57 protein-coding genes and 1 pseudogene (1 of these 58 cut by a window edge) are annotated in these 55,261 nt (G+C 74.0%); 29 read left to right on the top strand and 29 right to left on the bottom strand.

The features are described from left to right. The 3 genes in view from ACFIF2_RS10460 to ACFIF2_RS10450 are tightly spaced (at most 1 nt apart) and all read right to left on the bottom strand, a layout consistent with a single transcriptional unit that may run on beyond the window. Positions 1-264, bottom strand: partial view of a tripartite tricarboxylate transporter permease gene (locus tag ACFIF2_RS10460; protein WP_395572268.1) — the 5' end (the start) only. 1,236 nt of this gene lie to the left of the window's left edge; only the first 264 of its 1,500 coding nucleotides appear in the window; its start codon is at positions 262-264; its stop codon lies off the left edge, out of view. A gap of 1 nt (position 265) precedes the next feature. Then, a complete protein-coding gene (locus tag ACFIF2_RS10455) occupies positions 266-820 on the bottom strand; it encodes a tripartite tricarboxylate transporter TctB family protein (RefSeq protein WP_395572267.1) in 555 nt (184 codons plus the stop codon). Then, the gene (locus tag ACFIF2_RS10450; RefSeq protein WP_395572266.1) at positions 817-1,803 is read right to left on the bottom strand and encodes a Bug family tripartite tricarboxylate transporter substrate binding protein; all 987 of its coding nucleotides are present in this window, start codon (positions 1,801-1,803) and stop codon (positions 817-819) included. Before ACFIF2_RS10450 ends, ACFIF2_RS10455 begins: the two co-directional genes overlap by 4 nt. A 297-nt stretch (positions 1,804-2,100) precedes the next feature. On the opposite strand from ACFIF2_RS10450, the gene ACFIF2_RS10445 reads away from it, so the two are divergent. Both ACFIF2_RS10445 and ACFIF2_RS10440 read left to right on the top strand, forming a co-directional pair. Then, positions 2,101-3,747: an ATP-binding protein gene (locus ACFIF2_RS10445; RefSeq protein ID WP_395572265.1), complete on the top strand. Its 1,647-nt coding sequence runs from the start codon at positions 2,101-2,103 to the stop codon at positions 3,745-3,747. Between the two features lie 224 nt (positions 3,748-3,971). Continuing rightward, positions 3,972-4,676 carry a response regulator gene (locus ACFIF2_RS10440; RefSeq protein ID WP_395572494.1) on the top strand — a complete coding sequence of 235 codons (705 nt, stop codon included), beginning with the start codon at positions 3,972-3,974 and terminating at the stop codon, positions 4,674-4,676. Here the strand turns inward: ACFIF2_RS10440 and ACFIF2_RS10435 are convergent. Beyond that, on the bottom strand, positions 4,650-5,240 hold the full coding sequence (locus tag ACFIF2_RS10435; protein ID WP_395572264.1) for a TetR/AcrR family transcriptional regulator: 591 nt from the start codon (positions 5,238-5,240) through the stop codon (positions 4,650-4,652). The genes ACFIF2_RS10440 and ACFIF2_RS10435 overlap by 27 nt on opposite strands. Before the next feature lie 302 nt (positions 5,241-5,542). On the opposite strand from ACFIF2_RS10435, the gene ACFIF2_RS10430 reads away from it, so the two are divergent. The 4 genes from ACFIF2_RS10430 to ACFIF2_RS10415 are packed head-to-tail and all read left to right on the top strand — an operon-like array spanning position 5,543 to position 10,368. Further along, complete coding sequence (locus ACFIF2_RS10430; RefSeq protein WP_395572263.1) at positions 5,543-6,121, top strand: (2Fe-2S)-binding protein; 579 nt, start codon at positions 5,543-5,545, stop codon at positions 6,119-6,121. After that, on the top strand, positions 6,118-7,110 hold the full coding sequence (locus tag ACFIF2_RS10425; RefSeq protein ID WP_395572262.1) for an FAD binding domain-containing protein: 993 nt from the start codon (positions 6,118-6,120) through the stop codon (positions 7,108-7,110). Before ACFIF2_RS10430 ends, ACFIF2_RS10425 begins: the two co-directional genes overlap by 4 nt. Further along, a complete protein-coding gene (locus tag ACFIF2_RS10420) occupies positions 7,107-9,245 on the top strand; it encodes a xanthine dehydrogenase family protein molybdopterin-binding subunit (RefSeq protein WP_395572261.1) in 2,139 nt (712 codons plus the stop codon). The genes ACFIF2_RS10425 and ACFIF2_RS10420 overlap by 4 nt, the downstream gene beginning before the upstream one ends. Beyond that, on the top strand, positions 9,238-10,368 hold the full coding sequence (locus tag ACFIF2_RS10415) for an XdhC family protein (RefSeq protein ID WP_395572260.1): 1,131 nt from the start codon (positions 9,238-9,240) through the stop codon (positions 10,366-10,368). The genes ACFIF2_RS10420 and ACFIF2_RS10415 overlap by 8 nt, the downstream gene beginning before the upstream one ends. Positions 10,369-10,478: 110 nt before the next feature. Here ACFIF2_RS10415 and ACFIF2_RS10410 read toward each other — a convergent pair whose 3' ends face one another. From ACFIF2_RS10410 to ACFIF2_RS10400, 3 genes are all read right to left on the bottom strand, one after another. Further along, a complete protein-coding gene (locus ACFIF2_RS10410; RefSeq protein ID WP_395572259.1) occupies positions 10,479-11,249 on the bottom strand; it encodes a polysaccharide deacetylase family protein in 771 nt (256 codons plus the stop codon). An 81-nt stretch (positions 11,250-11,330) separates the two neighbouring features. Beyond that, positions 11,331-12,260, bottom strand: a complete 930-nt coding sequence (locus ACFIF2_RS10405; RefSeq protein WP_395572258.1) for a DMT family transporter — start codon at positions 12,258-12,260, stop codon at positions 11,331-11,333. A gap of 27 nt (positions 12,261-12,287) precedes the next feature. Beyond that, entirely contained in the window at positions 12,288-13,142 is an 855-nt protein-coding gene (locus ACFIF2_RS10400; protein WP_395572257.1) for an SDR family NAD(P)-dependent oxidoreductase, read from the bottom strand. 251 nt (positions 13,143-13,393) lie between these two features. Between ACFIF2_RS10400 and ACFIF2_RS10395 the strand changes: the two genes are divergently transcribed. The 3 genes from ACFIF2_RS10395 to ACFIF2_RS10385 all read left to right on the top strand — a co-directional run bounded on the left by ACFIF2_RS10395 (position 13,394) and on the right by ACFIF2_RS10385 (position 15,604). Further along, positions 13,394-14,464, top strand: a complete 1,071-nt coding sequence (locus tag ACFIF2_RS10395; RefSeq protein WP_395572493.1) for a galactosyldiacylglycerol synthase — start codon at positions 13,394-13,396, stop codon at positions 14,462-14,464. Between the two features lie 163 nt (positions 14,465-14,627). Beyond that, positions 14,628-15,014, top strand: a complete 387-nt coding sequence (locus tag ACFIF2_RS10390) for a DUF2267 domain-containing protein (RefSeq protein ID WP_395572256.1) — start codon at positions 14,628-14,630, stop codon at positions 15,012-15,014. A 98-nt stretch (positions 15,015-15,112) separates the two neighbouring features. Further along, positions 15,113-15,604 carry a DUF1360 domain-containing protein gene (locus tag ACFIF2_RS10385; protein WP_395572255.1) on the top strand — a complete coding sequence of 164 codons (492 nt, stop codon included), beginning with the start codon at positions 15,113-15,115 and terminating at the stop codon, positions 15,602-15,604. Between the two features lie 30 nt (positions 15,605-15,634). Here ACFIF2_RS10385 and ACFIF2_RS10380 read toward each other — a convergent pair whose 3' ends face one another. Further along, the gene (locus tag ACFIF2_RS10380) at positions 15,635-16,033 is read right to left on the bottom strand and encodes a DUF5997 family protein (protein WP_395572254.1); all 399 of its coding nucleotides are present in this window, start codon (positions 16,031-16,033) and stop codon (positions 15,635-15,637) included. A gap of 110 nt (positions 16,034-16,143) precedes the next feature. On the opposite strand from ACFIF2_RS10380, the gene ACFIF2_RS10375 reads away from it, so the two are divergent. Beyond that, on the top strand, positions 16,144-16,968 hold the full coding sequence (locus ACFIF2_RS10375) for a LysR substrate-binding domain-containing protein (protein WP_395572253.1): 825 nt from the start codon (positions 16,144-16,146) through the stop codon (positions 16,966-16,968). A 39-nt stretch (positions 16,969-17,007) separates the two neighbouring features. On the opposite strand, the gene ACFIF2_RS10370 is transcribed toward ACFIF2_RS10375, so the two are convergent. From ACFIF2_RS10370 to ACFIF2_RS10360, 3 genes are all read right to left on the bottom strand, one after another. After that, positions 17,008-17,748, bottom strand: a complete 741-nt coding sequence (locus ACFIF2_RS10370; RefSeq protein WP_395572252.1) for a DUF4142 domain-containing protein — start codon at positions 17,746-17,748, stop codon at positions 17,008-17,010. 105 nt (positions 17,749-17,853) lie between these two features. After that, on the bottom strand, positions 17,854-18,555 hold the full coding sequence (locus ACFIF2_RS10365) for an HAD family hydrolase (protein ID WP_395572251.1): 702 nt from the start codon (positions 18,553-18,555) through the stop codon (positions 17,854-17,856). 28 nt (positions 18,556-18,583) lie between these two features. Beyond that, entirely contained in the window at positions 18,584-19,060 is a 477-nt protein-coding gene (locus tag ACFIF2_RS10360; RefSeq protein ID WP_055420586.1) for an Lrp/AsnC family transcriptional regulator, read from the bottom strand. Positions 19,061-19,265: 205 nt separating this feature from the next. Between ACFIF2_RS10360 and ACFIF2_RS10355 the strand changes: the two genes are divergently transcribed. Further along, a complete protein-coding gene (locus ACFIF2_RS10355; protein ID WP_395572250.1) occupies positions 19,266-20,756 on the top strand; it encodes an FUSC family protein in 1,491 nt (496 codons plus the stop codon). A gap of 153 nt (positions 20,757-20,909) precedes the next feature. After that, complete coding sequence (locus tag ACFIF2_RS10350) at positions 20,910-21,944, top strand: lactonase family protein (RefSeq protein ID WP_395572249.1); 1,035 nt, start codon at positions 20,910-20,912, stop codon at positions 21,942-21,944. 175 nt (positions 21,945-22,119) lie between these two features. Here ACFIF2_RS10350 and ACFIF2_RS10345 read toward each other — a convergent pair whose 3' ends face one another. The 6 genes from ACFIF2_RS10345 to ACFIF2_RS10320 all read right to left on the bottom strand — a co-directional run bounded on the left by ACFIF2_RS10345 (position 22,120) and on the right by ACFIF2_RS10320 (position 28,330). After that, complete coding sequence (locus ACFIF2_RS10345; protein ID WP_395572248.1) at positions 22,120-23,043, bottom strand: sirohydrochlorin chelatase; 924 nt, start codon at positions 23,041-23,043, stop codon at positions 22,120-22,122. Between the two features lie 135 nt (positions 23,044-23,178). Then, positions 23,179-24,216 (bottom strand): N-acetylglucosamine kinase, encoded by a 1,038-nt coding sequence (locus ACFIF2_RS10340; RefSeq protein WP_395572247.1) that lies wholly within the window; start codon positions 24,214-24,216, stop codon positions 23,179-23,181. Beyond that, a complete protein-coding gene (locus ACFIF2_RS10335) occupies positions 24,213-24,890 on the bottom strand; it encodes a uracil-DNA glycosylase (protein WP_395572246.1) in 678 nt (225 codons plus the stop codon). The genes ACFIF2_RS10340 and ACFIF2_RS10335 overlap by 4 nt, the downstream gene beginning before the upstream one ends. 70 nt (positions 24,891-24,960) lie before the next feature. Then, a complete protein-coding gene (locus tag ACFIF2_RS10330; protein ID WP_395572245.1) occupies positions 24,961-26,115 on the bottom strand; it encodes a WD40/YVTN/BNR-like repeat-containing protein in 1,155 nt (384 codons plus the stop codon). 133 nt (positions 26,116-26,248) lie between these two features. Beyond that, positions 26,249-27,052 (bottom strand): pectate lyase, encoded by an 804-nt coding sequence (locus ACFIF2_RS10325; protein WP_395572244.1) that lies wholly within the window; start codon positions 27,050-27,052, stop codon positions 26,249-26,251. Positions 27,053-27,250: 198 nt separating this feature from the next. Then, entirely contained in the window at positions 27,251-28,330 is a 1,080-nt protein-coding gene (locus tag ACFIF2_RS10320) for an NADH:flavin oxidoreductase/NADH oxidase (protein ID WP_395572243.1), read from the bottom strand. 151 nt (positions 28,331-28,481) lie between these two features. Here ACFIF2_RS10320 and ACFIF2_RS10315 point away from each other — a divergent pair, with 151 nt between their 5' ends. Continuing rightward, positions 28,482-28,844, top strand: a complete 363-nt coding sequence (locus ACFIF2_RS10315) for an ArsR/SmtB family transcription factor (protein ID WP_395572242.1) — start codon at positions 28,482-28,484, stop codon at positions 28,842-28,844. Between the two features lie 97 nt (positions 28,845-28,941). Here the strand turns inward: ACFIF2_RS10315 and ACFIF2_RS10310 are convergent, their stop codons facing one another. After that, positions 28,942-30,288, bottom strand: coding sequence for an FAD-dependent oxidoreductase (locus ACFIF2_RS10310; RefSeq protein WP_395572241.1), 1,347 nt, complete (start codon positions 30,286-30,288; stop codon positions 28,942-28,944). Positions 30,289-30,532: 244 nt separating this feature from the next. Between ACFIF2_RS10310 and ACFIF2_RS10305 the strand changes: the two genes are divergently transcribed. Then, positions 30,533-30,982: a DUF6214 family protein gene (locus tag ACFIF2_RS10305; RefSeq protein ID WP_395572240.1), complete on the top strand. Its 450-nt coding sequence runs from the start codon at positions 30,533-30,535 to the stop codon at positions 30,980-30,982. An 18-nt stretch (positions 30,983-31,000) separates the two neighbouring features. Here the strand turns inward: ACFIF2_RS10305 and ACFIF2_RS10300 are convergent, their stop codons facing one another. Next, positions 31,001-31,666, bottom strand: coding sequence for a DUF305 domain-containing protein (locus ACFIF2_RS10300; protein WP_395572239.1), 666 nt, complete (start codon positions 31,664-31,666; stop codon positions 31,001-31,003). Positions 31,667-31,875: 209 nt separating this feature from the next. On the opposite strand from ACFIF2_RS10300, the gene ACFIF2_RS10295 reads away from it, so the two are divergent. Beyond that, complete coding sequence (locus ACFIF2_RS10295; protein ID WP_395572238.1) at positions 31,876-33,378, top strand: LVIVD repeat-containing protein; 1,503 nt, start codon at positions 31,876-31,878, stop codon at positions 33,376-33,378. On the opposite strand, the gene ACFIF2_RS10290 is transcribed toward ACFIF2_RS10295, so the two are convergent. From ACFIF2_RS10290 to ACFIF2_RS10275, 4 genes and pseudogenes are all read right to left on the bottom strand, one after another. Continuing rightward, positions 33,366-34,085 carry a TetR/AcrR family transcriptional regulator gene (locus tag ACFIF2_RS10290; protein WP_395572237.1) on the bottom strand — a complete coding sequence of 240 codons (720 nt, stop codon included), beginning with the start codon at positions 34,083-34,085 and terminating at the stop codon, positions 33,366-33,368. The genes ACFIF2_RS10295 and ACFIF2_RS10290 overlap by 13 nt on opposite strands. Positions 34,086-34,312: 227 nt before the next feature. Further along, the gene (locus ACFIF2_RS10285; protein WP_395572236.1) at positions 34,313-34,984 is read right to left on the bottom strand and encodes a phosphatase PAP2 family protein; all 672 of its coding nucleotides are present in this window, start codon (positions 34,982-34,984) and stop codon (positions 34,313-34,315) included. A 76-nt stretch (positions 34,985-35,060) separates the two neighbouring features. After that, a pseudogene (locus tag ACFIF2_RS10280) lies at positions 35,061-35,995 on the bottom strand (M56 family metallopeptidase). 252 nt (positions 35,996-36,247) lie between these two features. Beyond that, a complete protein-coding gene (locus tag ACFIF2_RS10275; RefSeq protein WP_395572235.1) occupies positions 36,248-36,796 on the bottom strand; it encodes a DUF5134 domain-containing protein in 549 nt (182 codons plus the stop codon). Between the two features lie 193 nt (positions 36,797-36,989). Here ACFIF2_RS10275 and ACFIF2_RS10270 point away from each other — a divergent pair, with 193 nt between their 5' ends. Then, positions 36,990-38,678, top strand: coding sequence for an FUSC family protein (locus tag ACFIF2_RS10270; protein WP_395572234.1), 1,689 nt, complete (start codon positions 36,990-36,992; stop codon positions 38,676-38,678). Then, on the top strand, positions 38,675-39,232 hold the full coding sequence (locus tag ACFIF2_RS10265) for a MarR family winged helix-turn-helix transcriptional regulator (protein WP_395572233.1): 558 nt from the start codon (positions 38,675-38,677) through the stop codon (positions 39,230-39,232). The genes ACFIF2_RS10270 and ACFIF2_RS10265 overlap by 4 nt, the downstream gene beginning before the upstream one ends. A gap of 14 nt (positions 39,233-39,246) precedes the next feature. Here ACFIF2_RS10265 and ACFIF2_RS10260 read toward each other — a convergent pair whose 3' ends face one another. Together ACFIF2_RS10260 and ACFIF2_RS10255 are read right to left on the bottom strand one after the other, a co-directional pair. Beyond that, a complete protein-coding gene (locus ACFIF2_RS10260) occupies positions 39,247-40,017 on the bottom strand; it encodes a VOC family protein (protein ID WP_395572232.1) in 771 nt (256 codons plus the stop codon). 162 nt (positions 40,018-40,179) lie between these two features. Beyond that, positions 40,180-40,572 (bottom strand): VOC family protein, encoded by a 393-nt coding sequence (locus ACFIF2_RS10255; protein WP_395572231.1) that lies wholly within the window; start codon positions 40,570-40,572, stop codon positions 40,180-40,182. 79 nt (positions 40,573-40,651) lie between these two features. Here ACFIF2_RS10255 and ACFIF2_RS10250 point away from each other — a divergent pair, with 79 nt between their 5' ends. Further along, complete coding sequence (locus ACFIF2_RS10250) at positions 40,652-41,191, top strand: GNAT family N-acetyltransferase (protein WP_395572230.1); 540 nt, start codon at positions 40,652-40,654, stop codon at positions 41,189-41,191. A gap of 19 nt (positions 41,192-41,210) precedes the next feature. On the opposite strand, the gene ACFIF2_RS10245 is transcribed toward ACFIF2_RS10250, so the two are convergent. Further along, positions 41,211-41,894, bottom strand: coding sequence for a glycerophosphodiester phosphodiesterase (locus ACFIF2_RS10245; protein WP_395572229.1), 684 nt, complete (start codon positions 41,892-41,894; stop codon positions 41,211-41,213). Between the two features lie 227 nt (positions 41,895-42,121). On the opposite strand from ACFIF2_RS10245, the gene ACFIF2_RS10240 reads away from it, so the two are divergent. From ACFIF2_RS10240 to ACFIF2_RS10225, 4 genes are all read left to right on the top strand, one after another. Then, a complete protein-coding gene (locus ACFIF2_RS10240; protein WP_395572228.1) occupies positions 42,122-43,525 on the top strand; it encodes a DUF6421 family protein in 1,404 nt (467 codons plus the stop codon). Positions 43,526-43,581: 56 nt separating this feature from the next. After that, entirely contained in the window at positions 43,582-44,328 is a 747-nt protein-coding gene (locus ACFIF2_RS10235) for an SDR family NAD(P)-dependent oxidoreductase (RefSeq protein WP_395572227.1), read from the top strand. Next, positions 44,325-45,395, top strand: a complete 1,071-nt coding sequence (locus ACFIF2_RS10230) for a threonine aldolase family protein (protein ID WP_395572226.1) — start codon at positions 44,325-44,327, stop codon at positions 45,393-45,395. Before ACFIF2_RS10235 ends, ACFIF2_RS10230 begins: the two co-directional genes overlap by 4 nt. 86 nt (positions 45,396-45,481) lie before the next feature. Next, on the top strand, positions 45,482-46,057 hold the full coding sequence (locus tag ACFIF2_RS10225; protein WP_395572225.1) for a transglutaminase domain-containing protein: 576 nt from the start codon (positions 45,482-45,484) through the stop codon (positions 46,055-46,057). A 22-nt stretch (positions 46,058-46,079) separates the two neighbouring features. On the opposite strand, the gene ACFIF2_RS10220 is transcribed toward ACFIF2_RS10225, so the two are convergent. Continuing rightward, positions 46,080-46,808, bottom strand: a complete 729-nt coding sequence (locus ACFIF2_RS10220) for a lysophospholipid acyltransferase family protein (protein WP_395572224.1) — start codon at positions 46,806-46,808, stop codon at positions 46,080-46,082. 373 nt (positions 46,809-47,181) lie between these two features. On the opposite strand from ACFIF2_RS10220, the gene ACFIF2_RS10215 reads away from it, so the two are divergent. From ACFIF2_RS10215 to ACFIF2_RS10195, 5 genes are all read left to right on the top strand, one after another. After that, complete coding sequence (locus ACFIF2_RS10215) at positions 47,182-47,517, top strand: TlpA family protein disulfide reductase (protein ID WP_395572492.1); 336 nt, start codon at positions 47,182-47,184, stop codon at positions 47,515-47,517. 148 nt (positions 47,518-47,665) lie between these two features. After that, a complete protein-coding gene (locus ACFIF2_RS10210) occupies positions 47,666-48,175 on the top strand; it encodes a flavin reductase family protein (protein ID WP_395572222.1) in 510 nt (169 codons plus the stop codon). Between the two features lie 220 nt (positions 48,176-48,395). Beyond that, entirely contained in the window at positions 48,396-49,184 is a 789-nt protein-coding gene (locus tag ACFIF2_RS10205; protein WP_395572221.1) for an electron transfer flavoprotein subunit beta/FixA family protein, read from the top strand. A gap of 55 nt (positions 49,185-49,239) precedes the next feature. Continuing rightward, a complete protein-coding gene (locus ACFIF2_RS10200; RefSeq protein WP_395572220.1) occupies positions 49,240-50,202 on the top strand; it encodes an electron transfer flavoprotein subunit alpha/FixB family protein in 963 nt (320 codons plus the stop codon). A 166-nt stretch (positions 50,203-50,368) separates the two neighbouring features. Further along, entirely contained in the window at positions 50,369-51,667 is a 1,299-nt protein-coding gene (locus ACFIF2_RS10195; protein ID WP_395572219.1) for a DUF6986 family protein, read from the top strand. Here ACFIF2_RS10195 and ACFIF2_RS10190 read toward each other — a convergent pair. Continuing rightward, entirely contained in the window at positions 51,648-52,433 is a 786-nt protein-coding gene (locus ACFIF2_RS10190) for a hypothetical protein (RefSeq protein WP_395572491.1), read from the bottom strand. The genes ACFIF2_RS10195 and ACFIF2_RS10190 overlap by 20 nt on opposite strands. A 190-nt stretch (positions 52,434-52,623) precedes the next feature. Continuing rightward, the gene (locus ACFIF2_RS10185) at positions 52,624-53,700 is read right to left on the bottom strand and encodes a LacI family DNA-binding transcriptional regulator (RefSeq protein WP_395572218.1); all 1,077 of its coding nucleotides are present in this window, start codon (positions 53,698-53,700) and stop codon (positions 52,624-52,626) included. 259 nt (positions 53,701-53,959) lie between these two features. Between ACFIF2_RS10185 and ACFIF2_RS10180 the strand changes: the two genes are divergently transcribed. Continuing rightward, on the top strand, positions 53,960-54,913 hold the full coding sequence (locus tag ACFIF2_RS10180) for an ROK family protein (protein ID WP_395572217.1): 954 nt from the start codon (positions 53,960-53,962) through the stop codon (positions 54,911-54,913). Positions 54,914-54,993: 80 nt separating this feature from the next. Then, complete coding sequence (locus ACFIF2_RS10175; protein WP_395572216.1) at positions 54,994-55,188, top strand: hypothetical protein; 195 nt, start codon at positions 54,994-54,996, stop codon at positions 55,186-55,188. The last annotated feature ends 73 nt before the right edge of the window (positions 55,189-55,261 follow it).

Genomic DNA, 55,261 nt, shown 5'->3' with positions numbered 1-55,261 from the left:
GCTCTCGCCGGGGGTGTTGAGCAGGATCGAGGTGGTCGAACCGCCGAACATCGCGCCGTAGTAGATGCCGGCGAACATGATGAACGCCGCGACCGGGTCCAGCCCGTACGTCACCGGCAGCAGCAGCGCCACGGCCATCGCCGGACCGATGCCGGGCAGCACGCCGATGGCCGTGCCGAGCAGCACGCCGAGGGCGGCCCACAGGAGGTTGAGCGGGGACAGGGCCGTACCGAAGCCGTCCGTCAGGGAGTTCAGGGCGTTCATGTCAGAGCACTCCCATCAGGGGACCGCCGGGCAGGGGCACGCCGAGCAGCTTGTCGAAGACGACGTAGGTCAGCAGGGACAGCCCCGCGGCGATCAGCGGATCGCGGTCCACGCGGCGACTGCCGAGGGCGAAGGCCGCGCCCCAGAACAGCAGCGCGCCCGCGACGGGGAACCCGGCCGGCTCGATCAGCACCGCCGCGCCGAGGAAGATGCCGGACAGCAGCAGCACCGTGCGCCAGTCGGCCGGTTCGGACAGGTCGACGTCCTCGCCGCCCTCGGCCTCGCCCCGGCCGCCGCGCAGGACGTCCACGGCGAGCAGCGCGGCGATCACCAGGAGGCCGATGCCGACGACCACGGGCACGGTCTTCGGGCCGACCGGGCCGCGCTGGGTGATGTCGACGTCCATGGTCAGCGCGTCGGTCAGCACCAGCACGCCGAGAGCCAGCAGCAGGACGCACACGCCCAGTTCGGAGTGGTCGCGCAGCCACGCGCGCCGCCCGGCCGACGGTGCGGGCGCCGGGTCCGGCGCCGGAGAGGAATCGGTCCGCGTCGTCACAGTCCCAGCTCCTTCAGTACCGACACCACACGCTTGTCCTGGGCGTCGAGGAACGCGCCGAACTCCTCACCGGTGAGGAACGCGTCGTCCCAGCCGTTCTGCTCCATCGACTTCTTCCACTCGGGGGAGTCGTGCAACTCCTCGACCAGGCGCGTCAGTTTGTTCCGCTCCGCCTCGGACAGACCGGGCGGGGCGACGATGCCGCGCCAGTTGGTGAAGTCCACGTCGTACCCCGACTCCATGAGCGTCGGCGCGTCCTTCAGGTCGTCGACCCGCTCCGGGCCGGTCACCGCGAGCACCCGCAGCTCGCCCGCCTTGATCTGGTCCAGGTACTCGCCGACCCCGGACACCCCGAAGCCGACCTTGTCGCCGAGGATCGAGGCGAGCAGCTCGCCGCCGCCGTCGAAGGGGATGTAGTTGACCGACTTCGGGGCGATGCCGGCCGCCTGCGCCATCAGCATCGGCGCGAGATGGTCCGGCCCGCCCGGCGAGGAACCGCCGCCCACGGGGATCTTGCCCGGGTTCTTCTTCCAGGCCGTGATGAGCTCGTCGATCGTCCGGTACGGCGAGTCCTTGGCGACCACGACGACGTCCTGCTCCTCGGTGAGCCGCGCGATCGGCGTGGTGTCGGCGAGGGTCTTGGGCGCGTGGTTGGAGCGGGCGGCGCCCACCACGCCGAGGCCCATGGACATGGCGAGCTTGCCGTTGCCGTGCTCGCTCACCAGCCGGCTCAGCCCCACGGTGCCGCCCGCGCCGGGCAGGTTGAACACCTCGATGTTGTGGGTGAGACCGGCGTCCTCGGCGTTCTTGGCGGCCGTGCGGGCGGTGATGTCGTAGCCGCCGCCGGGCGTGTTGGGGACCATGAAGCGCAGGCCGGGGATCTGTGTGCCGGTCCCGGAGTCGCTGCCCGTGGAGAGCAGCGGCGGTCCCGCGAGCACGAGCACGGCGGCCCCGAGCAGGGCGAGGGGGGTGCGCAGGCGCACGTATGACACCACCTGTCGGTCGGGTAGTTCGGATAAGGGTGGAGCGGTACGGAGAGCCCTGTGGGGGAGGGTGACGTGGGCCACATGGTGCCCGCGCGCCGGGGATCTGTCCTCCTTGCGGAACCAAGGGAGGTTGTGGTCATTGCGGTCGCCGGTTCATTGCGAACACGGCACATCCCTTTCCCTCGCCGCAGGTGGGCGCCATGATGGCGACCCTGCCCACCCACTCACCCGCCCCCGCCACCCGTCCGCCCCCGACACCCGCCCGCCCCTTCGCACGCCGAGAACGAGTCCGCCGTGGCCCCCACCTTCCGCCGTCACACCCTCGCGGGCGAGATGCTGGTCCTCCAGCTCGCCATCGTCGTGGTGGTCCTGCTCGCGGTCGCCGCCGTCTCGCTCGCCCAGTCCGAGGCCACCTTCAACCGCGTCGAGGGCCGCCGGGTCACCGCCCTGGCCGAACAGCTCGCCGCCACGCCGCTGGTGCGCAGCCAGCTCCTGCGCCCCGTGCCGCAGGAGGCCCTCGCCCCGCTGGTGAACAGCACGCAGACCCAGTCCGGGGTCACCTCGGTCACGATCGCCGACGCCGCCGGCCGCGTCGTCAGCTCCACCGACCCCACCCTGATCGGCGGCCGGCTGCCCCGCGACGAGGGCGCGGCGCGCGGACGCGGATGGTCGGGCCCGCTGACGGTTCAGGGCGGCCGTGAGCTGGTCGCCCAGGTGCCGGTGCTCGGCGCCACCCGGGCGACCCTCGGCCGGCACCTCGGCACGGTGATGGTCGGCGAGGCCGACCCGACGGTGTGGCAGCGCCTCAGCGGCGCCTCCTCCTACCTCCTCGCCTACCTCGGCGTCGCCAGCGGTCTCGGAGTGGCCGGCTCCTGGCTGCTCGCCCGGCGCGTCAAGCGGCAGACCCTCGGCCTGGAGCCGCGCGAGATCGCCGGGCTCGCCGAGCACCGGGAGGCCATGCTGTACGGCATCGCCGAGGGCGTGGTCGCCCTCGATCCGCAGCACCGGCTCACCCTGGTCAACGAGATGGGCCGGCGCCTGCTCGACCTGCCCGCCGACTGCGTGGGCCAGAGCCTGGACGGCCTCGGCATCGACGGCCGGCTGCGCGACGTCCTGGCCGGCAGCGCGCCGGGGGCGGCCCGGCCGCGCGACGAGGTCGTCGTCCGGCACGGCAGGGTCCTGGTCATGAACCGGATGACCGTCACCAAGGACGGCCGCCCGCTGGGCTCGGTCACCACCCTGCGCGACCGCACCGAACTGGCCCGCCTGGAACGGGAGATCGGCTCCTTCCGCAGCACCTCCGAGCTGCTGCGCGCCCAGGCCCACGAGTTCGCCAACCAGCTGCACACCATCTCCGGGCTCATCCAGATCGGCGAGCAGGACGAGGTCGTGCGCTACATCCGCGCGCTGAACCAGCGCCGCCAGTCCCTGGACGTCACCCTGAGCCGCCGGGTCCGTGACACCGCCGTGGCCGCGCTGCTGACGGCGAAGTCCTCCCTCGCGGCCGAGCGCCGGGTCGCCCTGCGCGTCTCGGACCGCACGGCGCTCGACCGGCTGGCTCCCGAGGACGCCGCCGACGTGGCCACCGTGGTCGGCAACCTCGTCGACAACGCCGTGGACGCCGCCGCTGCGCCCGGTGACGGCCACGAGGCGTGGGTCGAGGTGGAGCTGCGGCAGGACGCCGCCAGCGTCGAGATCGTGGTCCGCGACTCCGGGCCCGGTGTGGCGCCCGAACTGGCCCGCGAGGTCTTCTCCCACGGCTTCACCACCAAGGCCGCCCGGCAGGGCGAACGCGGCATCGGCCTGGCACTGACCCGGCTGGTCTGCGAGCGTCACGGCGGCGAGATCTCGGTGACCAACACCCCCGAGGGGGCCATGTTCACCGCACGCATGACCGTCAGCCACCTCACCGACGCGGTGGCGGAAGGAGCAGCACCATGACGGCTACGACCGGCACGGCCGCCGGGACCGCCCCGGCGGGCGGCGACCGTACGACCGCCACGAGCGCCCCGGCCGGCGGGGACCGTACGGCCCCCGCGACTGCCCCGGCCGGCGGGGACCGCGCGACCGTCGAGGCGGGCACGGACCGCACCACCGCGACGCCGGAGGCGGCACCCCGTGCCGACGACGCGGCGATCGGCGTGCTCGTGGTGGACGACGACTTCATGGTGGCCCGGGTCCACCGCGCCTTCGTCGGGCGCGTCGAGCCCTTCCGGGTCGTCGGGGTCGCCGGCACCGGGGAGGAGGCGCTCGCCGCCGTCGGTGAGCTGCGTCCCGACCTCGTCCTGCTCGACCTGTACCTGCCGGACGTCTTCGGGCTCGACGTCATCCCCCGGCTGCGTGCCGCCGGCCACGACTGCGACGTCATGGTCATCAGCGCGGCCCGGGAGGCGGACGCGGTGCGCGGTGCCGTACGCCACGGCGTGGTCGACTACCTGCTCAAGCCCTTCGAGTTCGAGGACCTGAGGGTCCGCCTGGAACGCTACGCCGTCCAGCGGGGCCGGCTGCTCGGCACCGTGGTCCGCAGCCAGGCCGACGTGGACCGCGTCCTGGCCTCGGCCGCCCCCGCCGCCGCGACGGTCCCGGCACTGCCGAAGGGGATGAGCGTGGAGACCGCCGAGCTGGTCGAACGCACCCTCCGGGAGACCGACGGCACCCTGTCGGCCAGCGAGTGCGCGGCCCTGACCGGCGTCTCCCGGGTCAGTGCCCGCCGCTACCTGGAGTACTTCCACACCGTCGGCAGCGCGGACGTCTCCCTGCGCTACGGCGTGGCGGGCCGCCCCGAACGCCGCTACCGCCTGCGGGGGCGGCCGGCCGGATCCGGCCCGGGCGCCGGGGCGCGGTCACCGGCCGGGGGCGCCCGCCCGTAGGCCGTCCATGACGAAGTCCAGGAACCGGGTGGCCCGCGGCTGCCAGTCCTCGCCGGGATCGATCAGCCAGAGTCCGCCGATGACGAGGAAGAAGTCGTCCGCGGTGACCCCGGGCCGGATGGTGCCGGCCTCCTCGTTGGCGCGGAGCAGCAGGTGGGCCGCGTCCATGACAGGTGTGGGGCGCGGCTTCTCCGGCCCCCCGGGGGCGCTGGTGACCAGGCGGATCGCGTCCGCGAGGCCGGCCTTGGTCATGGCGAAACGGGCGAGGTGGTCCAGCCACTCGCGCAGCGCCCGCTCGGGCTCCAGGGTGGCCAGCAGGTGCGGGGCGGCGTCCGCGACCTGCTGCATCTCGTAGCGGTAGACCTCCAGGACGAGTGCCTCGCGGTGCGGGAAGTTGCGGTAGAAGGTCCCCTGTCCCACGCCCGCCTTCTTGGCGATGGCGCTCAGCGGGGCGTTCGCGCAGCGCGTCAGCTCCTCCGTGGCCACGCGCAGGATGCGCTCCCGGTTCCGCTGTGCGTCCGAGCGCAGGGGGGCATCCGCCTTGTCCCTCTTCGGCTGTGGCACGCGTGCTCCTCCCGGGTTCGTGGCCGAATCCCGTTCTTGCTAACCGGACAGGTGTCCGTTACGTTTCCCAGTGAGCGGACAGTTGTCCGGTTGCCGTCCACTGTAGCGGCGGACGCGGCCGGCCGAACCGGCTCGCGAAGCCGGCTCGCGGCCCGGGACCGCGGACGGGAGACCCTTCACCTCCACTACCGAGAACGCTGCCCGGAACACACCGCCCGGAACACCCTGCCCGGACCCCACCGCCTACAGCCCGTTTTCCCTGTCAGCGTTTCCCTGTCAGCAGACATCAAAGAAGGCTGATCATGGCTCCATCGCCCTCGGCGACGTCCAGCGCCGTCACCCTGAACATCAACGGCGAGAAGCACCACTTGACCGTCGACCACCGCACCACCCTGCTCGACGCCCTGCGCGAGCGGCTCGATCTCACCGGCACCAAGAAGGGCTGCGACCAGGGGCAGTGCGGCGCCTGCACCGTCCTGGTCGACGGGCGCCGTGCCGTCTCCTGCCTCAACCTCGCCGTCGCCGCCGAAGGCCGCGAGATCACCACCATCGAGGGCATGGCCGAGGGAGACCGGCTGCACCCGGTGCAGCAGGCCTTCCTCGACCTCGACGGCTACCAGTGCGGCTACTGCACCCCCGGCCAGATCTGCTCGGCCGTCGCCGTCATCGAGGAACACGCGGCCGGCTGGCCCAGCGCCGCCACCGACGACGTCCGGCCCGAGGCCGGGCCGCCGCCCCTGACACCGGAGGAGATCCGCGAACGGATGAGCGGCAACCTGTGCCGGTGCGGCGCCTACGTCTCCATCGTCCAGGCCGTCGCCCGCGCGGCCGAGGCCCACGGCGGGGCGGACGCGGAGCGCGCGAAGGAGGCGACCGCATGAGGGAGTTCGGTTACCAGCGCGCCGACGACGTCCCGGGCGCGGTGGCCCTGCTCGCCGCCGATCCGGACGCCCGCTTCCTCGGCGGCGGCACCAACCTCGTCGACCTGATGAAGTCCGGCGTCGAACGGCCCGCCCGGCTCGTCGACGTCCGCGAACTCCCCCTGGGCGGCATCGAGCCGACCCCCGACGGCGGCCTGCGTGTCGGCGCCACCGTCACCAACAGCGACCTGGCCGCCCACCCCGAAGTGCGGCGCCGCTACCCGGCGTTGACCCAGGCGGTGCTCGCCGGCGCCTCCGGCCAGCTGCGCAACATGGCCACCGTCGGCGGCAACCTGCTCCAGCGCACCCGCTGCGGCTACTTCACCGACGTGAGCAAGCCGTGCAACAAGCGGGCCCCCGGCAGCGGCTGTCCCGCCGTCACCGGCGAGCACCACAACCACGCGATCCTGGGCGCCTCCGACCACTGCGTGGCCGTGCACCCCTCGGACATGGGCGTCGCCCTCGCCGCCTTCGACGCCGTCGTCACCTACGAAACCCCCGAGGGCCCCGGCGAGTCGCCGCTCGCCGGCTTCTACCTCCCCGTCGGTGACACCCCGCACCGGGAGACCGCACTGCCGCCCGGCGCGCTGATCACCGGCGTCACCCTGCCGCCCGCCCCGGTCGCCGCCCGCTCCCGCTACCGCAAGGTCCGCGAGCGCGCCTCGTACGCCTTCGCGATCGGCTCGGTCGCCGCCGCGCTCGACGTCGAGGACGGCGTCGTACGAGACGCGCGGCTGGCCCTCGGCGCGGTCGCCTCGCGTCCCTGGCGGGCCCGCGCCGCCGAGGACGTGCTGATCGGCGGACCGGCCGACGCCGCGGCCTACGCCGCCGCCGCGGACGCCGAACTCGCCGCCGCCCGGCCGCTGCCCGACAACGGATACAAGGTGACCCTCATGCGCAACCTCGTGGTGGCCGTCCTGACCGAACTCACCGAGGAGGCCGCGCGATGACCACCGCCACGACCGGCCCCGCCACGGCCAAGGGCGCCGTCGGCACCGCGCACACGCGCGTCGAGGGACGCGACAAGGTCACCGGGGCGGCGCGCTACGCCGGCGAGATACCGTTCGCCGACCTCGCGCACGGCTGGCTGGTGCTGTCCACCGTGGCCCGCGGCCGCGTCCGCGCGATCGACACCGAGCCCGTCCTCGGCCTGCCCGGCGTGCTCGCCGTCCTCCACCACGGCAACGCCCCGCGCGTCGACACCGACTACATCGGCATGCTGGGCATCCCGCCGGACCCGACCGCCGCGGTCTTCCAGAACGACCGGGTGCCGCACGCCGGCTGGCCCGTCGCCCTCGTGGTCGGCGAGACGCCCGAGCAGGCCCGGGAGGCCGCCGAGGCCCTCGTCGTCACCTACGACGAGGAACCGCACGACACCGACCTCACCGCGGACCACCCCGACGCCTACCCCGCCTCCGGGCACATGCCCGCCGAGACGGAGAAGGGCGACCTGGCGGCCGGCCTCGCCGCGTCCGCCGTCGTGGTGGACGCGGAGTACACCACGCCCGAGGAACACCACAGCATGATGGAGCCGCACGCCGCCACGGCGCTGTGGGACGGCGGCCGGCTGGAGGTCGTCGACTCCAACCAGGGCACCACCTGGGTACAGGGCGAGCTGGCGAAGATGTTCTCCCTCGACGAGTCGGCGGTGCGGGTGCGCTCCGAGCACGTCGGCGGCGGCTTCGGCAGCAAGGGCCTGCGCGCCCACCAGGTGTCCGCCGTGATGGCCGCCACCCTTCTGCAACGGCCGGTACGCGTGGTGCTGACGCGGCGTCAGATGTTCTCGCTGGCCGGCTACCGCAGCCCCACCACCCAGCGCGTCCGGCTCGGCGCCGACCCGGACGGCCGGCTGCGCGCCCTGGAACACCGCTCGCTGAACCAGACGTCGACCGTCTACGAGTTCGTCGAGCCCGGCGCCGGTGTCGCCAGGGTCATGTACGACGCCGACGCCCACCGCACGGCCAACCACGTCGTACGGCTCGACGTGCCGTCCCCGACCTTCATGCGCGCGCCGGGCGAGGCGCCGGGGTCCTTCGCCATCGAGTCGGCGCTCGACGAACTCGCCGAGCGCTGCGGCGTCGACCCGGTCGACCTGCGCCTGCGCAACGAGCCCGAGACCGGCCCGGTCTCCGGGCTGCCGTTCGGCAGCCGCAACCTGGCCGCCTGCTTCCGCGAGGGCGCCCGCCGGTTCGGCTGGGCGGACCGCGACCCGCGCCCCGGGGTGCGCCGTGACGGGCGTTGGCTGCTGGGCACCGGCACGGCCGCGGCCTCCTTCCAGGCGGGCGCCGGGCCCTCCACGGCCCTGGTGACCGCGGAGGCCGACGGCACCTTCACCGTGCGGATCGCCGCCGCCGACATCGGCACCGGCGCCCGTACGGCCCTCACCCTCGTGGCCGCCGACGCGCTGGACGTCACGCCCGAGCAGGTCCGCGTCCGCATCGGGGACAGCGACTTCGGGCCGGCGATGATCGCGGGCGGCTCGATGGGCACCCGCTCCTGGGCGTGGGCGATCACGGAGGCGGCCCGCGAACTGCGGGAGCGGCTCGCGCTCGGCACGAGCGTCCCGCCCGAGGGCATCACCGTACGGTCCGACACCACCGAGGCCCTCGGTGCCCTCGCGCAGAAGGAACGCCACTCCTACGGCGCGCAGTTCGCCGAGGTCGCCGTGGACCCGGCCACCGGCGAGGTCCGGGTGCGGCGCATGCTCGGCATCTTCGCGGCGGGCCGGATCGTCAACCCGCTCACCGCCCGCAACCAGCTCGTCGGCGGCATGGTCTGGGGCATCTCCATGGCCCTGCACGAGGAGGCGGTCCGGGACCGGGCGAGCGGCGGCCTCTACGGCCCCGACCTCGCCGGATACCACGTCGCCACGCACGCCGACGTCCCGGACGTCGAGGCGGACTGGGTGGACGACGACGACCCCGACGACCCGGTCGGCATCAAGGGCGTCGGCGAGATCGGCATCGTCGGCGCGGCGGCCGCCGTCGCCAACGCCGTGTGGCACGCGACCGGCGTACGCCACCGGGCCCTGCCCATCCGGCCCGACCGCGTGCTGTCGGCGGGTGAGGGAGCGGCCGATGCTTGACATCGCCGACGAACTGCACCGCTGGCTCGCCGAGGGCCGGGAGTTCGCCGTCGCCACCGTCGTCTCCGTCGGCGGCAGCGCACCGCGCGGTCCCGGTGCCGCCCTCGCCGTCGACAGCGGGGGCACGGCGATCGGGTCGGTCTCCGGGGGCTGTGTGGAGGGCGCGGTGTACGAGCTGTGCTCCGACGCCCTGCTCAGCGGCGAGACGGTGCGCGAGCGGTTCGGCTACAGCGACGAGGACGCCTTCGCGGTCGGGCTGACCTGCGGCGGGATCATCGACGTCCTGGTCACGCCGGTCGGCGCCGGCTCGCCCGTGCGGGAGGTGTTCCGGGCGGCCCTCTCGACCGCCGCCGGGGGCGGTACCGCGGCCCTCGCCCGGGTCGTCGACGGCCCGTCCGAGCTGCTGGGCCGGGCGCTGCTCGTCCGTCCCGACGGTTCGTCCGAGGGCGGTCTCGGCGGCCACCCCGACCTGGACCGCACCGCGGCCGCCGAGGCGGGTGCGCTGCTGGACGCCGGCCGCACCGGCACGGTCGGCCTCTCGGAGGACGGCACCCACTGCCCCGGCGGGCTCACGCTGCTCGTCGAGTCCAGCGTGCCGCCACCCCGCATGATCGTCTTCGGCGCGGTCGACTTCGCGGCGGCGCTGGTGCGGGCCGGCAAGTTCCTCGGCCACCACGTGACCGTGTGCGACGCCCGGTCCGTCTTCGCCACCCCGGCCCGCTTCCCCGAGGCGGACGAGGTCGTCGTCGACTGGCCGCACCGCTATCTGCGGGGCACGCGCACCGACGAGCGCACGGTGCTGTGCGTCCTGACCCACGACGCCAAGTTCGACGTACCGCTGCTCACGGAGGCGCTGCGGACCCCGGTGGCGTACGTCGGCGCGATGGGCTCGCGCCGCACCCACGAGGACCGGAACCGGCGGTTGCGCGAGGCGGGCCTCACCGAGCGCGAGCTGTCCCGGCTCCGCTCGCCGATCGGCCTGGACCTCGGTGCCCGGACGCCCGAGGAGACCGCGCTCTCCATCGTGGCGGAGATCGTCGCCGCCCGGCGCGGCGGCACGGGCGTACCGCTCACGGGCGGGGCGGCACCGATCCACCGGGACCTGACGGGGGCGGCGGCCTGACGGGGGTGGCCGCCTGACCGGGACGGCTGGCCCACGGCGGGGGTGCCGACGGCGACGCCGGCACCCCCGCGGCTCCCGTGCCGGTGAGTGCGGCGCTCGCGGCTCCCCGCTCAACCGTGAGCGGTCGCCCGGCTCTCCCGGGCCCTTCGGCCCACCCCGTGCTCTCCCAGCGGCCCCACCGTCAGCCCCGCCTCGTGGCAGTCGCGTACGAGCCCGGGCAGGGCGCCGAGGGCGGCCCGCCAACTGCCCGGGGCGCTCGCGTGGTCGGTGTCGTGGAGCAGGACGGTGCCGCCCCCGCGCAGGTCCGCCGCCAGGGCCGCCCGTACCGAGGAGGGGGTCGCGTCGTCCCGCCAGTCCTTCCCCCACGCCGTCCACAGCACGGGCCGGAGCCCGGCCCGGCGGGCGGCGGCCCAGCGCCCCGAGGTGAGGATGCCGTAGGGCGGGCGGTACCAGCGCGGGGCGCGTCCGGCGACCTCGCCCACCGCGTGGGCGGCACGCAGCAGCCCGCGCGCCTCTCGCGCCGGCGCCGGCATCCAGGGGCGGTCGTGCGTCCAGCCGTGGACGGCGAGTTCGTGGCCCCGCCGGGCCAGCTCGCGGGCCTGCGCGGGGTGGCGTACGACGTTCTCGCCGAGGAGGAAGAACGTGGCCCGCACACCGAGCGTGTCCAGGACGTCGAGGAAGTACGGCGTGGACGCCGGGTCGGGCCCGTCGTCGAAGGTGAGCGCCACGTGGCCGGGGCGGCCCTGTCCGGCCAGCCGGGGGAAACGGTGCCGGCGCAGCCCGGGCAGCCAGGTCGCCGCCGGGCCGATGTGGGCCAGCGCGGCGGCGACGACCGGCACGACGGCGTACGCCGCGGCGCGGTGGTGAGAGCCCTGCGTCATCCGTGTGTCTCCCGTCCCGTGCCGATGTCTCCCCTCCCGTTCCGTGCCGCGACTCGCACCGGGCCACGCCCTCCGTCGCCCTCAAGCCCGCCCCCGCGTCCGCCTCCGCTCGCGCTCCCCGGGACCGTCCCGTGCCGCCGGTGCCGTGTCCCACGCGCCGTGGACCGAGGGCGCGCGGGCCAGTCCGACGCTGCCGAGGCCGATCATCGCCACGCCGATCAGCTCGGGCACCACCCGCACCCCGAGGGCGATCTGCTCGCCGAACAGTGCCCAGCCCAGCGCGACGCTGGTCAGCGCGTCGCCGAGGGTCAGCGCCGGCTGGGACGCCGCGAGGGTCCCGGCCCGCAGCGCGCTCTGCAGCAGCAGGAAGCTGATCACGCCGACCACCGCCGTGGCGTACGGCGGCCACTGGGTGAGCACCGCGCCCACCCCTTGGGGCAGCCGTCCGGTGACCTCCTTGAGCAGCGCCGCCGTACCGCCGAACGCCACCGCCGACGCCGATCCGAACAGCGCGGCGCGAGGGGCGCCCTTCACCAGGCTGCCGATCGAGGCCAGGGCCGTCACCACCACGAACAGCGCCGCCCCCGCCCACGCCCACCGGCCGCCCGGGGACGCGGTGTCGTGGCCGGCCGACGGCGTGGCGGCGCCGAGGAAGAGCGCGAGCCCCCCGGCCAGCGCCATGAACGCCAGCCAGGTCTGCGGGTCGGGACGCCGGTGGAAGACCATGCTGCCGACCACCAGGGTGAACAGCAGTTCGCTGGCCATCAGCGGCTGGACGACGGCCAGACTGCCCACCGCGAGCGCGGCCCCCTGGAGCACCGTCGTCACGGCGAGCAGCGCCGCGCCGCTCAGCCAGTACGGGTCGCGCACCAGCCGCAGCAGCGAACGCACCACCGTGTGGCCGGCGCCCGCCCGGTCCTCGTCCTGCGCCGCCGCCCGGCGTTGCAGGACCGACGCCGCCGCGTTGGCCAGCGCCGCGAACAGGGCCAGGACGACGGTGAGGACGCTCACCGCCGCGCGCTCCCGCTCACCGGGGACTCACCCGAACCGCGCGGCCAGCCGCCGGTACAGCCCCGGGGCCGCGCCGCGCACCCGGCACGGCAGTCGCAGCCATCCCGGTACGTACACCTCGTCACGGCCGCGGGCCACCGCCGTGCGCACCGCGTCCGCCACCCGCTCGGCGGGCACCGGGCGGGGCCTGGACCGCCGGTAGGGGGCGCCGCGGCGTTCGAAGAACGGCGTGTCGACGACTCCGGGCACCACATGGGTGACCCCCACACCGGTGCCCCGCAACTCGTAGCGCAGCGCGTCCGCGAAGGCGCCGACCGCGGCCTTGGCGGCGGAGTACACGGCCTCGTCCCGCACCGCCACACTGCCCGCCAGCGACCCGATCAGCACCACCCGCCCCGACCCCGCCTCCACCATGCCCGGCAGCACCAGGCGCACCAGCCGCAGGGTGGCGGGCACGTTGATGTCGAGGACCTCGTCGATGGCGTGCGGGGGCATGTCAAGGAACTCCCCGGCCCAGCCCACCCCGGCACCGGCCACCAGCAGGTCCACCGGGCCCACCGTGGCCAGCGTGAAGTCGGCGAGCTGCCGGTCGGCACCGGGCAGCGTCAGGTCCGCGGCGAAGGCGGTGGCCGACGCGGCGTCGGCCACCGCCCGCAACCGGGACGGGTCACGTCCGCTGAGCACCAGCCGCCAGCCGCCGTCCTCGGCGAGCCGGCGGGCCACGGCGGCGCCGATGCCGGAGGACGCCCCCGTCACGAGCGCCGTGCGGGTGCGTGTGCCCCGGCCGCCGACGGGCTCCCGCCGTGGCCTGACCTGGTCCGCGTCGGGTGCGACGACCTGCGGTCCGGGAGCGGACCGGGGGCGGGAGAACGCAGGGACCATGAGACCACCTTGGCTCGGGGCGGACGCCGGAGCGGCCGACCGGAGGGCCGGGGCACCGGTGTCCGACCGGACGGGCGGTCACGGAGTATCCCTGGCGAGCCGACCGAAACGCCCACCTGTGGGAGGGTTTGGGGCACTTCTTGCGGGCAACCTGGACCGCTGTGCGTCCTCGCAGCTCACCCATGCCCCGCCGGCCCGCGTCCCCAGGCGGCCCGCGGGACGGCAGCCGGCTCCTGGTGGTCAGCGCGAGCATGGGGGCGGGGCACGACACGGTCGCCGCGGAACTGGTCCGCCGGGCCCGGGAACGCGGCGGCGACGCCGTCGTCGTCGACGTCCTCGCGCTGCTGCCGTACGGCCTCGGCGGTGCCCTGCGGCACTTCTACCGAGGCGCGGTGCGTCACGCTCCCTGGGCCTACGCCGCCCTGTACCGCCTGTTCCTGCGCCCCGGCGCGGGACGCCGCCCCGGCGGCACCCCCCTGGCCCGGCTCGCCGGCGGCCGGCTGCGCGACCTGGCCGAGCGCACGGGCGCGGACGCCGTGGTCCCCGTCTTCCACCTCGGCGCCCAGCTGACCGGCCATCTGCGTGCCCGCGGTCTGCTGCCCGTGCCCAGCGTGGTGCTCGTGATCGACTTCGCCGTCCACCGCCAGTGGCTGCACCCCGGCAACGACCTCTGCCTGTGCCTCACCGAGGACGCGGCGCGCGAGGCGCGGCGGAGCACCGGCACGCCCGCGAGCACGTGCGGTCCCGTCGTCGCGCCGGAGTACTTCGCCGACGCGCCGGGAGCGGCCGGGTGGCGGGGGCTGTTCGACCGGCTCGGTCCGGGGCGGCCCGCCGTGCTGCTCTCCGCCGGCGCCTGGGGGGTCGGCTCGCGCCTCGACGCGACCGTCCGGCTCCTGCGGGAGGACGGCTTCCTGCCGGTCGTGCTCTGCGGCGGGAACGAACGGCTGCGCCGTGCGCTGTCCGGCACGCCCGGCGCGGTCGCGCTGGGCTGGGTGACGGACATGCCGGGCCTGCTGCACGCGGCCCGCGCCCTGGTGGACAACGCCGCCGGCCAGACCGCCGTACAGGCGCTCGCCGCCGGTCTGCCCGTGGTGGGGTACCGCCCGATCCCCGGTCACGGCGCGGAGGGCGTCCGGCGGATGGCCGCGCTGGGTGTGTCGGACCTCGCCGGGGACGAGACCGCGCTGCTCGGCGCACTGCGGCGGCTCACCGTCCCCGGCCCGGCCCGGCGGGAGCGCGTCGCTGCCGGACACGCGCTGTTCCGCGACGACGCGCTGACCCGGGTGACCGAGGTGGCCGACGCCGCTCGCGCACATTGGTGAGACTGCACCTGCCTTCCTCCCCCCCGGCAGACCGGTGAGACCGCGCCGCCTTCCCCCCGCGCACACCGGTGAGACTGCGCCGCCTTCCCCCGCGCGCCCGTTTCCCTCCGGGGCCGCAGGGCACCCGGACCGGAGCGATTGACCGGCGGAAGGAGGCGGCGCCGTGCGTCTCGACGAGTTCCTGGCCCGGGTGCGCGACCGTGGCGAGTACCACGGGGACGACGAGGCCGAGCAGGTCACCACGGCCGTTCTGTGGGTGATCGCGTCCCGCATAGGACCGGAGGAGGCCGCCGACCTGGCCTCGGACCTTCCCGCCCCCTTGGACGACGCGCTGCGCCTGGAACGCGGGCGCCCCGAGTCCTTCGACCGGGCGGAGTTCCTCCGGCGCGTCGCCGGGCAGACCGGCGCCCGTCCCCGCACGGCGGAATGGGACGCGGGCGCTGTGCTGTCCACCCTCACCGAAGCGGTCCCCGGCGAACGCGTCGACCGCCTCCTGACCCGGTTGCCCGCCGAGTACGCCGACCTCTTCGGCGGGCCGGCACCGTACTGAGCCGGCACCGCCATTCCCGTTCGTGCCGACGCGTTGCGGACGGCCCGTACAGGGCACCCGGCCCCCGGTCGGCAGGACGGTCCCAGGAGGAGGCATCCATGGCGGACGGCGAGCGGCGCCACGACGAAGCGGAGGACACCCCTCTCGGCGGATACGCGGCGCTCGTGACGCTCTTCACGGCGAGCACCGGAGCCTTTGCGGTGACCGTGCGGCGCCGAGGGCTGCGCCTGCCCGACACCGTCCCGGCGTGGGACGTGGCCCTGCTGGGGGCGGCGACGTTCAAGGCGTCCCGGCTGCTCACCAAGGACAAGGTCACCGGTTTCCTGAGGGCGCCGTTCACCCGCCGCGAGCGGGCGGGCGAGGGGAGCGAGGTGCGGGACGCGCCGCGCGGCACGGGTCTGCGCCGCGCCGTGGGCGACCTGGTCTCCTGCCCGTTCTGCACCTCCGCCTGGGTGGCCGGCGGACTCGTCGGCACCTATGCCGTCGCACCCCGGGCCGCCCGGCTGGTGTGCGCCGGGCTGAGCGCCGTCGTGGTGTCGGACTGGCTCCAGTACGCGTGGAGCGCGACGGAGCGGAAGGCGGAGGGCTGAGAGGGCGACGGAACGGGACCCCGGGGCGCGTCAGCCCTGCTGGGCCCGCTCCGCGCGTTCGGCGTGCAGCTTCTTCACCCGGGCCGTCTCCTTGCGCACGTCGGCCTGGACGGCCTGCTCCCGCTCCAGCCATTCGGGGCGCTCCTGCTTCAGCGCCTCGATCTGCTCGGTGGTGAGCGGCTCCGTGACCCCGCCCCGGTGCAGGCCCGCGATGGAGACGCCCAGCTTGGCCGCCACCACCGGCCGCGGGTGCGGGCCGTCACGCCGCAGGTCCCGCAGCCACGCGGGCGGGTCGGCCTGGAGCGCGTTCAGCTCGGCGCGCGTGACGACGCCCTCTTGGAAATCGGCGGGTGTGGCCTCGAGGTACACACCCAGCTTCTTCGCCGCGGTCGCGGGCTTCATGGTCTGGGTGTTCTGGTGCGACGTCATGGTGTCAAGGGTATCGAGCGTCCGCGCGGCCTCGGACCACGCCGGGTGACCAGGGCTCCCGCCGGTCCCCGGCGACCGCGGCCCGTGGCGACGCCCGGTAACCTGGCCGGGTGACAGGCTCGGAAGATCCCCCCTCGTTCCGGCTCGCGTACGTCCCGGGGGTGACACCCGACAAGTGGGTGCGCATCTGGAACGAGCGGCTGCCCGGCGTCCCGCTCTCCCTGACCCAGGTTCCCGCCGCCGAGGCGGGCGGCGCGCTGCTGGCCGGCGACGCCGATGCCGGGCTGGTACGGCTGCCCGTCGACCGGACCGCGCTCAGCGCCATCCCGCTCTACACCGAGACCACGGTCGTCGTGATCCCCAAGGATCACCTCGTCACCGCGGCGGACGAGGTGAGCGTCGAGGACCTCGCCGACGAGATCGTGCTGCACCCCTTGGACGACGTCCTCGGCTGGGAGCGCCCGCCGGGCCGGCCCGCCCTCGAACGCCCGGCCACCACCGCGGACGCCGTGGAGCTCGTGGCCGCCGGGATCGGCGTGCTCCTCGTGCCCCTGTCGCTGGCCCGGCTGCACCACCGCAAGGACCTCACCTACCGGACGGTCACGGACGCCCCCGGGTCGGGTGTGGCGCTCTCCTGGCCCGTGGACGCGCACACGGACCGGGTGGAGGACTTCATCGGCATCGTCCGGGGCCGGACCGTCAACAGCACCCGGGGTCGGCAGCCCTCCGCCGGGTCGGCGCAGGACGCACCCGCCGAGAAGGCCGCCGCACGGCGCAAGCAGGCGGCCGGTCAGCAGGCCGGCGGCGCGCGGCGCGGCGCCGGCTCCGGCAGCAGGAGCGGCACCACCGGAGGCGCCAGGAGCGGCAGCAGGGGCGGCGGCAAGAGCGCGGGCGGCAAGGGCGGCGGCAGGCGCGGCAAGCCCCGCCGCGGCTGACGCGGCCGCCGCGCCCCCGTCCCGCGCCCCCGTCCCGCGTCAGCGGACCGTCGGACTGGGCGTCGGCGGGGAGGTGTCGATCTCCAGGCCGGGCGGCGCGGTGAGCGAGAGCACCGGCTCGCCCGGCTGCGGCGCCGGCGGCGTGAGCTGCACCTTGGGCAGGTCCGGCGGAGCCGACTGCTGGAAGTTGACCTGGTCGAAGTTGACCATGCCGGTCTTCTCCAGCACGGTGATGTGGTCCAGCACGGTGTCGTTCGCCTGGTCGGCCAACTGCCGCACCAGGGAGTTCTTGGTGTTGGCGCGGACCTTCGCGACGACCGGGAAGATCTGGCCGTGCGTGATGCGCATGATGTTGGCGGCGGTGGTGTCGAACTGCCTGCCCGTGGTCCCGTCCACCGTGGACACGAACTGCTGCTGCTGCGGGGACGCCAGATTGGGCAGGGTGATGCCCAGCTCGGGCGCGATCCTGCGGCAGGTCGCGTCGAGCCGGGCGTGCCCGACGACCAGGTGTTCGCCGGCCTCCTTCATCTCCGGTGTGGTCCCGCGCTCCATCGCCATCAGCCCCAGCGGGTGCTCCCACAGCCCGGCGGCGCGGACCTTCACCACGAAGTCCCGGTCGGCCTCGGTGAGCGGCCCGTACAGCGTGTTGGCGATGACGCGGTCCTGGCTGCCGGCCGTGTTCCGCATCCCGAGCATGGCCGGGTAGGCGAGGGCGGTGAGGGTGAGGACCAGGGCACCCGCCACGAAGGCGGTCCCTGCCGTGGTGCGCGTGATGCGCATCGTGCCTCCTGGGGCGAAAACAGGCTCGGACACCAGGAGGTACGGACGCGAGCGGCCGACCGATCACCCCAGCGGGAAAAAACTTGCGGGCGAACCCGCTCGGCTTCAGGGTCGGGCGGCCCGCGCCGACCGGGCCAGCCACTCGTGGGCCGCCCGCGCGGTGAACTCCGTCTGACCGCCGCGTACCAGCAGGCCGGCGGTGGCGAACTCCGGCGCGTCGGCCTGCTCCGCGACGTACGGGATCGCGACGCAGCGCATGCCGGCCGCGTGCGCGGCGGCGACCCCGGGGGCGGCGTCCTCCAGGACCACGCAGTCTGCCGGGTCCGCCCCCAGCCTGCGGGCCGCCTCCAGGAAGACGTCCGGGGCGGGCTTGCCCCGCGCGACCTCGTCGGCCGAGACGAGCGTGCGCAGGTACGCGTCCAGTCCGGTGCGGGCCAGGATCACCTCGATGGCCTCGCGCGACGACCCCGACGCCACCGCCAGCGGCACGCCCTCGCCCGCCAGCAGCTCGACGAACTTCCGCATCTCGGGATACGCGCGGGCGCCGGTGCGGGCCCGGTCGAGGTAGTGGCGGTTCTTGACGGCGAGCAGTTCCTCCACCGGGGCCCGGAGGCCGTAGCGCCGCTTCCAGTCGGCGACCGTCTCCTGGGTGCTGATGCCGACGTACCCCTCGTGGTCCGCCCAGGTGAAGTCCGGGACGCCGTACTCGGCGAGGGTCTGCCGGCCCGCCTCGTAGTAGTGCGGCTCGCTGTCCACGAGTGTTCCGTCGAGATCGAAGATGACCGAGATGCCGTCCAGAGTGCTCATGGGAACCAGGATGCCAAGGCCCCGTGGCTCACTTCCGTGCCGTGCGCCCGATCGACTCCACCAGCGGCAGCAGCCGGTGCGGGACGCGCTCGCGCAGCGCCACCTCGCTGCGGGTGCGGACCACCCCGGGCAGGCTGATCAGCTTCTGGACGACGTCCTCCAGGTGCGCGTTGTCCCGCGCCACGACACGGGTCAGCAGGTCGCCGCCGCCCGTGATCGAGAAGGCCTCGACGATCTCCGGGACGGCCGCCAGCGCCTCGCCCACCTCGTCCAGATGGCCCTGGGTGACCTCGATGTGCACGAACGCGAGCACCGGGTGGCCCAGCGCGGCGGGGGAGAGGGACGGTGCGGTGCCGGTGATCACGCCGTCGCGCTCCAGGCGGTCCAGGCGGGCCTGGAGCGTGCCGCGGGCGACCCCGAGGAGGCGGGCGTACTCGCGCACGCTGGTGCGCGGCTGCTCCAGCAGCAGCCGCAGGATGCGCGTGTCCAGCTCGTCGACGGCCATGACGTCCGGTCCTCCCCTCGTCGGCCAATGGCACCCCGGTGGCTCGGGGAACACCGCCGCCATTGTACCAATGGCCCACTCTTGCGAGCACCAGTTGAGCCACTGGTGGAGGAGATGCTCCTATGGACGAGTCGATGGCGCTGCGGATCCCGCGGCGCCTTTCTCATGTCGGTGACGTCGCGCCAAGGCGAGGGGGCGGTAAGCAGTGCTGAAGAGGGTGTTCGTGAGCCCGGACCCGGGGCGGGCACGGCTGCGGTTCGCCACGCGGGCCGTACTCGGCATCGGGCTGGCCGTCGTGGTCTGCGGCCTGGCCGGCACCTCCCTGGTGGGTGCCGTCACCGGCGGGCTGGCCGCGCTGCTCGCGCTGTTCACCGTCACCGACGCCACCGTGCGCGGGCAGGCGGTCACCACCGTGCTGCTGCCGGTCGTCGGACTGCCCGTGCTCACCGCCGCCGCCGCGCTGCACGACCTTCCCGTGGCCCGGGACCTCACCTTCCTCGCCGTGGTCGGCGCGGGCGTGTACGCCCGGCGCTGGGGCCCGCGCGGCCACAGCCTCGGCGTGTTCGCCTTCATGACCTTCTTCATCGCCCAGTTCCTGCACGCGACCACGGACCGGCTGCCCGAGATGTTCGCCGCCGTCCTGCTGTCCGTGGCCGCCGCCGCGACGGTGCGCTTCGGCCTGTGGTGCTACGAGCGCCGCCTGCCCCCGCCCGTCGTCCCCGCACCGCCCGCCGGCACCGGGCTCGCCCGCGTCACCACCCGTCAGGCCGTCCAGGCCACCGTGGGCGCCGGTCTCGCCCTGGTCGTGGGTCAGCTGGTGTCCGACGAGCGCTGGTACTGGGCCGTCGGCGCCACCTGGTGGGTGTTCGTCAACACCACCTCGCGCGGCGAGACCCTGGTCCGGGGCTTCCGCCGGGTCCTCGGCACGGTCGTCGGCATCGGTCTCGGCTTCCTCGTCGCGTTCCCCCTCGCCGGGGCCCCGGTGCCCACCGCCGTGCTCGTGGCGGCGTGCGTCTTCGGCATCTTCTACACGGCCGCGGTCTCCTACACCTGGATGATGCTCTGCGTGACCCTGCTCGCCGAGCTGCTCTACGGCCTCCTGGGCTTCCTCAGCCCCGGGCTGCTCGCCCTGCGGCTCGTCGAGACCGGCGTCGGGGCGCTGGGCGCCGCGCTGGCCGTGCTCCTCGTCCTGCCCGTCACCACGCACGCCGTCACCGACGCCTGGATCCAGCGCGCCCTGCGCTGCGTCCACGCCTGCACCGCCGAGGCCGCCGCCCGCCTCGCCGGCGCCGAGGACGCCGACCCGGCACCGCGCGTGACCGAACTGGAGCAGCTGCTCGGCCGGGTCCGGCTGTCGGTCGCCCCGCTCGTGCACCCGCTCAACCCCATGCTCGGCCGCAAGCGCCGCGCCCGCCGCGTGCTGGCCCTCCTCGACGACTGCGCCCGGGAGATCCGCGGCCTGGTCGCCGTCGCCGCGGACCCGGAGGCCTCGCACGACGCCCGGCTGGCCGCCGCCTGCTGGCGGGTCGAGACCGCGGTGGAGGCGCTCACCGGAGGCCGGGCGCTGCCCGCCCGTACGGACGGGGAGCACGCCGCCGAACCCGCGCTGGCCCACCTCCACGGCCTGGAACGCGCCCTCGCCGACCTCGCGGCCCCCCTGCGCGCCCCCTCCGGCTCGCCGCTCGTCGACGCCTGAGCCGTCCGCTCCCGGGCTGTCCGTTCCCGAGTCACCCGTTTGGTCTAGACCGCATGTGATCGACTGCTACCGTCGCCCCGGGGCAGACGACCGGCCGGCACGTCACGCGGTGCCGGCGAGGCGGCACGAGGCCGGAAACGAGAGGGGCCAGCGGTGGCAGACGGCGGCAGGCGGCAGCGACGGGCGTTCATCGGGTCCTTCACGGCGGCGGGCGGGCCCGGCATCGTCACGGCGTCCGTCGCGCCCAGCGGCGGCGCCCTCACGGTCCTGAGCGGCACGGACCGCCTGCCCGACCCCTCCTACCTCGCCCTGGCCCCCGACGGGGACACGCTCTACGCCGTCAGCGAGACGGCCGAGGGCGCGGTGGCCGCCTTCCGCGTGGCCGGGGACAAGCCGGAGCCCGCCGGAAGGCCGGTGCCGGTCGGCGGGGACGGGCCGACCCACCTCGCCCTGTACGCCGGCCACGTCCTGACCGCCAACTACGGCTCCGGCAGCGTCACCGCCGTCCCGCTCCGCCCCGACGGCACCCTCGCCCGGTCCGCCTCCGGCGTCCTGCGGCACACCGGGTCGGGCCCGCACGCCCAGCGCCAGCAGGGCCCCCACGCGCACCAGGTGCGGCCAGACCCGAGCGGGCGGTGGGCCGTCAGCGTGGACCTCGGCACCGACTCCGTGCGCGTCTGCGCCCTCGACGACGGCGCCCTCGCCGTGCACCGGGAGGTCGCGCTGCGCCCCGGCTCGGGCCCGCGTCACCTGGCCTTCCACCCGGACGGCGCCCGCGCCTACGTGGTCAACGAACTGGCGCCCACCGTGACCGTCTGCCGCTGGGACGCCGCCGACGGGGTGCTCCAGCCCCTGACCGAGGTCCCGGTGCTGCCCGGGGCCCCGGCCGGCGACGCCTATCCGTCCGGCATCGTGGTCTCGCCCGACGGCCGCTTCGTGTGGACCGCGACGAGGGGTGAGGACGTCCTGTCCGTATTCGTCGTGGAGCCCGACGGGCTGCGGCTGTTCGGCACGGTGCCCTGCGGCGGTCACTGGCCGCGCGAGATCGCCGAGTCGAACGGCTACCTGTACGCGGCCAACGAGCGCTCCGGGGACGTCACGTGGTTCGCCCTCGACCCGGAGACCGGCGTCCCCCGCCGCGCCGGCTCCCTCGCGGTCCCCGCCGCGTCCTGCGTGATCTTCGGCTGACCCCTGGCGCGTGCGCCGGCGCCGCCCCGCCGTACCCGGCAGGGCGGCCTCCCCGCGCGGCCGCCCGAGAGTACGGCTGCCTCACGCCGCCGCGGGGTACGGCGAAGGGGCCCGCCCCCTCCACCGGGGCGGGCCCCTTTCGGCCGCAGGTGCCGCGTTCGCGCGGACGGTTGCGTCAGCGGACCGGCGCGCCCTGCGGCTGCTGCGGCGAGATGCCGAGCGCCGTCGTGTACTTGGCCAGCGTCAGCTTGCCGATCGCCGGGTAGGGGCCGAGCGGCTCGGCGGTGGAGCAGCCCGCCTCCTTGGCCGCGTCCTCCAGGAGGGACGCCTCGATCTCCGGCCCGATCAGGTACGGCGCGAGCGCCAGCTGCTGCGAACCCGAGGAACGCAGCTGCTCGGCCACGGACGCGATCGAGCCCTCCTCGTCCAGGGCCGCCGCCATCACCGGCACGGCGAGGCGCGCGGCGAGCAGCATGCCGGTGATCCCGGCCGCCTGGACGGCCTCGTCACCGCCCACGGAGGCCAGGATGATGCCGTCCGCGGCCGTCGCCACGGTGAACAGCCTGGCCCGGTCGGCGCGGGCCAGACCGGCCTCGGAGAGCCGCACGTGCAGCGCCTCGGCCAGCAACGGGTGCGGGCCGAGGACATCGGTCAGCTCGGCCGCGATCCGGCTGTCCATGACGGCCTGCCGGATGCGGCGCAGCAGCGCGTTGTCCGGCCCGGCGAGCAGCGGCACCACGACGGCGACGGGCCCCTCGGGCTCCTTCACCTCCAGGCCGGCGGCACGCGCCTGCTCGAAGCGGGCGGTGCGCTCCTCGGCGGCCCGCACGAGGACCGTCGACAGGGAGGGGAACTCCTCGTCGTCCCCGTCGAGGTGGCCGATCCTCGCGTCGAGGCCGGGCAGCTCGGAGCGGGCGATGCTGATGACCTCGTCGGCGAGGCCGCGGGTGGCGCTGCTGGGCGTCCCCGGCACCGCGAGGACGAGCGCCGGCGCGCCCTCGGGAGCCACCAGGGGTTCGGGACGGCGGTGCCGTCCGGGCTGGCGGGGGCGCGGCATTCGTACGGGCAGGCCGGACGCGGGCCCAGTGGGGGAGCTCATGGCGCCGCATGTTACTGGTTTCCCCGGTTTCCCTGTTCGGGGAGGGTGCAGGTGAGCGGTTTCCGTCCGGTTTTGTCTGAAGAGTGATGTACGGATCGGCCGACATCGGCACGATTCACCTCACCGGCGGACCCATTACCGGCCACCCGGCACAGCGGTCACCCCCAGCATCCTGTCGTCACACGGAAGGCTGAACGCGCCGGTCGTCAGATCGGTCGCGATGCGGACCGCGCCGTGCAGCGGATCGCCCTCGGCGGCCGTCCGCCGCGCCTGCGGCAGCCGCTTCGCCAGCTCCTCCTCCAGCGGTACGACGAGGGCGTCGCCCATCCTGAGCAGGCCGCCGGTGACCGCGACGGCGGGCCGGCCCCCGGGCGGGCAGACGGCGGCGGCGGAGTCGGCCATGTGCCGGGCGGCGGCCCGCAGCACGTCCGCGGCGACGGGGTCGTCGGCCGCGCAGGCGGCCACGTCGGGCGCGAAGGAGGCCAGGACGGCGGGCCGGTCCGTACGCGGATACAGCCGGCCGGGCAGGCCCGCCACCGGACCGAACCGTTCCGTGACCCGGGCCAGCAGCGCGGCGGAGCCACCCGGACGCCCGTCGTGGGCACGCAGCGCGGCTTCGAGACCGGCCCGTCCGATCCACGCGCCGCCGCCGCAGTCGCCCAGCAGGTGCCCCCAGCCGTCCGCCCGGCGCCAGGACGTCAGGTCGGTGCCGGTGGCGACCAGGCCGGTGCCGGCGGCGACCACGGCGCCGGCCCGGGGGCCGATCGCGCCGACGTAGGCGGTGACGGCGTCGGCGGCCAGCGCGACCGTCCGCACGCCCAGCTCCCGGGCCAGCGCGCCCGGCAGTTCGGCGCGCAGGGCGTCGCCCAGGGTGGCCAGCCCGGCGGCCCCGACGACGGCGGTGCCGAACGCGGTCACCCCGGTCTCGGCGGTCAACGACCTGACCATGGGGAGCAGTTGCGCCATCAGGTGACCGGGATCGATGCCGCGGGAGCCGGTGCGGACCGGCTCCCGCGAGGCACGCCGCCCGAGCCCGTCGGGGCCGCCTCCGCCGCCACCGGCCGTCCCGACGGCGACCCGCAGCCCCGAGCCCCCGGAGTCCACGGCCAGGAAGCCGCCCAAGTCCCCGGCACGGGAGCCGCCCGAGTCCCCGGCCGGGGAGCCGTCGCTCACGGCAGGCGCCAGTCGACCGGCTGACCTCCCAGCCGGACCAGCAGGTCGTTGGCCCGGCTGAACGGACGCGAGCCGAAGAAGCCCCGGTCGGCCGACATCGGGGACGGGTGCGCGGACTCCACGGCGGGCAGATCGCCGAGCAGGGGACGCAGATTGCGGGCGTCGCGGCCCCACAGGACGGACACCATCGGCTTGCCGCGCGCCGCGAGGGCGCGGATCGCCTGCTCGGTGACCTCCTCCCAGCCCTTGCCGCGGTGGGCGGCGGGCTTGCGCGGGGCTGTGGTCAGCGCCCTGTTGAGCAGCAGCACACCCTGCCGGGTCCACGGGGTCAGGTCCCCGCTGGAGGGCTGCGGCAGATTCAGGTCGCTGTTCAGCTCCCGGAAGATGTTGACGAGGCTGCCGGGCAGCGGGCGCACATCGGGCGCGACCGAGAACGACAGCCCCACCGCGTGCCCCGGGGTCGGGTAGGGGTCCTGTCCGACGATCAGGACCCGGACGTCGTCGAAGGGCTGCTGGAAGGCCCGTAGGACATGGGATCCGGCGGGCAGGTAGGTGCGTCCGGCGGCGATCTCCGCGCGCAGGAACTCACCCATCGCGGTGATCTGCCCGGCCACGGGTTCCAGGGCCTTCGCCCAGCCCGCCTCGACGATTTCATGCAAGGGTCGTGGTGCCACGGGCGTCACCCTACTGCCGTACGGGTGACGCCGATCAACCGGTGGCGGCGGCCGGTCCCCCCGGTCCGGCTCACCCGACGGTCACCGCCCGCACGCACAGCACGTCCGGCAGGTGGGAGGCCAACTGCCGCCAACTGTCGCCGTCGTCGTCCGAGGCGAACACCTCGCCGTTGCGGTTGCCGAAGTAGACGCCCGCCCGGTCCGCGTCGTCGGTGCACAGCGCGTCGCGCAGCACCGTGCCGTAGTGGTCCTCTTGGGGGAGTCCCGCCGTGAGCGGTTCCCAGCTCTTGCCCGCGTCCGCCGTGCGGTAGACGCGGCAGCGGCGGTCCGCCGGGACCCGGTCCGCGTCGGCGTTGATCGGGAAGACGTACGCCGTGTCGCCCCGGTGCGGGTGGGCGGCGACCGCGAAACCGAACGTGGAGGGCAGCCCCTCCCCGATGTCCGTCCAGTGCGCGCCCGCGTCGTCGCTGCGGTACACGCCCCAGTGGTTCTGCAGGTACAGCCGGTCCGGCGTCGCCGCGTCCCGGGCGACCTTGTGCACGCACTGGCCGAACTCCGGGTTCGGGTCCGGCAGGAAGACGGCGGAGACACCGGAGTTGGACGGCGCCCAGCTCGCGCCGCCGTCCACCGTGCGGAAGACGCCCGCCGTCGAGACGGCGACCGTCACCGACTTCGGGTCGCGCCGGTCGGTGAGCACGGTGTGCAGCCCCTCGCCGCCGCCACCCGGCACCCACCGCGACCGCGTGGGGTGCTCCCACAGGGGGCGGACCAGTTCGAAGCTCTCGCCGCGGTCCTCCGAGCGGTACAGCGCGGCCGGTTCGGTGCCCGCGTAGACCACGTCCGGTTCGGCGGCGGACGGGTGCAGCTGCCACACCCGCTCCAGCGAGGCGCCGGTCTCCTTGGGGAACTTGACGGCCGGCTGCGCCGGTTCGGTCCAGGTGCGGCCCAGGTCGTCGGAGTGGAACACCGACGGACCCCAGTGCGCGCTGTCGCCGCCCGCCAGCAGCCGCGGGGTGTCGCCGCGGGTGTCGAGGGCGACCGAGTAGACCGCCTGCGCGTTGAAGTAGGGACTCTCGTCGAACTCCCAGGTGCCACCCCGCCGGCGCCCGATGAACAGGCCCTTGCGGGTGCCCACGGCGAGCAGTACCTCGGTCATGCCGATCACCTCCGCGGCGTCGCCGTCGACGCCTTTGTCTCGGACACGGGCCAGTCTGCACCCAGGCACTGACAGTCACCCGGGGAAGTGGCGTCGCCGCACGTCAGAGCGGTGGTGTCAGGACGGTGGAGGGGGTCTCGCCGGGTCGGCGGACCGGGTCGGGGCCCGGCCCGCCGGGATCAGCCGACGGCCGTTCGCCGCGTCACTTGTAGGTGATGTCGGACGAGGAGTACTTGCAGTACGTGCCGTCGGGGCCCGAGCCGTTCGAGTCCGGCTCGTCGCCGTCGTCGTTGCCGATGTACTTCTGGCACGGCACGATCTTCTTGCCGGTGTCCCCGACGATCGTGATGTTGCGCAGGGTGGCGCTGTCGCCGTAGTTGGTGTTGATGCCGGCCAGCCGGCTGCCCTTCCAGGTCACCTCGATGCCGCTGAGGTTGATCGTGCGCTTGTACTGCGTGGAGCAGTTGCCGCACGAGCGGACGAAGGTGCCGAAGTTCTTCACGGCGAAGCCGGACACGTTCAGCGCGCCCGCGCCGTTGAACTGGAACACCTTGTCGCCGGCCTCCTTGGCGCCGCCGCCGGAGACGGTGTAGACGTTCGACGACGAGGAGCCCCGGAAGGTCGCCGCGTCCTCGCCGACGTCCTCCCACCAGACGTTCTGGAGGGTGCAACTGCCCTTGCAGTGGATGCCGTCCGCGGCCGGGGCGCCGAGGATCACGTTCTTGAGGACGGCGCCGGGGGCCAGTTCGAGGATCGGGCCCTGGTCCTCGTCCTGGCCGCCGGAGCCGAGGTCTCCGGTGCCGTAGAGGCGCTTCATCCCGTAGTCCTTGGTGCCGGAGACCGGGATGGTGGAGGAGACTCCCTCGCTGCCGTTGGGGGTCGGCCAGGTGGCGGCGTGCGCCGGAGCGCCTCCGGCTGTCATGAGCATGCCAATAGAGAGGCCGAGCGCGGCCAGCCCGCCCGTCGCGGCGCGTCGCCCCGTGCGGAGGCGTGTCGCAGCAGTCATGTTCTGATCCCTTCCGTAGGGAGTGGGGGTGGAACGGAACATGTACCTGAACGTAGTTCTTCTACGTGTACTCCGACTGCGAGCGCGACCCGGCTGCTGCAAGGGTGTGGCGGCCGGTCCGCGCTCGGTCGGTCACGCTTATGAACGGACGGTAGAGGGCAAGCGCTTTCTAGTCAACGCCTCGCGCGCGATGCCGCCTCACATGCCCCAGCCGTACTGGTCCGGCATCCGGACCGCGTCGCCCAGTTCCCGGGCCGCGTGCTGTGCCCAGGAGGGGTTGCGCAGCAGCTCGCGGCCCAGCAGTACGGCGTCGGCCTCGCCGTTGGCGAGGATCTTCTCGGCCTGTCCCGCGTCGGTGATCAGGCCGACCGCGGCGACCGGCAGTGTGGTGCCGGCCTTCACGCGCGCGGCGAACGGCACCTGGTAGCCGGGCCCGGTCGGGATCCGGACGCGCGGGACGTTGCCGCCGGTGGACACGTCGAGGAGGTCGATGCCGTGCGCCTGGAGGTCGCCGGCGAAGCGGACGGTGTCCTCGGGCGTCCAGCCGCCCTCCTCGAGCCAGTCGGTCGCCGACACGCGGAAGAACAGCGGCTTGTCGTCGGGCCACACCTCCCGCACGGCGTCGACGACCTCGAGGGCGAAGCGGGTGCGGTTCTCGTAGGAGCCGCCGTAGGCGTCGGTGCGGTGGTTGGAGTGCGGTGACAGGAACTCGTGGATCAGGTAGCCGTGGGCGCCGTGGATCTCGGCGATCTCGAAGCCGGCGGCCAGCGCCCGGCGGGCGGCGTCCGCGAACTGCCCGACCACCTCGTGGATCTGGGTGGTCGTCAGCTCCGTCGGCACGGGGTGCCGCTCGTCGAACGCGAGCGGGCTCGGGGCCACCGGCTGCCAGCCGTACGCGTCCGGACCCACGGGGGCCCCGCCCTTCCAGGGCTGCGCGGTCGACGCCTTGCGGCCCGCGTGGGCCAGCTGGATCGCGGGGACCGTGCCCTGGGAGCGCAGGAAGCCCGTGATCCGGCGGAACGCCTCGACCTGGGTGTCGTTCCACAGGCCGAGGTCCTGCGGGGAGATGCGGCCCTGGGGCGACACGCCGGTGGCCTCGACGACGATCAGGCCGGTTCCGCCCACCGCCCGTGCGCCGTAGTGCGCGAAGTGCCAGTCGCCGGGGACGCCCGCCGACGGACCCTCCGGGGCGGCCGAGTACTGGCACATCGGCGGCATCCACACCCGGTTGGGGATCGTGGTCTCACGCAGCTGGAGGGGCTGGAAGAGGGCGCTCATGGAGGGCTGCTCCCTAGGTCGCGGCAGGGGGACGCTCGTACGATAGCCCTCGTAGTACGGGAAGTGTCAAACTACGGCGTTCCTCGTACAATGAAGGGCCCAAGGGCGCCCTCTTCGACGACGAGGGCCTCCCGGACGAACTGGAGCCGCCGTGACCCCCGCCGCCCCCGCCGCCGGCCCGCGCGCACTGCCCCATCCGGTGCGCGAGGAGATCCGGCTGGAGGGGGTGCTGCACGCGCTCGCCGATCCGGTGCGGCTGCGGATCGTGCGGGACCTGGCCGCCGACAGCGACGAGCTGTTCTCCTGCTCGTACTTCGACCTGCCGGTCACCAAGTCCACCACCACGCACCACTTCCGGGTGCTGCGCGAGAGCGGCGTGATCCGGCAGACCTACCGGGGCACGGCCAAGATGAACGGGCTGCGCAGGGACGACCTCGACGCCCTCTTCCCGGGGCTGCTCGACGCCCTCCTGTCCGCCGCGCGGCGCCAGGCCGACCGCCTCGGCGGCGACTGACCGGCGACGACGACGCGTCCGGGGCGCCGCCGAGGGCAGGGGGCGGCCGCTCGGGGGCCGCCGTCGCGGGGCCCGGGCCGTCGCCGGCCGGCGGGAGTCAGGGCCCGGCCGTCCGCGCCGCCGCCAGCAGGGCCTCCCAGTCGGGCAGCTTCACCACGCGCCGTCCCAGCGACACGCCGAGTTCGGCCTCGGCCCGCTCGATGGCCTGCCACCCGGCCCACTCGACCGGCTCGGCACCCTCGGCGCGCAGCGCGGCGAGGGGGTCCGCGGGCAGCTCCCGGCCCGTGAGCGCGCCGGCGTCCGCCAGCAGGGAGGTCACCGTCTCCTTCGCGCACGGCCGGTTGGTGCCGATCACCCCGGTCGGTCCCCGCTTGATCCAGCCGGCCACGTACTCGCCGGGGGAGGCGGCGCCCTCCCGCACGACGCGTCCCGCCCGGTGCGGCACCGTGCCGCTCACCGCGTCGAACGGCAGCCCCTCCAGCGCCACCCCGCGGTAACCCACCGACCGCAGCACCAGTTGGGCCGCGATCTCGACGTACCGCCCGGTGCCCGTCACGCCGCCCCGCCCGTCCGGCGCCGTCCGCTCGAAGCGCGCGGCGCCCACGCGGCCCGCGCCGTCCGCCGTCAGTTCCACCGGGCGCAGGAAGAAGCGGGGCCGGATCCGCCGGGCGGCGGGCGCGGCGGGCCGTCCGGCCCAGCCGCGCAGCGCCTCGACGTTGCGGCGCTGCGGGCCCGGCAGCCCGGAGGGGTCCAGGTATCCCGGGTCCAGTTCCAGTTCCGCCGGTTCCACGACGACCGCAGCGCCCGGCAGCGTCCCCAGCTCGCGCAGTTCCTTGGTGGTGAAGCGGGCCTGCGAGGGCCCCCGGCGGCCCACCATGTGCACGTCGGCGACCTGCCCGGCGCCGAGCGTGGTGAGCGCGGCCTGAGGCATGTCCGTGCCGCTCAGCTCGGCCACGCCGCGGACCAGCATGCGCGCCACGTCGACGGCGACGTTGCCCACCCCGATGACGACCGCCGACCGCGCCCCGCGCAGGAAACCGTCGTCCACGGCGTCCGGGTGGGCGCTGTACCAGGACACGAACTCGGTCGCCGACCAGCTGCCCGGAAGGTCCTCACCGGGGATGCCGAGGCGCCGGTCGGCGGCGGCACCCACGCAGTACACCACCGCGTGGTACAGCTCGCGCAGCCGCGCGGTCGGCACGCCCCCGGGGCCGACCCGGACGCCGCCGAGGAACCGCACCCGCTCGTGCTCCAGGACCGTACGCAGGGTGTCCTGCAGCGACTTGATCCTCTCGTGGTCCGGCGCCACGCCGTAGCGCACCAGCCCGTACGGGCAGGGCAGGCGGTCCAGGACGTCGACGCGCACGTCACAGCCGAGCTGGACGAGGCTCTGGGCGGTGTAGCACCCGCTCGGTCCCGAGCCGACGACGGCGACACGCAGCACGGCGGTACTCCTTGTCCGGGAGGCGGATGGTCCGGAAGTCGGAGGGGGTCGCTGATGCCTCCAGCATCCCACCGCGGCCGCTCCGCCGGCAGGGTGCCGCACCCGGTGAACGGTCCGTGTTCCGTGCGTGTTCTGTTCGTATGGAATGTGATCATGCGGTTACGTTGCGTATGTGCTCGAAGCATCCTTCGTTGATCGTTCTCTTCAGCTTTCCGATCGCTCTCCGGATGACGGCGAGCCGGCCGTGCGGCACACCTGGGTGCTGCGTGAGGGCGGTGCCACCGTCTCGTGGTTCGACGTCCGGCTGACGTTCGCCGACGGTGCCCGGCTGGAGGTGCTGGCCGTGCTGTCCGGCGGGGATCTGCGCGTCGAGGACGTACGGGCCGAGCCGCCGCTCTCCCTCGACGACCTGGCCGTCCTCGCCGAGTGGCTGGAGAGCCCGCTCTCCGACGCCTGTGCGCCGGCCGGCGTCGGCACCGCGGCGGCCGGGCGGCGGCGGGCCCGCCCCCCGGCGCCGCGCGGCAGGGAGGAGCGCCGGCTCGTCGCCGAGGAGTACCGGGCGGCCCGGGACGTGGGCGGCGACCCGGTCCTCGCGGTGATGCGCGCGACCGGGTACGGCCGGCGCAGGTCCCTCAGACTGATCGGCCGGGCTCGCGACGACGGCTTCCTGACCCCGCGCCGCGCACGCCGCTGAGCCGCTGCCGCTGCGCGGTCACAGCATTCCGCGCATCCGCGAGATCTCGCTCGTCTGCTGCGCGACCACGTCGTCCGCCATCTCCTCGGCCTGCACGTTGTTGCCCTCGGACTTGACGTCCGTGGCCATGGCGATCGCCCCCTCGTGGTGAGTGATCATCAGCTTGAGGAAGAGCTGGTCGAAGGCCTTGCCCTCGGCCGCGCGCAACTTCTCCAACTGGGCCTCGGTGGCCATCCCCGGCATCGCGGCGTGGTCGTGCTTGCCGCCGGTCTCCTTCTCGCCGTGCTTGTGCAGCCAGCCCTTCATCGCCTCGATCTCCGGTCCCTGGGCGGCGGAGATCCGTTCGGCGAGCTTGCGGACCTGGCCGGACGCCGCCCGCTCCGGCACGAGTCCGGTCATCTCCAGTGCCTGGGCGTGGTGCTGGATCATCATCCGCGCGTAGGACACGTCCGCCGAGTTGGGGGAGTCGTCGTCGGCGCGCTGCTCCTCGGCGTCCTGTGCGGACAGCGTCCGGTTGTCCTCGCCAGGTTTGCCGGGGGCGATCACCGACGGTCCGGCCGCGTCCGCCGGCCCGGTGTCCGAGCCGGAGTCGCAGGCCCCGAGCCCGAGTACGGCCAGTGCCGTCAGCGAGGCCGTGACGAGTGACGCACGGGACAGCACGGGGCGAGCGGGGCGAAAGGACACGACGAACCTCCTGTGGCTGGGGGTGCCCCCTCTGAGGGAGGGATGCGGAGCACCTTGTGGGTGCGATGACCGTCCTAGCACGCTTCCGCGCGTCACTGATCAAAAAACTTCGTTGCGAGTGTGTTGCCACCCTGTTGATATGTGCATGGTGAAGACGATACTGCGGGGGCGTGAACCGTTCCGTCGGGAACGGACGTAGGGAGGACACAGTGACCCTGTTGAACGACCCGCGAACGCGGCGCAGACGTCTGGGAGTCGCGGCTGCCGCCGCGGGGCTCCTGTCCGCGCTGCTGACGGCCGGTCCGGCCATGGCGACCCCTGACCCCGGGGACAGTCCGGCCACGTCGAAGGAGGTGTCCAAGAGCGCGCGCGCCGAGGTGAGCGACGCCATCGAGGACGGCGCGATACCCGGCCAGGACGAGATCGTCCACTCGGACAACATCGAGCACCTGGCCAACATCCCGAAGGACGCCCTGCCGGGCACCAACTCGGACCTCGCCTTCCAGGGCAAGTACGCCTTCGCCGGCAACTACGACGGCTTCCGCATCTTCGACATCAGCAACCCCAAGAAGCCGCGGACCGTCTCCCAGGTGCTCTGCCCGGGCTCGCAGAACGACATCTCCGTCTCCGGCGACCTGCTGTTCCTGTCGACCGACTCCTCGCGCAGCGACAGCAGTTGCAACAGCACCACGCAGCCCGCGACCGAGAAGTCCTCCTGGGAGGGCATGAAGGTCTTCGACATCAGCGACAAGCGGAACCCGCGGTACGTCGCCGCCGTCGAGACCGCCTGCGGCTCGCACACCCACACGCTGGTGCCCGAGCGCAAGAACGTCTACGTCTACGTCTCCTCGTACTCGCCGAACGCCGCCTACCCCGACTGCCGGCCGCCGCACGACGGCATCTCGGTCATCAAGGTGCCGCGCGACGCGCCCGAGAAGGCGGCGGTCGTGGGCTTCCCGGTGCTGTTCCCCGGTGAGGGCCCCGACGGCGGCGGCAACCCCGGCGGACCGACCAACCCGGGCGTCTCCAAGACCACCGGCTGCCACGACATCACGGTCCTGCCCTCCAAGGACCTGGCGGCGGGCGCCTGCATGGGCGACGGCATCCTGTTCTCCATCGAGGACCCCGAGCGCCCGAAGGTCATCGACCGCGTCCAGGACAACGTCAACTTCGCGTTCTGGCACTCCGCGACCTTCAACCAGAAGGCGAACAAGGTCGTCTTCACCGACGAGCTGGGCGGCGGCGGCGCCGCCACCTGCAACGCGGAGATCGGCCCGAACCGCGGCGCCGACGGCATCTACGACATCGTCGGCCGGGGCGACCACCGCGAGCTGGTCTTCCGCAGCTACTACAAGATCCCGCGCCACCAGGCCGACACCGAGAACTGCGTCGCCCACAACGGCTCGCTGATCCCGGTCAAGGGCAAGGACCTCATGGTCCAGGCCTGGTACCAGGGCGGCATCTCCGTCTGGGACTTCACCGACTCCTCGCGCCCGAAGGAGATCGCCTACTTCGAGCGCGGTCCGCTGAGCACGGAGAACCTGGTGACCGGCGGTTCGTGGTCGGCGTACTACTACAACGGCTACATCTACTCGAACGACATGGCCAAGGGCTTCGACGTCCTCAAGCTCAGCGACCGGCGCACGGACCCGGCCAAGCGGGTCCACCTGCGTGAGCTCAACACGCAGACGCAGCCGGACTACTTCGACTGAGCCGTCCCCTCGCTCCGGCCGGCCGGGTCCGCGTGGGCCCGCCGGCCGGGCAGGCCGGTCGCGAAGAACCGCGACAGGTCCGTCTCGCACGTCGTCCCGCCGGGCGCCGCGGCCTCCGGCGGGACGCCCAGCTCCCACGCCAGCCGGTAGCGCTTGAACAACTCGGCGCGCAGCACCGGCACGGGCATCGGCACCCCCGGTACCAGGGCGGCGAAGACGGCGCCCATCAGCAGCGCGCGCAGCATCGGGTAGTCCCGGTCGACGTCCCGCGAGCCGTGCCGGGCCACCGTGTCCCGCAGCAGCTCCGCCAGCCGCCGCTGCTCCGGGCACGGCACGAAGCCCACCTCGGCCTGGAGCAGTCCCGCCATGTGCTGGCGCATGAGCACCGGCCGGTCCCTGGCCAGGCCCAGGATCGCGTCGACGGCCCGCGCCATCCGCTCGGCCCCGTCGGCGGTGCGCGGCTCCCGCTCCAGCGCCTCCTCCAGCGTGCGGTGCATCAGCCGGTGGACCGCGGACTGGACCAACTGGCGCTTGCCGGGGAAGTAGTACGAGACCAGGCCGCGGGCCGAACCCGCCCGGTCGGCGATGTCGCCGAGGGTCGTTGCGTCGTAGCCGTGCTCGCCCACCAGCTCCACCGCGGCCTGCAGAAGCCGCTCCTTGGAACGCCTGCGCAACTCTTCATTGACCGAGGCGCTGCGCGGGGACATGCTGTACTCCTGCGTTGACTGGCTGGCAGCCAACTATACTCGGCGCAGGCGGACGGGCCCCGTGGGCCCGGTCCGGCCACGTCTGTCCCGGGCGACACGGGGGATCGTCCGGGACGGACGCTCCGCATCGGAGGTTGCCTCGGGCTAGGGCCTCGGGAGGTGTCCCGGTCGCATGACGAATGACAGCCGGATGACGGCCGCTCGACGGCGTACGCGGCCCGGGCCGGTCAGGGGCGCAGGCGCCGGTGGAGCACCACCGCGACGGCCACGACCAGCGAGCCCAGGAGCCAGCCGCCGACGACGTCCGTGGCCCAGTGGACGCCGAGCCACACGCGCGTGACGCCGACGCCCGCCACGGAGACCACCGCCACGGCCAGGGCGGTCAGGCGCAGGGGCCGGGGGGCGCCGTAGTGGTGGAGGAGCCAGAGCAGCAGGCCGCACACGAACGTGGCCGTCATGGCGTGGCCCGAGGGGAAGGCCGCGTAGTGCGCGGAGTCCACCGGGTCGGGCCAGACCGGGCGGGCACGGTCCACCACGGCTTTCAGGACCTGCTGGGCCAGGCTCCCGACCAGGCACGCCGCCCCCAGCCACACGGCCGTCCACCGGTCCCCGCGCCGCACCCACAGCCACAGCACCACGACCGCGCACAGCAGCCGCATCGTCCACGTGTCCCACACCCAGTCGGTGAGGATCCGCATGGTCTGCGTGACGCCCGGTTCGTCGACCGCCCAGCGGTGCGTCGTGTCGGCGATGTCGTCGTCCAGGCCGATCAGCGGGCCCCACTCGGCCGCCACCAGGACGAGCAGCAGGGCGGAGCACACGGCCAGCACCCAGCCGGCGAAGGGGGCGGTACGGGGCTGCGGGGGACCGGGCGGTGAGTCCACGGGCGGCGTCTGCATGCTGCGATACTCGCCGACCCGGGGGGTCCGGGGCCAATCCCGGAGCGATTCCCTGGGGCCGGTGAGCCGCGAGGGACTACCCCAGCGCCCGAAGCCCCGGTACGAACGCCACCAGCACCGGCACCACCGGCACCAGCGCGGCCGTCGCCGTCAGCCGCAGCCGCCGGGCCGCCGGCAGCCGGTCCGGCGGGGTGAGCAACCGGCGCACCCGCTGCGGGACATGGGCCTGAGCGGCCGGGCACGGGCCGAACACTCCGCGATCCTCGTTGAGTTCCACCAGCGCCAGGGCCGTCGTCAGCCGGCCGAAGCGGCGCGAGGCCACGTCGTCGGCGGCGAGTTCGACCAGGCGGTGCATCTCGTCCCGGAACGCCGCGAACACCGGCACCTGCGGGAACCCGTCGGCCAGTGCGGCCGAGCAGTGCAGCAGCCAGTCGTGCCGCGCCCGCGCGTGCCCCTTCTCGTGGGCGAGCACCGCGTCCAGCTGCCGGCCCTTCAGACGGCGCAACGCGGCGGTGGTGACGACCAGCCGCGGGGGGTGCCGGGCAGCCACCAGGCGTCCGGCCGCTCGCCCTCCAGGACGACGAGCGGGTCCGGGCCCGGTACCTCGCCGGGCAGTACCGGGGCGCGCAGCAGGAGTTCGGCCCGGCTCCGCCGACGCCGGGCGCGGGCCCGTACGACCTCCCTGGCCAGCATCGTGGCGCTCCACAGGCCCGCGCAGGCCAGCGCGACGGCGGTCGTGTCCGCCCAGAGGCCGGACGTGCCGAGCGCGTACGCCTCGACCACCGGGCCGGGCGCCGGCGCGAAGACGTGCCAGCCGACCGCGTGCCAGGCCGCCGCCGCGCTCAACGTCATCGACAGCGCGCAGCACACCAGTACGGTCCCCACCGCGCACTGCCACACCCACAGGGCGACCACCGGTTCACGGTCCGCCCAGTCGGCCCAGGCGAGCAGCCTCGGGGCGAGGACGGCGGTCAGGGCACCGAGCAGCAACAGTGCCGCGGGGAGAATCATGTCGGCAGCCTATGAGCGCCCGGCCGCCTGCCGTGTGGCCCGGCGCGCGAAGTGACGCAGGCAACGGCCGCGGGCGGGATCCCCGGTTGCGGGCCGCGCGCCCCGCAGGGGTCGGCTGGGCGGGCCGTGTGCCGCGCCGGTGTCGGCCGGGCAGGGCGTGCGCGCCCCGCCGGGAGCCGACAGGGCAGGCTGTGTGCGCCCCGCCGGGATCCGCCGGGATGCGCCGGGCAGGTCGGGTGCGCCCCGCCGGGGTCACATGGCCGGCAGCATGGCCAGCATCGCGATGCCCATGCAGAGTCGGCAGGCCCGCGACAGCTCCGGCCGGTCGCCCCACCCGGCCGCCGCGGCGCCCCCGGCCACGGCGGCGACCGGTATCAGGCGCACACCGGACAGCAGCACATACCCGGTGAAGTAGAGCAACAGGGCACCCGTCAGCAGGGGGACGCCCGACGTGCCGTGCCCGTGGGCATGGGCGGGGGCGCCGGCCATCACCACCGCCATGTAGACCATGGCCGCCGCCCCGACGAGATGGTGCACGTGGTGGCGCCCGGACCGGGCCGCCCAGAGCGCGCGCAGCCCGGCGGCGCCGAACACCACCGCGTAGACGGGCCAGGCCCATTCCGGCGGGGTGAACGCCGTCGTGGGCACGGCCATGGCGGCCATGCCGAACCCCATGAGGGCCTCACCGCCGGCGGCCCGGCGCTGCTCCTCGACGCCGCTGCGCATCCGCAGCAGGCAGTACGCGCCGGTCGCCGCGCAGAGCGCGACCAGCAGCCACCCGGACGACGCCGGTCCGTGCACACGTGCCTCCCCGCTCGGTGGTCGACGATCGGCGATCGGTCGAGACCTGCCCGGGCGGCGCGGCGCGCACGCGAGCGCAAGGATGTACACGGGGGGTATTCGGGGGAGCGCGCCGCATCACCGCTGGTCGGCATCGCGGCACTGGTGCGCCCGCAATTCTCTTTACAGGTAAAACACCTGTTAAGCTTTTTTCATGAGCAGTGCGACCCCCACCTCCGGCACCTCCCTGGGCCGACGTCTGTCCCTGACCGGCGTGCTGCGCCTGCGCCGGCCCTCCGAGATCTGGTTCAAGCCCGCCCTCAGTTCGGTCGCCGCCGTCGCCCCGCCCAACCTGATCCTGCTGGCGCTCGGCCGGCTCGACCTGGCGATGTACACCATGGCCGGTTCCCTGTGCGCCCTCTACGCCCACAACCGCCCCTACGCCGCCCGCGCCCGCACCCTGGCCTGGGTGGTGCTCGGCATGCTCGGCGGGGTCGCCGTGGCCCTGGTCGCCGCCTCGCTCACCCAGAACGCCGTCGTGCTCGTCACCGTCGGCGCCCTGCTGGCCGCCGCGCACAAGGCCCTGTGCGACGCCACCCGCGTCGGCCCGCCGGGCAACGTGGTCCTGACCTTCATCAGCTCCGCGGCCCTGTTCGTACCGCAGACCCTCGGCCAGATCCCCTCCCACCTGGCGCTGGGCGCCGCCGCGGGCGCCTGGGCCTGGATCGTCTGCATGGCACCCGCCCTGGTCCGCCCCCACGGGCCGGAACGCCGGGCCACCGCCCAGGCCCTGAACGCGGCCGCCGCCTACGCCGGCACCCGCGGCACCGGCGACGGTGACACCGCAGCCCGCGCCGCCGGGTACGCCGCCGTGCAGGCCGCCTGGCAGACGCTGCTGTCCCTGCCGGCGACGGGCACCCGCGCCACCACCCGGCGTGCCCTTGAGCACCTCGTCGTCCGCGCCGAGGTCGCCCTCGCCGCACCCGCCGACGCGGACCCGGAACGGCTGCGCACCTGGGCCCGTGCCCTGCGCGGCACCGGCCGCGTCCCCCGCCCCGCCGTCACCCCGGGGACCGCCGAGGAACTCCTCGGTGTGGACGCCGAACTCGCCGCCCCCGCCGCACCCCTGTGGCAGCGGCTCGGCCCGCTGACGCCGATCGCCCTGCGCACCGCCCTCGGCTGCGCCCTGGCCGGCTACGCCTCCCTCGCCCTCGGCATCGGCCGCCCCTACTGGGCCCTGGTCACCGCCGCCGCGCTCTACCAGGCCAACATCACCCTGACCTGGAGCCGGGCGGTCCAGCGCGTCGTCGGCAACCTCGCCGGGGTGCTGCTGTTCGCGGTGATCGCCCCCCTCGCCCATCTCGGGCAGGCGCTCCTCGTCCTGCTCTGCCTCGCCCTCAACTTCGGCGCCGAGGCGCTCATCACCCGCAACTACTGGCTCGGCAGCGTCTGCGTGACCCCGATGGCCCTGCTCATCACCGAGTTCGCCGGCTACCAGGAGCCGGGCGAGCTGATGACGGAGCGGGTGGTGGACACCCTCGTCGGCGCCCTGGTCGGCTTCCTCGCCGCCGTCGCCGTCACCAACCGGCGCGCCGGCAACCGGGTCGCACACGCGGTGACCGTCGTGGACGGCGCCCGCGAACGCGCCGCCCGCCTCCTGGCGGAGCCCGACCCGGCCCCCGGCGCCCTGGAGGCGGCCCGCCGCGGCCTGGCCGCCGCGCTCACCGACCTGCGGGCCACCGCCGACGCCGCGGCCGGCGAATGGTGGGGGCGCGCCCTGCCGCAGGAGAGGGTCGTGCTCGCCGAGCAGTCCGGACACCGTACGCTCGCCGCAACGGTGCGACGCCAGGCAGCGCGCCCGGACCGGGAGACGGGCACGAGAACGGAGGACGTACGGCCATGAGCGCAACCGACGGGGGATCGGCGACCGGGTGCGACGCGCGGGGCGGGCCGGGCGGGGACACCGTCGCCGCGGTCGTGCGGCAGTGGCGTGCCGTGCACCCCGACCTCGACACCGGGCCGATGGAGATCATCGGCCGCATCAACCGCTGCGCCGCCCTGCTCCAGCAGGCCGAGGACGCCCCGCTGCGCCGGGCGGGCCTCACCCGCGCCGAGTTCGACCTGCTCGGCGCGCTGCGCCGTACCGGGCACGAACTGACCCCCGGTGACCTGGCCCGCGAGACCTTCTCCTCCGGCGCCGCCGTCACCAAGCGACTCAAGCAGCTCACCGAACGCGGCCTGGTGGAGCGGCGCGGCGACACCCGCGACCGCCGTGTCGCCCACGTCCGCCTCACGGACACGGGACGCGACCTCGTCGACGGCATCCTGCCCGAGCAGCTCGCCTACGAGTCCGCCGTGCTGTCCGGTGTCGGCGGAACCGAGCAGGGCGAGCTGGCGGCCCTCCTGGGGGCGCTGCTGGGCCGGCTGGAGAGCCGTCCGGAGGCGCTGCGGGCCTGAGCGGACCGGACCGCTCAGCGCTCGCGCTCGTCGCCGGCCCGGTACACGCCGAACATCGCTCCCTGCGGGTCCCGCAGCACCGCGATGCGCGGCCCGTCGGGAGGCGAGACCGGCTCCATGAGCACGGTGCCGCCCCCGTCGGTCGTGTCGGCCGCGGCGGTCTCCACGTCCGCCACCGCGAAGTACGGCAGCCAGTGCGCCGGCACCTCGTGCGGGAACTTGTCGTCCATCGTCACCATGCCGCCGAAGTCGGCGCCGTCGATCCCCCACTGCGGGTAGCGGTCCGAGGCGGTCACGCTCCAGCCGAACACGGTGGTGTAGAAGTCCGCGGCCCGTTCCGGCTCCCGGGTCAGCAGCTCCACCCAGCCCAGCGAGCCGGGCGCGTTGAACAGCCCGGCGCCCGGGAACGAACGCCCCTGCCACAGCTGGAACACCGCGCCGGTCGGATCGACGGCCACCGCGAAGCGGCCCGAGTCGAAGACGTCAACGGGGCCCTGCGTGAACGCCCCGCCGGCCGACGCCACCTGCTGTGCGGCGGCGTCCGCGTCCCGCACGGCGAACGACACGTTCCAGGCGACCGGCTGGGCCGGCTGGTACAGCGGGGTCAGGGCGGCGACCGCCGCGTCGCCGAGGTGGGCGATCGTGTAGCCGCCCGCCTGCTGCCGGGAGTCGGTCTCGGGCCGCCAGCCGAACAGCCGGGTGTAGAACCGCTTGGCCGCTTCCAGGTCGCCGGTCCCCAGCTCCGCCCAGCAGGGACCACCGAGCACCGGTTCGTGGAGCTTCATCGCCGGGTGTCCTTCCGCAGAGCCACAGAGCCACAGAGCCACAGAGTCACAGACCGAAGCAGAGCCGCAGACCGAAGCAGAGCCGCAGACCGTCCGTCCCCTTCACAGCACGCTAAGGCCGGGCCCGGCCCGCGGCCATCCGGCAGGTACCGCCCCGACGGCTCAGATCCCCGGCCGGTAGCGCAGCGGATGGTCCGCGGGCACCTCCACCAGCACGATCCGGGTGCCGTCCGGGTCCTCGATCCACATCTCCACCAGTCCCCACGGCTCCTTGACCGGGGGACGCACGATGGCGACCCCCCGGCCCCGCAGTTCGTCGTGGGCCGCCGCCGCGTCCTCGACCTGGAGCCACAGCTTGAGCGCGGGGTCGAGCGGCGCCTCGGCGCGGCCGGAGACCTCCAGGAAGCCGCCGCCGAGGAAGTACACGGTGCCCCGCTCCGGCCCGGTGCCGAACTCCCGGTGGACGGCGAGCCCGAGCTGCCCGCCGTAGAAGGCGCGGGAGCGGTCGGGGTCGGTGGGGCGGAGCAGGATCCGGCTGCTGAGTACATGCACCATGCGGACCGACCCTACTGGCAGCGTTACGCTCGTCGGTGCCCGCGCCGCGCCCGAGGACGAATCGGAGAGACATCCCATCATGGACACCACCACCGGCCGACTGACCTACCGCGACGCCACCGACGCCGACGTGGACGACCTCGTCGCGCTCATCGAGTCCGCGTACCGCGGCGATGCCAGCCGGGCCGGGTGGACCACCGAGGCGGACATCCTCCAGGGGCAGCGCACGGACCCGGAGGGGGTGCTGGCGGTGATCAAGTCGCCCGACAGCCGCCTGCTGACCGTCGAGCGGGACGGCGCGATAGTCGCCTGCTGCCAGCTGGAGCACCGCGGCGCGCACGCCTACTTCGGGATGTTCGCCGTCAGTCCGGCGCTCCAGGGCGAGGGGCTGGGCAAGAAGGTCATCGCGGAGGCGGAGCGGCGGGCCCGCGAGACGTGGGGCGCGACTCGGATGCACATGACCGTGATCTCCGTGCGCGAGGACCTCATCGCCTGGTACGAGCGCCGCGGCTACCGCCGTACGGGAGAGATGACCCCCTTCCCGTACGGCGACGAGCGCTTCGGCATTCCGCAGCGGGACGACCTCGCGTTCGAGCTGCTGGTCAAGCCGCTGGTGTGACGCGCGCCGGCCCGCCCGCTCAGGCGGTGAAGCGGCCGGTGCGCTTGATCTCCGGGTAGTCGGTCGTCGCGCCGTCCAGGCCCAGGGCGCGCACCAGCCGCAGGTGGTCCTGGGTGTTCACCGTCCAGCAGAAGACCCTCAGGCCGGCCTTGCGGGCGAGCCGCACGACCTCCAGCGTGATCCGTTCGATGTCCAGGCACAGGGTCCGGGCGCCGGCCGCGACGGCGCGGTCGACGACCTCCGGGCCGTAGTACTGGGCGACCAGCGCGGTCCGCACCCCCGGCACCAGCCGGGCGATCTCCACGATGGCCTCGTCGTGGAACGAGATGACCTCCACCCGGTCCACCAGGTCGCGCCGCAGCATGACCTCGGCGAGTGTCCGGGCCGCCGCCGCGTCCTTGATCTCGGCCTGCAACGGCACCGAGACGGCGTCCAGCACCTCCTCGAAGACCGGGATCCGCTCCCCGCGGCCGGCGTCCAGTGCCCGCAGCTCCTCCAGCGTCTTGTCGGCGATGGCGCCGGTGCCGTCGGTGGTGCGGTCCACGTCCGCGTCGTGCATGACGACGAGCGCGCCGTCCTTGCTCAGGTGCAGGTCCAGTTCGACGACGTCGAGGCCGGCCTGCTCGGCGGCGACGAAGGAACGCAGGGTGTTCTCGGGTTCGACACCCATCGCTCCGCGGTGACCGATGGTGAGGAAGTTCAAGGCTCGACTCGCTTCCGTCGACGGCGGCGATGGCAGGGCGCAGCCTAACGGCCCTGCGGGACCGTTTCCCCTGTGCCGCGCCTGGTATACGGAGTCAGGCATCCCGCAGGAAAAAATGCGGTGAAGCTCGGGGTCGGGCAGGATAATTTACGGAGGCTCCCCTTGATAGGAGAAACCTCGTACGCATACGGTGTCCTGACGCGAGCTTCTCCCGTGGAGGATGGGACATGACGGAAATTCTTGTGCAGGTGGGTGTGGAGGAGAACATTCCTCCGGCGAGCAGGGTGGTGGAGCACCCGGCGTGGCCCGTGCTCAAGGATGCCGTGGAGCGCATCCGGCCCTGGCAGTCCAAGGACGGATCGATCGACTTCGCCGCCGAGGGCGCCCCGGAGCGGGCCGTCGCCGAGGACGCCGTACGCCGCGTCGCCGGTGCCGTCGAGGAGCTGTCCCCGCTGCTCCCGCACGACCGCGCCTACCACGAGGCCCTGGTGAAGGACCTCGGCCGCTGGGCCGACGGCGGGTTCGAGGTGCCCGACTTCCTGGACTCGCTGCTGGCCTTCCAGCCCGCCGCGCACCGCGCCGACGGCCTGCAGCACCTGGTCGTCTTCCCGATGTACACGCAGAACGGCAACCCGGACCGCAACCTCGAGGCGGTCGTGCTGCGCATGGTCTGGCCCGACTGGCTGGCCGAACTGGAGCGCACCCGCTACGACAACCCGCTCTTCTGCGGCATCACCTTCGAGGACTTCACGGCCGGTTACGACACCAACTCGGCCGTCCTCTTCCCGGAGACCATCGCCGTGCGCGAGGCCCCCGAGCGCTTCACCTGGGGCGGCATCTTCTGCGACCGCGAGGCCGCCCGCTTCCGCCGGGTCACCGAGGCCGCCGTCGGCATCCTCGGCCTGGACCTGCCCGAGGACGTCGCCGCGATGGTCCACGACCAGAAGCGCTGCGAGGAGGCGTTCGTCCTGTGGGACATGGTCCACGACCGCACCCACAGCCACGGCGACCTGCCCTTCGACCCGTTCATGATCAAGCAGCGCCAGCCGTTCTGGATGTACGGCCTGGAGGAGCTGCGCTGCGACCTCACCGCCTTCAAGGAGGCCGTGAAGCTGGAGGCCGACGGCGTCCCGCAGGCCCGTGACGTGCAGTACGCGGTCCTCTTCGACCGCATGTTCCGCTTCCCGGTCACCGGCGAGCGCGTGCGCAACTACGACGGGCTCGGCGGCCAGCTCCTCTTCGCCTACCTGCACAAGCACGACGTCGTCCGCTGGACCGACAACAAGCTCTTCATCGACTGGCAGCGCGCCCCGCAGGTCACCAACCAGCTCTGCGCCGAGATCGAGACCCTCTACCGGGACGGCATCGACCGCCCCAAGCTCGTCCACTGGTTCGCCGGCTACGAGCTGGTCTCCACCTACCTCGCCCCGCACCCGGGCTCGAAGTGGGCCAAGGGCCCCGACGCCCTGGACCTGACCCTGCCGCCGCGCAAACTCGTCGATGACGTGCTCGCGGACGAGTTTCCGCTGAGCATGTTCTACGAGGCCCTGTCCAAGAAGCTGAAGAACGTGATCGCCTCCACCAAGGGCATCACGGCCTCGGCGGACGGCGCCGAGCGGGCCGCCGCGTGAGCGACGGCACCGGCGGGCAGGAACAGGCACGGCAACAGGCTCGGGAGGCGAGGACCATGGGGAACGGGGCGCTCGACGGCGCGGTGATCGCGGTGGCCGGGGCGGGCGGACCCGCCGGACGGGCCGCGCTGCTGCGGCTGGCCGAGGCGGGCGCGACGGTCGTCGGCTCGGACAACGACCCCGAGCGGCTGGCGGAGGCGGTCGACGCCGCCCGCTACGCGCACGGCGGCGCCGCGGTCACCGGCGAGAAGGTCGACCTGCTCGACCTCGACACCACCCGCGCCTGGGCCGACCGGATCGAGAAGGACTTCGGCCGGGTCGACGGCCTGGTCCACCTCGTCGGCGGCTGGCGCGGCAGCCAGACCTTCACCAAGACCGACCTCGGCGACTGGGACCTGCTGGAGAAGCTGCTGATCCGCACCGTGCAGCACACCTCCCTCGCCTTCCACGAGGCGCTCCAGCGCAGCGACCGCGGGCGCTACGTCCTGATCAGCGCCGCGGGCGCGAGCCACCCCACCGCGGGCAACGCCGCCTACTCGGCGGCCAAGGCCGCCGCCGAGGCGTGGACACTGGCCATGGCGGACTACTTCCGCAAGGCCGGGGGCGAGCAGGGGCCGACCTCCGCGGCTGCGATCCTGGTGGTCAAGGCGTTGGTGCACGACGCGATGCGCGCCGAGCGCCCCAACGCGAAGTTCGCGGGCTTCACGGACGTACGGGACCTCGCCGAGGCCGTCGCCGGAGTCTGGGAGAAGCCCGCCGCGGAAGTGAACGGAAACCGTCTGTGGCTGACCGAGAAGCCGTGAACCCCCCGAAGACCGACGCGCGTCGCCATCACGACCCCGAGGTCCGCGGTTTCGCCAGTGACAACTACGCCGGCGCGCACCCCGAGGTGCTCGCCGCCCTGGCCCTGGCCAACGGCGGGCACCAGGTCGCGTACGGCGAGGACGAGTACACCGAGAACCTCCAGCGCGTGATCCGCAGCCACTTCGGCTCGGGCGCCGAGGCGTTCCCGGTCTTCAACGGCACCGGCGCCAACGTCGTCGCGCTCCAGGCCGTCACCGACCGCTGGGGTGCGGTGATCTGCGCCGAGAGCGCGCACATCAACGTCGACGAGGGCGGCGCCCCCGAGCGCATGGGCGGCCTGAAGCTGCTCACCGTGCCCACGCCCGACGGCAAGCTCACGCCCGACCTGATCGACCGGCAGGCGTACGGCTGGGACGACGAGCACCGGGCGATGCCGCAGGTCGTGTCGATCACCCAGAGCACCGAGCTGGGCACGCTCTACACCCCCGACGAGATCCGCGCCATCTGCGAGCACGCCCACGCGCACGGCATGCGGGTGCACCTGGACGGCTCCCGGATAGCCAACGCGGCCGCCTCCCTGGACGTGCCCATGCGCACGTTCACCAACGCGGTCGGCGTGGACCTGCTCTCCCTCGGCGGCACCAAGAACGGCGCCCTGTTCGGCGAGGCGGTCGTGGTCCTGAACCAGGACGCGGTGCGCCACATGAAGCACCTGCGCAAGCTGTCGATGCAGCTCGCCTCCAAGATGCGCTTCGTGTCCGTGCAGCTGGAGGCGCTGCTCGCCAAGGACCTGTGGCTGCGCAACGCCCGGCACTCCAACGAGATGGCCCAGCGGCTCGCCGAGGGCGTGCGCGCCGTGCACGGGGTGGAGATCCTCTACCCGGTGCAGGCCAACGCGGTCTTCGCGCGGCTGCCGCACGAGGTGAGCGAGCGCCTGCAGAAGCGGTTCCGCTTCTACTTCTGGGACGAGGCCGCCGGCGACGTGCGCTGGATGTGCGCCTTCGACACCACCGAGGACGACGTCGACGCGTTCGTCGCCGCCCTCAAGGAGGAGACGGCGCGCTAGCGGGAGCCTCTCGGGCTATGCATAGATATGCGACCACCTGAAAAGTCATTGACTGGCGGGTGGTCGCGTTTCTATGCTCTGCGGACATGGAGCTGATCCAGAAGTCCCCTGACCTGTCTGCTTACCTGGCCGCCGACGAGGCCATCGACCACGACCACCCGCGTGTGCGCGAGGCGGCCGGGCGGCTCGCCAAGGAGGCGGCGGACTCGTATGACTATGCGCGGCTGGCCTTCGAGTTCGTGCGCGACACCGTTCCGCACTCCCAGGACTCCGGTGACCCGCGCGTCACCTGGCGCGCCTCGGACGTCCTGGAGCAGCGCACCGGCATCTGCTACGCCAAGGCGCACGCGCTGGCCGCGCTGCTGCGGGCCGAGGACATCCCGACCGCGCTGTGCTACCAGCGGTTCGACGTGATCCACGGGCTGGTCGCCGTGCGCTTCGACGGCGCCTGGCACCGCCAGGACCCGCGCGGGAACAAGCCCGGCGTGAACGCCCGGTTCTCCCTGGAGGGGGAGCGGCTGGCCTTCACGCCGGACACGGCGGCCGGGGAGGAGGACTGCCCGGAGCTGTACGCGGCACCGCATCCGGCCGTACTGGACGTCCTCAAGGCGGCCACCGACCGCGCTCACCTGTGGGCGACGCTGCCGACCGCGCTGCCGTAGCGGCCGGGTCCGTCGGCCGGGGTCAGTGCGCCTCGGCCGTGCGGACCTGCTCCGGGGTGGGGGCCGTGCCGCCGAGGTGGGCCGGCATCCACCAGAGGTCGTCCGCGCCCTTGGGGCGGACCGGGTAGGCGCGCTGGGCGGCCTCCAGCAGCTCCTGCACGCGCTCGCGCAGCTTGCGGGTGAGGGCGCCCGCGTACTGATCGCGGGGGGCCTCCATGGCCTCGCCGACCCGGATCGTGATCGGGGTGTGGCTGCGCTTGAAGTTGCGCGGGTGGCCCTTGGTCCACAGCCGCTGCGTGCCCCACAGCGCCATGGGGATCAGGGGGACGCCCGCCTCCTGGGCCAGGCGCGCGGCGCCCGACTTGAAGCTCTTCAGCGTGAACGACTCGGAGATCGTGGCCTCCGGGAAGACGCCGACGATCTCGCCCGACCGCAGGGAGTCCAGCGCGTGCGCGTACGCCGCCTCGCCCTGCTTGCGGTCCACCGGGATGTGCTTCATGTTGCGCATCAGCGGACCGGAGACCCGGTGCCGGAAGACCGACTCCTTCGCCATGAAGCGCACCAGCCGCTTCTGGGGAAGCGCGGCCAGGCCGTCGAAGATGAAGTCCAGGTAGCTGATGTGGTTGCTCACCAGCACGGCACCGCCCGAGCGCGGAATGTTCTCCGAGCCCTGGCAGTCGATCTTGAGGTCCCACGCCTTGAAGAGGGTGCGGGCGAGACCGATGGCCGGGCGATAGGCGAGTTCTGCCATGGGCGGGTCGGACCCTTCCTTGTCAGCCTGGGAAGAAGGGGCTCCCAGTCGAAAGTTACGCAGCCGTAGGTTTACGGCTTGTCGCAGATCGTGCCCCATGAACGGCCCGTGTACCAGCCTTGGTGCCCGCCCGTGGCGAGATCCTCATCACGTCATCGGCCGTTCGGTGGCCGAAACATGACGCTGAACGGGAATCTCCGCCGATCCGTGCGCGCTGCACCCATGGACGACCGGACCGGGGGCAGGCGTGCGCCGCGGGCCGAGGAGAGCCGTGCGGGCGGCGGAACGGAGGACGCGGGTGCGCGGGCAGGGCGACGACGGGCGGCACGACGTGCCGGGTGGGCGGCGAGGCGTCGCGGGTGCGCGGACCGGCGTGGCGGAAGCGGCGCCCGACGGGTCGGGCCCACTGCTCGACTCGGCCGGGCTCGGCGCGGAGCTGGGCGCGCGCGCCACGCTCGTGCAGTTCTCCAGTGCCTTCTGCGCGCCCTGCCGGGCCACCCGGCGGGTCCTCGCGGAGGTGGCCGGCATGGTCCCCGGTGTCGCGCACGTCGAGATCGACGCGGAGGCGCGCCTGGAGCTCGTCCGCGCCCTGGACGTGCTCAGCACACCGACCGTGCTGGTCCTCGACGCCGACGGCCGGGTCGTACGGCGCGCCGTCGGGCAGCCGCGCAAGGCGGACGTGATCGCGGCGCTGGGGGAGGCGGTGTGACCATCGCCACGCCACCGGTGAGGCGTTCTCCACAGCCCCGTGTCCGAGGACGTAATTGACTGTGGGTACCACTCGTCGTCAGCCTGCACCCCGGCCTTCGTTCCCCTCTCCCCGGGGCGAGGCGCAACGCAGAAGGGCAACACCCGCCATGACGGTCACACCCGGCCTCGCGTCGCCGGGGCTCGCCACGGCCGACCTGTTCCGGTCCGCCTTCCGGCGGCACGCGGCGGGGGTCGCGGTGATCACCGCGCGCGGTGACGCCGGGCCGGTGGGGTTCACGGCCACCTCGCTCGCCTCCGTCTCCGCCGAGCCGCCGCTGCTCTCCTTCGGCATCGGCACCGGTTCGTCCAGCTGGCCCGCGGTGTCCGTCGCCGAGTACGTCGGTGTGCACGTGCTCGGCGAGCACCAGGAAGGGCTCGCGGCCACCTTCGCCCGCAGCGGGGCCGACCGCTTCGCCGCGCCCACCGCCTGGCGCGAGGGCCCCGGGGGCGTCCCCGTCCTGGACGGCGTCCTCGCCTGGCTGGTGTGCCGCGTCGTCGGCCGCGTGCCCGCGGGGGACCACCGCGTGGTGCTGGCGGAGGTCCTGTCCGGCGACCCCGCGGGCGAGGGCCGGCCCCTGCTGTACCACCAAGGGCGCTATCACGGGCTGGGCGACTGACCGGCCGGCGGGACGGCTCCTGCGAAGCCGTCGGGTTCCGGTTACGCTGCGTTGCGAAGGTCACAGTTCAAAGCGCTTGCTTAGCGGGAAAGAACTGGATGTACTGACGAGTAATATTCCGGGCGGAGCGCGGGTCGCCCCGACCGGGATCGGCCGCTTGGGGCGCCTATGCTGCCTGCAAGAGGCAGCACTGAAATGTCGACGCAGTAGGAGAGCCGGCGTGAGCTTGAGGATCGTTGTCACTGTGAAGTACGTGCCCGACGCCACTGGCGACCGGCACTTCGCCGATGACCTGACCGTCGACCGGGACGACGTGGACGGTCTGCTCTCCGAGCTGGACGAGTACGCGGTCGAGCAGGCGCTGCAGATCTCGGAGAACTCCGACGACGACGTGGAGATCACCGTCCTGACGGTGGGCCCCGAGGACGCGAAGGACGCGCTGCGCAAGGCGCTGTCCATGGGCGCGGACAAGGCGATCCACGTCGAGGACGACGACCTGCACGGCACCGACGCCATCGGCACCTCCCTGGTCCTGGCCAAGGCGGTCGAGAAGGCCGGCTACGACCTGGTCATCTCCGGCATGGCCTCCACCGACGGCACCATGGGCGTCGTGCCCGCGCTGCTCGCGGAGCGCCTGGGCGTGCCGCAGGTGACGCTGCTGTCCGAGGTCTCGGTCGAGGGCGGCACCGTCAAGGGCCGCCGCGACGGCGACGCCGCGACCGAGCAGCTGGAGGCGTCGCTGCCGGCCGTCGTGTCGGTCACCGACCAGTCGGGCGAGGCGCGTTACCCCTCCTTCAAGGGGATCATGGCGGCCAAGAAGAAGCCGGTGGAGTCCTGGGACCTCTCCGACCTCGACATCGACGAGGACGAGGTCGGCCTGGAGAACGCCTACACCAAGGTCGACTCCGCGACCGAGCGCCCGGCGCGCACCGCGGGCACCATCGTCAAGGACGAGGGCGAGGGCGGCAAGCAACTCGCCGAGTTCCTCGCGGGCCAGAAGTTCATCTGAGCCCCGGATTCGCCGACCGCCCCTCACATCTCGCAAGCAGGAGAGAAGAAGTCCCATGGCTGAAGTTCTCGTCTACGTCGACCACGTGGACGGTGCCGTCCGCAAGCCCACGCTGGAGCTGCTGACCCTCGCCCGCCGCATCGGCGAGCCCGTCGCCGTCGCCCTGGGCAACGGCGCCGGTGACACCGCCGCCGCCCTCGCCGAGCACGGCGCGGTCAAGGTCCTCACCAGCGAGGCCGCCGAGTACGCCGACTACCTGGTCGTCCCCAAGGTGGACGCCCTCCAGGCCGCCGTAGAGGCCGTCTCCCCGGCCGCCGTGCTGGTGCCGTCCTCAGCCGAGGGCAAGGAGATCGCCGCCCGCCTGGCGCTGCGCCTGGGCTCCGGCATCATCACCGACGCCGTCGACCTGGAGGCCGGCGACGAGGGCCCGGTGGCCACCCAGTCGGTGTTCGCCGCCGCCTTCACCACCAAGTCCCGCGTCTCCAAGGGCACCCCGGTCATCACGGTCAAGCCGAACAGCGCCGCCGTCGAGGCCGCGCCGGCCGCCGGTGCCGTCGAGGCCCTGTCGGTGTCCTTCTCCGCCGCCGCGACCGGCACCAAGGTCACCTCGCGCACGCCGCGCGAGTCGACCGGCCGTCCCGAGCTGACCGAGGCCGCGATCGTGGTCTCCGGTGGCCGTGGTGTCAACGGCGCGGAGAACTTCGCGATCATCGAGGCGCTCGCCGACTCCCTCGGCGCGGCCGTCGGCGCCTCGCGCGCCGCGGTGGACGCCGGCTGGTACCCGCACACCAACCAGGTCGGCCAGACCGGCAAGTCCGTCTCGCCGCAGCTGTACATCGCCTCCGGCATCTCGGGCGCGATCCAGCACCGCGCGGGCATGCAGACCTCGAAGACGATCGTGGCGATCAACAAGGACGCCGAGGCCCCGATCTTCGAGCTGGTCGACTACGGCGTGGTCGGCGACCTCTTCGACGTCGTCCCGCAGCTCACCGAGGAAGTGAAGTCCCGCAAGGGCTGAGCATCCCGTCGGAAGACCCCGACCGAGGCCCCCGCGACCGTCCGTGGTCGCGGGGGCCTCGGCGTCTGCGCAGGATGGTGTTGACCGGCGGGGGACCGGCAGATAACTTCGCTCTACGGATTATTGATTCCGTTCAGCGGAAAAGTGAACTTCAGGAGGGTGTGGGATGGGTCAGCAGGAGAAGGTGGCCACGAGCCTCGCGGGCGCCGTCGGCGAGGAGATCAGTGCCTCCCTCGCACCGGTCGACGCGGAGCTGGAGCGCCGCTACCCCGGAGACCCGGGCACCCGCCAGCCCGTCCACACCGTCTACGTCCCCGGTGACGTCTTCGCCGCCGACACCGTCCGCTCCTGGGGCGACCGCGCGCTCGCCGCCCTCGACGAGCACGCCCCCGACGCGGCCTCCTTCGCCGCCGTCCTCGGCCTCACCGACGACCTCGCCGAGCCGGTGTACAGCCGGGTGCGCGCCAAGCTGGAGCGCGAGCCGATCGAGGACCTCCGCGTCGACTTCGAGGACGGCTACGGCAACCGCTCCGACGCCGAGGAGGACGAGGCCGCCGCCCGCGCCGCGCGGCTCGTCGCCGAGGCGTACGCGCAGGGCACGGCGGCCCCGTACATGGGCATCCGCATGAAGTGCATGGAGGCCCCCGTGCGCGCCCGGGGCATCCGCACCCTCGACGTCTTCCTCAGCGGCCTGATGGAGGCCGGCGGCCTCCCGGACGGCCTGGTCCTCACCCTGCCCAAGGTGACCTACCCCGAGCAGGTCACCGCGATGGTGCGGCTCCTGGAGGCCTTCGAGAAGGCACGCGGCCTGGAGCCCGGCCGGATCGGCTTCGAGATCCAGATCGAGACCAGCCAGTCCATCCTGGCCGCCGACGGCACCGCCGCCGTCGCCCGCATGATCCAGGCCGCCGAGGGCCGCGCCACCGGCCTGCACTACGGCACCTTCGACTACAGCGCCTGCCTCGGCGTCTCCGCCGCGTACCAGGCCAGCGACCACCCCGCCGCCGACCACGCCAAGGCGGTCATGCAGGTCGCCGCCGCCGGCACCGGCGTACGCGTCTCGGACGGCTCCACCAACGTCCTGCCCGTCGGCCCCACCGAGAAGGTCCACGACGCCTGGCGGCTGCACTTCGGTCTCACCCGCCGCGCGCTGGCCCGCGCCTACTACCAGGGCTGGGACATGCACCCGGGCCACATCCCGACCCGGTACGCGGCCGTGTTCGCCTTCTACCGCGAGGGCTTCGAGCAGGCCGCCGGCCGCCTCGCCCGCTACGCCAACCGCACCGGCGGCGACGTCATGGACGAGCCCGCCACCGCCAAGGCCCTCAGCGGCTACCTGCTGCGCGGCCTGGACTGCGGCGCCCTCGACATCGGTGAGGTGGCCCGGCTGACCGGTCTGACCCGCGCCGACCTGGAGGGCTTCTCGTCCCCGCGGCGCGGCGACCTCACGGCATCGGCGCAGTAGGGGGACGGATCCCCGGGGCGGGTTCCCCGGTCCGGCCGGGGCGCACGTAGCGCTCCAGGCCGGACGCCGTCACCCGCCCCTCCCCGGCGAACAGCCGCGTCCCGCGCTCGCACAGCCCGCGGTCGGCCCGCGCCCGCGCGCAGAACTCCTCGGGCGTCGTCCCGAACAGCTCGCGCAGCCGGGCCGACCCCCGGAGCAGCTCGGTGATCAGGACGCGCTGGTCGCCCGGATGCCGGCGCGGCGTTCCGTCGCCGTCGCCGAGGACACCGTGGCGGTTGACGTACACGTAGGCGCCGGGCAGCACCGTCCCGTCCGCAGGCTCGACGCGTACGTCGGGTGCCGGCAGCCAGGCGCGGTCGAAGTTGCCGGACGCCATCGGCACACCCTCGCTCGCGTCGATCACGGCGAGCTGCTCCGCGTCGAGCCACAGCACGAACAGCTCCCGTACGACGCCCGGCGCGCCCATCGGCGACGCGGACACGTACCCCATGCGGCTCACATGGGCGGAGACGCCGATGTCGAGGCCGGTGACCCGCGCCCTGACCATCGGGAGCGGCGAGTCGATCCCGAACTCCGTCATCTTGTGGCGCAACTGGCCCGGGCTGCCGTTGGAGCCGATCGCGAGCACCGGCACCCGGTCCTCGAACGTCACCCGGTCCAGCGGCAGCAGCCGGTCCCCGTCCAGCACCCCCGACTCCCGGGGCCACGCCCCCGGGTACAGCAACGGCTCCTCACGCGGGACACCCGCCAGACCGAGCGCCCGCAGTGTCCGGTCCTCGCCGGGCGCGGGCCACGGGTCCTCGCCGGGCGCCGCACACGGTTCCTCGCCGGGCGCGGGCCCCGGCGCATCGCTGGGCGGGTGCGGCACGGTGCGGATCCTTCCGGTGGTGGCGGTGTCGAGGGCCGCGCGGAGCGCCGTACGGGACCGGCCGCGCGGCCCGAGGCCGAGGGGGCGCTCAGTCCGCCGGCGGCAGCTCGCCCGAGCCCCGGGTGACGAGCCTGGTCGGCAGTTCGATGCGGTCGGGGGCGAGCAGGGTGCCGTCCAGCTGCCGGAAGAGCCGCTCGGCGGCGGTGCGGCCGAGGGCCGCCGCGTCCTGGGCGACCACGGTGACGCCCGGCTGGAGCAGGTCGGCCAGCTCGATGTCGTCGAAACCCACCAGGGCGACACGGCGGGCGTGTTCGGCGAGGACGCGGACGACGGTGACCGTCACGCGGTTGTTGCCGGTGAAGACCGCGGTCACCGGATGCGGGTCGGCGAGCATCTCCTCGGCCGCCCGCCGCACCCGCTCCGGGTCGGTGACGCCCAGGGACATCCAGGAGTCCTTGACCGGTATCCCCGCGTCCTCCATCGCGGCCCGGTAGCCGCGCAGCCGCTCGGCGGCGGTGTGGATGCGGGGCATGTCGCCGATGAAGCCGATCCTGCGGTGCCCGTGCGCGATGAGGTGGGCCACGCCGTCGCGGGCGCCGCCGAAGTTGTCGGACAGCACGACGTCCGCGTCGATCCGCCCCGCCGGACGGTCCACGAACACCGTGGCGACCCCCGCCTTCAGCTCCGGCTCCAGGTACCGGTGGTCGTCCCCGGCGGGGATCACCACCAGCCCGTCCACGCGCCGCGCGCACAGCGCCAGCACCAGTTCCTGCTCGCGGTCGGGGTCTTCCGCGCTGGAACCGTTGATCAGCAGGGCGCCGTGGGCCCGGGCCACCTCCTCCACGGCACGGCTGAGCGGCCCGTAGAAGGGATCGGCCAGGTCCTCCAGGACCAGCCCGATGCTGGCCGTGCGGCCCTTGCGGAGCACCCGCGCGCTGTCGTTGCGGCGGAAACCGAGCGCGTCGATGGCCTCCTGCACGCGGCGCTCGGTCTCCGGCGTGACCCCCGGCTCCCCGTTGACCACCCGGGAGACGGTCTTGAGACCGACCCCGGCCCGGGCGGCGACGTCCTTCATGGTCGGCCGATTGCCGTAACGGTTCCCGGGGAGGCGGTCTGCGCGGCGGGGCGTGTCGGGCACGATGCGGTGTCCTGTCCTGTCGTCCACGGGAGTGCGTCGGCTCCTGTCGTCCACGGGGGATGTGTCGGTCATGCGTTTGTATGAGGATGTGGCGTCGAGCATAGAGCCTGGACAACGTTGTCAGATGCGGGAGACACTGTCCATCGCACTCTCCGGCCCCCGTCCCCACCGGGAGACCGGTCTGCTGCGCGCACGTGTTCTCGCTGGTTCTCGCCAGTTCCTGCTAGTGCTCGCCAGTTCTCGTGCTTTTTTTGTTCTTTCGGTCCGACGGGGAGATCCGACTCTGATGCACACCGACCTCGTGGCAGCGCTGGACATCGGCGGTACCAAGATCGCCGGAGCGCTGGTGGACGGCCACGGCCGCATCCAGGCGCGCGCCCAGCGGGCGACACCCGCCCGGGAGGACGGTGACACCGTGATGCTGGCGGTCGAGGCCGTGCTCGGAGAGCTGACGGCGTCGCCGCTGTGGGGGCGGGTCACGGCCGTCGGCATCGGCAGCGCCGGCCCGGTGGACGCGTCCGCCGGCACGGTCAGCCCGGTGAACGTGCCCGGATGGCGCGCCTACCCGCTCGTGCGGCGGGTCCGCGCCGCCGCCGGTGACCTGCCCGTCGAGCTGATCGGCGACGGCGTGGCCATCACGGCGGCCGAACACTGGCAGGGCGCCGCACGCGGACACGACAACGCGCTGTGCATGGTGGTCTCGACGGGCGTCGGCGGCGGCCTGGTCCTGAACGGGCGGCTGCACCCCGGTCCGACCGGCAACGCCGGACACATCGGTCACATCAGCGTCGACCTGGACGGCGATCCGTGCCCCTGCGGCGCGCGCGGCTGCGTGGAGCGCCTCGCGAGCGGACCCAACATCGCGCGCCGCGCCCTCGACGCCGGCTGGCGCCCCGGCCCGGACGGCGACACCTCGGCCCAGGCGGTCGCCGCCGCCGCCCGCCTGGGCGACCCCGTCGCCGTGGCCTCCTTCGAACGGGCCGCGCAGGCACTGGCCGCCGGCATCGCGGCCACCGCGACGCTCGTCGAGATCGACATCGCCGTGATCGGCGGGGGCGTGGGCAAGGCGGGCGACGTGCTCTTCGCCCCCCTGCGCAAGGCCCTGACGGACTACGCGACCCTGTCGTTCGTGCGGCGCCTGTCGGTCGTACCCGCCCAGATGGGGACGGACGCGGGGCTGGTGGGGGCGGCCGCGGCGGCCCTCACCAGGGCGGCGGACGCGACGCCGGCCCGGGTCTGAGCCCGCGTCGGCCTCCCGCGGTCGAGGGAGGCTCCGCCCCGCACCCGTGACCCCGGGGCGGTTGCGCAGTTGAAGCAGGCATGAAGAAGCGCAGCATGCTCGCCATCGCGTCCCTCGCCACCGGCTTCGTCGTCGCGGCCGTCAGCCCGTCCCACGCCGCCCCCGGTGACCTCCCGCTCAACCTCGACGTGGAGGACACCGTCAGCACCGTCCAGGACACCGTCACCGTCGAGAGCCTGAACGTGGACGACGACGCCCTGCGGCAGCTGGGCTGACCCGCCACCGACCCACCCGCACCACCCGGCGCCGGGGGCCCCCCCCCCGGGGGGCCCCGGCCCCGGGCGGGCG

It is taken from the genome of Streptomyces sp. BK79 (assembly GCF_044142145.1).
Classification (GTDB): Bacteria; Actinomycetota; Actinomycetes; order Streptomycetales; family Streptomycetaceae; genus Streptomyces.
The sequence above is the reverse complement of the archived record's forward strand: the minus strand, read 5'-3'. Positions and strand labels throughout refer to the sequence as shown.

Coding starts and splice junctions, on each gene's coding strand:
- ACFIF2_RS10210 (WP_395572222.1), top strand. CDS start 47,666: ATGACGGTCACACCCGGCCTCGCGTCGCCGGGGCTCGCCACGGCCGAC.
- ACFIF2_RS10415 (WP_395572260.1), top strand. CDS start 9,238: ATGCTTGACATCGCCGACGAACTGCACCGCTGGCTCGCCGAGGGCCGG.
- ACFIF2_RS10265 (WP_395572233.1), top strand. CDS start 38,675: ATGAGCGCAACCGACGGGGGATCGGCGACCGGGTGCGACGCGCGGGGC.
- ACFIF2_RS10235 (WP_395572227.1), top strand. CDS start 43,582: ATGGGGAACGGGGCGCTCGACGGCGCGGTGATCGCGGTGGCCGGGGCG.
- ACFIF2_RS10180 (WP_395572217.1), top strand. CDS start 53,960: ATGCACACCGACCTCGTGGCAGCGCTGGACATCGGCGGTACCAAGATC.
- ACFIF2_RS10195 (WP_395572219.1), top strand. CDS start 50,369: ATGGGTCAGCAGGAGAAGGTGGCCACGAGCCTCGCGGGCGCCGTCGGC.
- ACFIF2_RS10260 (WP_395572232.1), bottom strand. CDS start 40,017: ATGAAGCTCCACGAACCGGTGCTCGGTGGTCCCTGCTGGGCGGAGCTG.
- ACFIF2_RS10440 (WP_395572494.1), top strand. CDS start 3,972: ATGGTGGCCCGGGTCCACCGCGCCTTCGTCGGGCGCGTCGAGCCCTTC.
- ACFIF2_RS10385 (WP_395572255.1), top strand. CDS start 15,113: ATGGCGGACGGCGAGCGGCGCCACGACGAAGCGGAGGACACCCCTCTC.
- ACFIF2_RS10410 (WP_395572259.1), bottom strand. CDS start 11,249: ATGACGCAGGGCTCTCACCACCGCGCCGCGGCGTACGCCGTCGTGCCG.
- ACFIF2_RS10175 (WP_395572216.1), top strand. CDS start 54,994: ATGAAGAAGCGCAGCATGCTCGCCATCGCGTCCCTCGCCACCGGCTTC.
- ACFIF2_RS10420 (WP_395572261.1), top strand. CDS start 7,107: ATGACCACCGCCACGACCGGCCCCGCCACGGCCAAGGGCGCCGTCGGC.
- ACFIF2_RS10380 (WP_395572254.1), bottom strand. CDS start 16,033: ATGACGTCGCACCAGAACACCCAGACCATGAAGCCCGCGACCGCGGCG.
- ACFIF2_RS10365 (WP_395572251.1), bottom strand. CDS start 18,555: ATGAGCACTCTGGACGGCATCTCGGTCATCTTCGATCTCGACGGAACA.
- ACFIF2_RS10370 (WP_395572252.1), bottom strand. CDS start 17,748: ATGCGCATCACGCGCACCACGGCAGGGACCGCCTTCGTGGCGGGTGCC.
- ACFIF2_RS10285 (WP_395572236.1), bottom strand. CDS start 34,984: ATGCAGACGCCGCCCGTGGACTCACCGCCCGGTCCCCCGCAGCCCCGT.
- ACFIF2_RS10220 (WP_395572224.1), bottom strand. CDS start 46,808: ATGGCAGAACTCGCCTATCGCCCGGCCATCGGTCTCGCCCGCACCCTC.
- ACFIF2_RS10290 (WP_395572237.1), bottom strand. CDS start 34,085: ATGTCCCCGCGCAGCGCCTCGGTCAATGAAGAGTTGCGCAGGCGTTCC.
- ACFIF2_RS10325 (WP_395572244.1), bottom strand. CDS start 27,052: ATGACTGCTGCGACACGCCTCCGCACGGGGCGACGCGCCGCGACGGGC.
- ACFIF2_RS10250 (WP_395572230.1), top strand. CDS start 40,652: ATGGACACCACCACCGGCCGACTGACCTACCGCGACGCCACCGACGCC.
- ACFIF2_RS10270 (WP_395572234.1), top strand. CDS start 36,990: ATGAGCAGTGCGACCCCCACCTCCGGCACCTCCCTGGGCCGACGTCTG.
- ACFIF2_RS10240 (WP_395572228.1), top strand. CDS start 42,122: ATGACGGAAATTCTTGTGCAGGTGGGTGTGGAGGAGAACATTCCTCCG.
- ACFIF2_RS10430 (WP_395572263.1), top strand. CDS start 5,543: ATGGCTCCATCGCCCTCGGCGACGTCCAGCGCCGTCACCCTGAACATC.
- ACFIF2_RS10400 (WP_395572257.1), bottom strand. CDS start 13,142: ATGGTCCCTGCGTTCTCCCGCCCCCGGTCCGCTCCCGGACCGCAGGTC.
- ACFIF2_RS10200 (WP_395572220.1), top strand. CDS start 49,240: ATGGCTGAAGTTCTCGTCTACGTCGACCACGTGGACGGTGCCGTCCGC.
- ACFIF2_RS10395 (WP_395572493.1), top strand. CDS start 13,394: ATGGGGGCGGGGCACGACACGGTCGCCGCGGAACTGGTCCGCCGGGCC.
- ACFIF2_RS10425 (WP_395572262.1), top strand. CDS start 6,118: ATGAGGGAGTTCGGTTACCAGCGCGCCGACGACGTCCCGGGCGCGGTG.
- ACFIF2_RS10345 (WP_395572248.1), bottom strand. CDS start 23,043: ATGAGCTCCCCCACTGGGCCCGCGTCCGGCCTGCCCGTACGAATGCCG.
- ACFIF2_RS10360 (WP_055420586.1), bottom strand. CDS start 19,060: ATGGCCGTCGACGAGCTGGACACGCGCATCCTGCGGCTGCTGCTGGAG.
- ACFIF2_RS10255 (WP_395572231.1), bottom strand. CDS start 40,572: ATGGTGCATGTACTCAGCAGCCGGATCCTGCTCCGCCCCACCGACCCC.
- ACFIF2_RS10225 (WP_395572225.1), top strand. CDS start 45,482: ATGGAGCTGATCCAGAAGTCCCCTGACCTGTCTGCTTACCTGGCCGCC.
- ACFIF2_RS10320 (WP_395572243.1), bottom strand. CDS start 28,330: ATGAGCGCCCTCTTCCAGCCCCTCCAGCTGCGTGAGACCACGATCCCC.